The 57,671-nt window shown below is 38.6% G+C and carries 61 protein-coding genes and 1 riboswitch (1 of these 62 cut by a window edge); of the genes, 4 read left to right on the top strand and 57 right to left on the bottom strand.

Annotated elements, in window-relative coordinates; translation table 11 throughout:
• From SCI76_RS19000 to SCI76_RS18840, 33 genes are all read right to left on the bottom strand, one after another.
• A protein-coding gene (locus SCI76_RS19000; protein ID WP_033579755.1) for a YlbD family protein crosses the window boundary here: on the bottom strand, nt 1–267 show its 5' portion. It extends 144 nt beyond the left edge of the window; 267 of the gene's 411 nt are visible here — the first part of the coding sequence; the start codon lies at nt 265–267; the stop codon falls past the left edge of the window.
• Between the two features lie 82 nt (nt 268–349).
• On the bottom strand, nt 350–937 hold the full coding sequence (locus SCI76_RS18995; protein WP_028411492.1) for a DUF1405 domain-containing protein: 588 nt from the start codon (nt 935–937) through the stop codon (nt 350–352).
• A 134-nt stretch (nt 938–1,071) separates the two neighbouring features.
• The gene (locus SCI76_RS18990; protein ID WP_221832049.1) at nt 1,072–1,839 is read right to left on the bottom strand and encodes a menaquinol-cytochrome c reductase cytochrome b/c subunit; all 768 of its coding nucleotides are present in this window, start codon (nt 1,837–1,839) and stop codon (nt 1,072–1,074) included.
• 110 nt (nt 1,840–1,949) lie between these two features.
• Complete coding sequence (gene qcrB / locus SCI76_RS18985) at nt 1,950–2,624, bottom strand: menaquinol-cytochrome c reductase cytochrome b subunit (RefSeq protein ID WP_013058992.1); 675 nt, start codon at nt 2,622–2,624, stop codon at nt 1,950–1,952.
• A 3-nt stretch (nt 2,625–2,627) separates the two neighbouring features.
• Entirely contained in the window at nt 2,628–3,128 is a 501-nt protein-coding gene (locus tag SCI76_RS18980) for a ubiquinol-cytochrome c reductase iron-sulfur subunit (RefSeq protein ID WP_013058993.1), read from the bottom strand.
• 204 nt (nt 3,129–3,332) lie between these two features.
• Nucleotides 3,333–3,791 (bottom strand): YpiF family protein, encoded by a 459-nt coding sequence (locus tag SCI76_RS18975; RefSeq protein WP_260505733.1) that lies wholly within the window; start codon nt 3,789–3,791, stop codon nt 3,333–3,335.
• A gap of 117 nt (nt 3,792–3,908) precedes the next feature.
• Entirely contained in the window at nt 3,909–4,454 is a 546-nt protein-coding gene (locus SCI76_RS18970; RefSeq protein ID WP_013058996.1) for a ReoY family proteolytic degradation factor, read from the bottom strand.
• A 97-nt stretch (nt 4,455–4,551) separates the two neighbouring features.
• Entirely contained in the window at nt 4,552–5,808 is a 1,257-nt protein-coding gene (locus SCI76_RS18965; RefSeq protein WP_221832047.1) for a lipopolysaccharide assembly protein LapB, read from the bottom strand.
• A gap of 304 nt (nt 5,809–6,112) precedes the next feature.
• Entirely contained in the window at nt 6,113–7,402 is a 1,290-nt protein-coding gene (gene aroA / locus SCI76_RS18960) for a 3-phosphoshikimate 1-carboxyvinyltransferase (protein WP_033579753.1), read from the bottom strand.
• A gap of 21 nt (nt 7,403–7,423) precedes the next feature.
• Nucleotides 7,424–8,524: a prephenate dehydrogenase gene (locus SCI76_RS18955; protein ID WP_028411498.1), complete on the bottom strand. Its 1,101-nt coding sequence runs from the start codon at nt 8,522–8,524 to the stop codon at nt 7,424–7,426.
• Between the two features lie 72 nt (nt 8,525–8,596).
• Entirely contained in the window at nt 8,597–9,700 is a 1,104-nt protein-coding gene (gene hisC / locus SCI76_RS18950) for a histidinol-phosphate transaminase (protein ID WP_063248558.1), read from the bottom strand.
• A gap of 4 nt (nt 9,701–9,704) precedes the next feature.
• Nucleotides 9,705–10,520: a tryptophan synthase subunit alpha gene (gene trpA, locus SCI76_RS18945; protein WP_013084883.1), complete on the bottom strand. Its 816-nt coding sequence runs from the start codon at nt 10,518–10,520 to the stop codon at nt 9,705–9,707.
• Entirely contained in the window at nt 10,507–11,721 is a 1,215-nt protein-coding gene (gene trpB / locus SCI76_RS18940; RefSeq protein WP_045292887.1) for a tryptophan synthase subunit beta, read from the bottom strand. Before trpB ends, trpA begins: the two co-directional genes overlap by 14 nt.
• Nucleotides 11,718–12,344 carry a phosphoribosylanthranilate isomerase gene (locus SCI76_RS18935; protein ID WP_221832045.1) on the bottom strand — a complete coding sequence of 209 codons (627 nt, stop codon included), beginning with the start codon at nt 12,342–12,344 and terminating at the stop codon, nt 11,718–11,720. Before SCI76_RS18935 ends, trpB begins: the two co-directional genes overlap by 4 nt.
• A complete protein-coding gene (trpC, locus tag SCI76_RS18930) occupies nt 12,334–13,101 on the bottom strand; it encodes an indole-3-glycerol phosphate synthase TrpC (RefSeq protein WP_028411501.1) in 768 nt (255 codons plus the stop codon). The genes SCI76_RS18935 and trpC overlap by 11 nt, the downstream gene beginning before the upstream one ends.
• A complete protein-coding gene (gene trpD / locus SCI76_RS18925; protein ID WP_028411502.1) occupies nt 13,091–14,116 on the bottom strand; it encodes an anthranilate phosphoribosyltransferase in 1,026 nt (341 codons plus the stop codon). Before trpD ends, trpC begins: the two co-directional genes overlap by 11 nt.
• Nucleotides 14,109–15,623, bottom strand: coding sequence for an anthranilate synthase component I (gene trpE, locus SCI76_RS18920; RefSeq protein WP_028411503.1), 1,515 nt, complete (start codon nt 15,621–15,623; stop codon nt 14,109–14,111). The genes trpD and trpE overlap by 8 nt, the downstream gene beginning before the upstream one ends.
• A gap of 283 nt (nt 15,624–15,906) precedes the next feature.
• Nucleotides 15,907–16,989: a 3-dehydroquinate synthase gene (gene aroB, locus SCI76_RS18915; RefSeq protein ID WP_063248555.1), complete on the bottom strand. Its 1,083-nt coding sequence runs from the start codon at nt 16,987–16,989 to the stop codon at nt 15,907–15,909.
• Complete coding sequence (gene aroC, locus SCI76_RS18910) at nt 16,989–18,161, bottom strand: chorismate synthase (RefSeq protein ID WP_028411505.1); 1,173 nt, start codon at nt 18,159–18,161, stop codon at nt 16,989–16,991. Before aroC ends, aroB begins: the two co-directional genes overlap by 1 nt.
• Before the next feature lie 134 nt (nt 18,162–18,295).
• Complete coding sequence (locus SCI76_RS18905) at nt 18,296–19,078, bottom strand: protein-glutamate O-methyltransferase CheR (protein WP_028411506.1); 783 nt, start codon at nt 19,076–19,078, stop codon at nt 18,296–18,298.
• Between the two features lie 211 nt (nt 19,079–19,289).
• A complete protein-coding gene (ndk, locus tag SCI76_RS18900; protein WP_013059010.1) occupies nt 19,290–19,739 on the bottom strand; it encodes a nucleoside-diphosphate kinase in 450 nt (149 codons plus the stop codon).
• 115 nt (nt 19,740–19,854) lie between these two features.
• Complete coding sequence (gene hepT / locus SCI76_RS18895) at nt 19,855–20,820, bottom strand: heptaprenyl diphosphate synthase component II (RefSeq protein ID WP_028411507.1); 966 nt, start codon at nt 20,818–20,820, stop codon at nt 19,855–19,857.
• Between the two features lie 81 nt (nt 20,821–20,901).
• Nucleotides 20,902–21,606, bottom strand: coding sequence for a demethylmenaquinone methyltransferase (locus tag SCI76_RS18890; RefSeq protein WP_013059012.1), 705 nt, complete (start codon nt 21,604–21,606; stop codon nt 20,902–20,904).
• Between the two features lie 4 nt (nt 21,607–21,610).
• Nucleotides 21,611–22,405, bottom strand: a complete 795-nt coding sequence (locus SCI76_RS18885) for a heptaprenyl diphosphate synthase component 1 (RefSeq protein WP_029714662.1) — start codon at nt 22,403–22,405, stop codon at nt 21,611–21,613.
• Nucleotides 22,406–22,683: 278 nt separating this feature from the next.
• Nucleotides 22,684–22,914, bottom strand: coding sequence for a trp RNA-binding attenuation protein MtrB (mtrB, locus tag SCI76_RS18880; RefSeq protein ID WP_028411509.1), 231 nt, complete (start codon nt 22,912–22,914; stop codon nt 22,684–22,686).
• A 25-nt stretch (nt 22,915–22,939) separates the two neighbouring features.
• Entirely contained in the window at nt 22,940–23,506 is a 567-nt protein-coding gene (gene folE, locus SCI76_RS18875) for a GTP cyclohydrolase I FolE (RefSeq protein ID WP_013059015.1), read from the bottom strand.
• A 148-nt stretch (nt 23,507–23,654) separates the two neighbouring features.
• Nucleotides 23,655–23,927, bottom strand: a complete 273-nt coding sequence (locus tag SCI76_RS18870) for an HU family DNA-binding protein (protein ID WP_013059016.1) — start codon at nt 23,925–23,927, stop codon at nt 23,655–23,657.
• A 373-nt stretch (nt 23,928–24,300) separates the two neighbouring features.
• Nucleotides 24,301–25,779, bottom strand: a complete 1,479-nt coding sequence (spoIVA, locus tag SCI76_RS18865; RefSeq protein WP_013059017.1) for a stage IV sporulation protein A — start codon at nt 25,777–25,779, stop codon at nt 24,301–24,303.
• A 229-nt stretch (nt 25,780–26,008) separates the two neighbouring features.
• A complete protein-coding gene (locus tag SCI76_RS18860) occupies nt 26,009–26,731 on the bottom strand; it encodes a hypothetical protein (protein WP_033579749.1) in 723 nt (240 codons plus the stop codon).
• Nucleotides 26,732–26,755: 24 nt separating this feature from the next.
• Nucleotides 26,756–26,959 carry a DUF2768 domain-containing protein gene (locus tag SCI76_RS18855; protein ID WP_028411511.1) on the bottom strand — a complete coding sequence of 68 codons (204 nt, stop codon included), beginning with the start codon at nt 26,957–26,959 and terminating at the stop codon, nt 26,756–26,758.
• Between the two features lie 315 nt (nt 26,960–27,274).
• Entirely contained in the window at nt 27,275–28,306 is a 1,032-nt protein-coding gene (locus SCI76_RS18850; protein WP_013059021.1) for an NAD(P)H-dependent glycerol-3-phosphate dehydrogenase, read from the bottom strand.
• 17 nt (nt 28,307–28,323) lie between these two features.
• Nucleotides 28,324–29,634 carry a ribosome biogenesis GTPase Der gene (der, locus tag SCI76_RS18845; RefSeq protein WP_014458340.1) on the bottom strand — a complete coding sequence of 437 codons (1,311 nt, stop codon included), beginning with the start codon at nt 29,632–29,634 and terminating at the stop codon, nt 28,324–28,326.
• 297 nt (nt 29,635–29,931) lie between these two features.
• Nucleotides 29,932–30,537, bottom strand: a complete 606-nt coding sequence (locus SCI76_RS18840; RefSeq protein WP_243495135.1) for a hypothetical protein — start codon at nt 30,535–30,537, stop codon at nt 29,932–29,934.
• A gap of 120 nt (nt 30,538–30,657) precedes the next feature.
• Here SCI76_RS18840 and SCI76_RS18835 point away from each other — a divergent pair, with 120 nt between their 5' ends.
• A complete protein-coding gene (locus SCI76_RS18835) occupies nt 30,658–30,795 on the top strand; it encodes a YpzI family protein (RefSeq protein ID WP_013059024.1) in 138 nt (45 codons plus the stop codon).
• Nucleotides 30,796–30,824: 29 nt separating this feature from the next.
• Here SCI76_RS18835 and SCI76_RS18830 read toward each other — a convergent pair whose 3' ends face one another.
• The 10 genes from SCI76_RS18830 to prsW all read right to left on the bottom strand — a co-directional run bounded on the left by SCI76_RS18830 (nt 30,825) and on the right by prsW (nt 40,161).
• Complete coding sequence (locus SCI76_RS18830; RefSeq protein ID WP_028411514.1) at nt 30,825–32,039, bottom strand: MFS transporter; 1,215 nt, start codon at nt 32,037–32,039, stop codon at nt 30,825–30,827.
• A gap of 177 nt (nt 32,040–32,216) precedes the next feature.
• A complete protein-coding gene (gene fni, locus SCI76_RS18825) occupies nt 32,217–33,266 on the bottom strand; it encodes a type 2 isopentenyl-diphosphate Delta-isomerase (RefSeq protein ID WP_048019806.1) in 1,050 nt (349 codons plus the stop codon).
• A 16-nt stretch (nt 33,267–33,282) separates the two neighbouring features.
• On the bottom strand, nt 33,283–34,419 hold the full coding sequence (rpsA, locus tag SCI76_RS18820; protein WP_028410732.1) for a 30S ribosomal protein S1: 1,137 nt from the start codon (nt 34,417–34,419) through the stop codon (nt 33,283–33,285).
• Nucleotides 34,420–34,581: 162 nt separating this feature from the next.
• The gene (locus SCI76_RS18815) at nt 34,582–35,169 is read right to left on the bottom strand and encodes a 1-acyl-sn-glycerol-3-phosphate acyltransferase (RefSeq protein WP_033579748.1); all 588 of its coding nucleotides are present in this window, start codon (nt 35,167–35,169) and stop codon (nt 34,582–34,584) included.
• Nucleotides 35,166–35,840 carry a (d)CMP kinase gene (gene cmk / locus SCI76_RS18810; RefSeq protein ID WP_028411517.1) on the bottom strand — a complete coding sequence of 225 codons (675 nt, stop codon included), beginning with the start codon at nt 35,838–35,840 and terminating at the stop codon, nt 35,166–35,168. Before cmk ends, SCI76_RS18815 begins: the two co-directional genes overlap by 4 nt.
• A gap of 162 nt (nt 35,841–36,002) precedes the next feature.
• Nucleotides 36,003–36,179: a YpfB family protein gene (locus tag SCI76_RS18805; protein WP_013059030.1), complete on the bottom strand. Its 177-nt coding sequence runs from the start codon at nt 36,177–36,179 to the stop codon at nt 36,003–36,005.
• Between the two features lie 68 nt (nt 36,180–36,247).
• Nucleotides 36,248–36,913 carry a flagellar brake domain-containing protein gene (locus SCI76_RS18800; protein WP_168761264.1) on the bottom strand — a complete coding sequence of 222 codons (666 nt, stop codon included), beginning with the start codon at nt 36,911–36,913 and terminating at the stop codon, nt 36,248–36,250.
• A 152-nt stretch (nt 36,914–37,065) separates the two neighbouring features.
• Entirely contained in the window at nt 37,066–38,415 is a 1,350-nt protein-coding gene (ypeB, locus tag SCI76_RS18795; protein WP_014458333.1) for a germination protein YpeB, read from the bottom strand.
• 17 nt (nt 38,416–38,432) lie between these two features.
• Nucleotides 38,433–39,365, bottom strand: coding sequence for a spore cortex-lytic enzyme (sleB, locus tag SCI76_RS18790; RefSeq protein ID WP_028411519.1), 933 nt, complete (start codon nt 39,363–39,365; stop codon nt 38,433–38,435).
• Between the two features lie 145 nt (nt 39,366–39,510).
• Nucleotides 39,511–40,161: a glutamic-type intramembrane protease PrsW gene (prsW, locus tag SCI76_RS18785; RefSeq protein WP_028411520.1), complete on the bottom strand. Its 651-nt coding sequence runs from the start codon at nt 40,159–40,161 to the stop codon at nt 39,511–39,513.
• Nucleotides 40,162–40,359: 198 nt separating this feature from the next.
• Between prsW and SCI76_RS18780 the strand changes: the two genes are divergently transcribed.
• Nucleotides 40,360–41,331: an asparaginase gene (locus SCI76_RS18780; RefSeq protein ID WP_048019803.1), complete on the top strand. Its 972-nt coding sequence runs from the start codon at nt 40,360–40,362 to the stop codon at nt 41,329–41,331.
• A 19-nt stretch (nt 41,332–41,350) separates the two neighbouring features.
• On the opposite strand, the gene SCI76_RS18775 is transcribed toward SCI76_RS18780, so the two are convergent.
• The 10 genes from SCI76_RS18775 to SCI76_RS18730 form a co-directional block, all read right to left on the bottom strand.
• Nucleotides 41,351–42,322: a YpdA family putative bacillithiol disulfide reductase gene (locus SCI76_RS18775; protein ID WP_221832038.1), complete on the bottom strand. Its 972-nt coding sequence runs from the start codon at nt 42,320–42,322 to the stop codon at nt 41,351–41,353.
• A gap of 133 nt (nt 42,323–42,455) precedes the next feature.
• On the bottom strand, nt 42,456–43,721 hold the full coding sequence (locus SCI76_RS18770) for a Glu/Leu/Phe/Val dehydrogenase (RefSeq protein WP_370506064.1): 1,266 nt from the start codon (nt 43,719–43,721) through the stop codon (nt 42,456–42,458).
• Nucleotides 43,722–44,078: 357 nt separating this feature from the next.
• The gene (locus SCI76_RS18765; protein WP_025750420.1) at nt 44,079–44,681 is read right to left on the bottom strand and encodes a genetic competence negative regulator; all 603 of its coding nucleotides are present in this window, start codon (nt 44,679–44,681) and stop codon (nt 44,079–44,081) included.
• Between the two features lie 127 nt (nt 44,682–44,808).
• Nucleotides 44,809–45,720, bottom strand: a complete 912-nt coding sequence (locus tag SCI76_RS18760; protein ID WP_028411523.1) for a MerR family transcriptional regulator — start codon at nt 45,718–45,720, stop codon at nt 44,809–44,811.
• 107 nt (nt 45,721–45,827) lie between these two features.
• Nucleotides 45,828–46,595: a metallophosphoesterase gene (locus tag SCI76_RS18755; protein WP_028411524.1), complete on the bottom strand. Its 768-nt coding sequence runs from the start codon at nt 46,593–46,595 to the stop codon at nt 45,828–45,830.
• Nucleotides 46,596–46,615: 20 nt separating this feature from the next.
• Nucleotides 46,616–46,990: a hypothetical protein gene (locus tag SCI76_RS18750; RefSeq protein ID WP_028411525.1), complete on the bottom strand. Its 375-nt coding sequence runs from the start codon at nt 46,988–46,990 to the stop codon at nt 46,616–46,618.
• Between the two features lie 54 nt (nt 46,991–47,044).
• The gene (locus SCI76_RS18745) at nt 47,045–47,500 is read right to left on the bottom strand and encodes a DUF2663 family protein (protein ID WP_063248550.1); all 456 of its coding nucleotides are present in this window, start codon (nt 47,498–47,500) and stop codon (nt 47,045–47,047) included.
• A gap of 88 nt (nt 47,501–47,588) precedes the next feature.
• A complete protein-coding gene (locus SCI76_RS18740; RefSeq protein WP_047749868.1) occupies nt 47,589–48,194 on the bottom strand; it encodes a CPBP family intramembrane glutamic endopeptidase in 606 nt (201 codons plus the stop codon).
• The gene (locus SCI76_RS18735) at nt 48,194–49,711 is read right to left on the bottom strand and encodes an ATP-dependent DNA helicase RecQ (RefSeq protein ID WP_028411528.1); all 1,518 of its coding nucleotides are present in this window, start codon (nt 49,709–49,711) and stop codon (nt 48,194–48,196) included. Before SCI76_RS18735 ends, SCI76_RS18740 begins: the two co-directional genes overlap by 1 nt.
• Before the next feature lie 23 nt (nt 49,712–49,734).
• Complete coding sequence (locus SCI76_RS18730; RefSeq protein WP_048019801.1) at nt 49,735–50,784, bottom strand: helix-turn-helix domain-containing protein; 1,050 nt, start codon at nt 50,782–50,784, stop codon at nt 49,735–49,737.
• 257 nt (nt 50,785–51,041) lie between these two features.
• Here SCI76_RS18730 and SCI76_RS18725 point away from each other — a divergent pair, with 257 nt between their 5' ends.
• Nucleotides 51,042–51,290, top strand: coding sequence for a ferredoxin (locus SCI76_RS18725; protein WP_013059046.1), 249 nt, complete (start codon nt 51,042–51,044; stop codon nt 51,288–51,290).
• A gap of 81 nt (nt 51,291–51,371) precedes the next feature.
• Here the strand turns inward: SCI76_RS18725 and SCI76_RS18720 are convergent, their stop codons facing one another.
• Nucleotides 51,372–51,947, bottom strand: a complete 576-nt coding sequence (locus SCI76_RS18720) for an ECF transporter S component (protein ID WP_063248549.1) — start codon at nt 51,945–51,947, stop codon at nt 51,372–51,374.
• A gap of 154 nt (nt 51,948–52,101) precedes the next feature.
• A riboswitch (FMN riboswitch) is annotated at nt 52,102–52,245 on the bottom strand.
• Between the two features lie 298 nt (nt 52,246–52,543).
• Between SCI76_RS18720 and serA the strand changes: the two genes are divergently transcribed.
• The gene (gene serA, locus SCI76_RS18715) at nt 52,544–54,118 is read left to right on the top strand and encodes a phosphoglycerate dehydrogenase (RefSeq protein WP_063248548.1); all 1,575 of its coding nucleotides are present in this window, start codon (nt 52,544–52,546) and stop codon (nt 54,116–54,118) included.
• A 31-nt stretch (nt 54,119–54,149) separates the two neighbouring features.
• Here the strand turns inward: serA and SCI76_RS18710 are convergent, their stop codons facing one another.
• The 3 genes from SCI76_RS18710 to SCI76_RS18700 all read right to left on the bottom strand — a co-directional run bounded on the left by SCI76_RS18710 (nt 54,150) and on the right by SCI76_RS18700 (nt 57,499).
• Nucleotides 54,150–54,839, bottom strand: a complete 690-nt coding sequence (locus SCI76_RS18710; protein ID WP_034270932.1) for a peptidoglycan DD-metalloendopeptidase family protein — start codon at nt 54,837–54,839, stop codon at nt 54,150–54,152.
• Nucleotides 54,840–55,010: 171 nt separating this feature from the next.
• Nucleotides 55,011–56,783, bottom strand: coding sequence for an ATP-binding protein (locus tag SCI76_RS18705; protein WP_033579740.1), 1,773 nt, complete (start codon nt 56,781–56,783; stop codon nt 55,011–55,013).
• Nucleotides 56,783–57,499, bottom strand: a complete 717-nt coding sequence (locus SCI76_RS18700; protein ID WP_013059051.1) for a response regulator transcription factor — start codon at nt 57,497–57,499, stop codon at nt 56,783–56,785. Before SCI76_RS18700 ends, SCI76_RS18705 begins: the two co-directional genes overlap by 1 nt.
• Between the last annotated feature and the right edge of the window lie 172 nt (nt 57,500–57,671).

Below are 57,671 nucleotides of genomic sequence, written 5' to 3'. Positions count from 1 at the left end.
CAAGTCCATGTTTTTCAGCGAGGATACGATTGTACCCATAATATCTTTTTTCTCCTCTGTGGCAGCAGCTGGTTCAGCCTTTTCACTTTCTTCTGAACGATATGCCTCCCACATTGGGTCTTCTGCACCGAATAAATACCAATCTTCATAAAGCTCTTTCCACGTTTTTTGCTGCTTTCGAACCTGTTCTACTAATTTGGGATGTGATTTTACAAATTGTTTAAATTCCACAACGGACGGATGAAGCTCTCGTTTGGTTTCCTTCACAGTCACTCACCTCATACTTAAATATAGCCTACTATATCTTAGAAAAAGAGAGCTCGTTTCGTGCGCCTATTTCAAAAATTTTTTATAGCTGTTTTTTTGAAGAAGCACGAACTGTGAACCAGTATGTAATGAAAATAGATAAAATGCTTAGCCAGAATGTAAAATAACCAATTTCAGACATATACGCATTGAGCATGCTGTATCTTGGCATCATAGAAAAAACGTAATCAATGATATCATTATGTACGGCCCATACAGCGGCAACCGCTACATGCCATAACTTAATCCGGTAAAACGGTACGTATAAAAGCCCTTGAAAAGCCATTGCTGCATGAGAAGCCATTAACATAAGCATCATCCAATCAATGTATCCTGTTAACACATAGACCAATACATTCATTATAACGGCCCAAATCCCGTATTTAAACAGCGTGACCATGGCTAAAGCTTCAAATAGTGAAAAATGTTTTCCAAGTAAAAGACCGATAAGTACGATAACAAAAAACAAGCTTGCCGTTGGACTATCAGGTACAAATAATAAAAACTTCTTAGGTGTTTCCGCTAATTGACTCCCATACCAAATATATCCGTAGATTGTTCCTAGTATATTTACAATCAGCAAAAGCGTTAAAAAACGCTTATCTTTTAAGGTATACCATAACCAAGCCATTCAGAAAGTCTCCTTTACATTTAATCTCTTCTTTATTATGTACAGTTTTTGGACAATAGCAAGCACCTATCTCATTGATATAAACCACAACATTAAATAAATTCAAAAAAAACCAGCCTTTTGGCTGGTTTTCATTATTCTTTTCCTAAGTTTCCGACAAATTCCGAGAGCGTTTTCAATTCTTTATCTGAACCTTTGAAAACACCTTTTGGCATATTGCCTTTACCATTTTTTGCGATATTGGCGATTTCTTCAGGAGATAAATCAATTCCTGCTAAAGCCGGAGCCGCAGGGCCTCCCTGTAAATTATCACCATGACAGGTCAAGCACGTTTGCTTTTGCATAATTTTGTAGCCTTCTGAATTTTTGTCAATCGCTACTTCTTCTCTAATTTTCCCTTGCTCTTCACGTGCTTTCCAATCTACCTGTGTCGCTGACTGCCACGTTAGGAAAAAGACTGCTGCTATAGCCAGAAGCATGAATCCTGTCGCAAACGGCCTCTTAGCCGGTCTTCTTTCCGGTCCGCGATCAATGAAAGGAGCAAGCATTAATGCGCCAAATGCAATCCCAGGAATAATAAATGCACCTATAATATTATATGGACCAGAAGCAAATGAATATTTAAGCAATTGATATAGGAACAAAAAATACCAGTCGGGAAGAGGCAAGTACCCCGTATCAGTCGGATCGGCAATACGTTCAAGCGGAGATGGATGAGCGATGGTTAAACATAAATAACCAATTAAAAAAACTGCTCCTACCATCCATTCTTTTAGTAAAAAGTTTGGCCAGAATGCTTCTGTTTTCCCTGGAAATTCAGAGTAATCTTTTGGAATATTGGGTTTTCGTTCTGCAGGAACACGTGAATCTCCAACAAACTTCATCCCTTTACCACGATGCATGTTCTCCCTCCTTTTTCTCACTGTTCTAGTGAAAGTACTAACAACGGAGTATGTGCTTGATGCATATGATGACTAGTGTGATTGACTAATTGAATAAAGTGTATAAACTTTTATAGTGGTCCTGAAATTCCTTGTTTACGAATCATTAAGAAGTGGGCACCCATTAAGCCAAGCAGGGCTCCGGGTAAAAAGAATACGTGAATGGCGAAAAAGCGAGTTAGCGTTTGAGCACCAACGATGTCTGGATGTCCTGAGAGTAATGTCTTCACTTGCTGGCCTATAATTGGTGTGGATTCAGCAATTTGCAAACCTACTTTCGTTGCAAATAGCGCTTTCATATCCCACGGCAACAAATAACCTGTAAAACCTAAACCTAACATAACAAAGAAAATTAACACACCCACAATCCAGTTTAACTCGCGGGGTTTTTTGTATGCTCCTTGGAAGAAAACACGAAGTGTATGTAAAAACATCATGACGATAACCAAACTTGCTCCCCAGTGATGCATACCTCGAACAATTTGTCCGAAAGCGACTTCATTTTGCAGATAATAAACGGATTCCCATGCATTTTTTATATCTGGTACATAATACATGGTCAAAAACATGCCTGATAAAATTTGAATAACGGTAACAAAAAACGTCAATCCACCAAAACAATACACAAATGCTGAAAAGTGATGTGCAGGATTTACGTGTTCTGGCACTTCATGATCGGCCACATCTCGCCATAAAGGAGTAATATCTAGCCGTTCATCCACCCAGTCATAGATTTTATTCAACATTTTCTATGCCCCTCCTTGTGGTTTGGCTTTTCCTAGATATAACGTACCGCCTTTTACCTTTTGAACGTATACATCTAACGGTCCCATCGGTGGTGTCCCCGGTACATTTTTACCGCTTTTTTCATACATTCCCCCATGACAAGGGCAGTAGAAACGATGTGGATAGTTTTTGTCACCAGCCCAGTTAACCGTACAGCCTAAATGCTTACAAATTGGTGACAGCGCGACGATTTCACCTTTATCAGTTTTGTACACCCAAGCCGATCTTGGTTCTTCTGATTTATGCCACGCATCCACTTGCTTGATTTTAAAATCGACACGTTTCGGCTCTTTTGTAATGTCTTTAACCTGCGCTACAGCTACTAAATCCTGACCCGCTTCTTTTTCCAAAATTGGATCTACTGCAAAGCGCACCATTGGCATTAACATTCCAGCAGCCATAAATCCCCCTACACCAGTGAGCGTATAGTTTAAAAACTGTCGTCTTGATACCCGATCACCCATGCTTTTCCCCCCTTTAAAAAAGTTCAGTCCAGAGAATTTTGGACACATGATGGACCATTCTATTAAACTAGGACATAATCATGATATATTAATATTTCTGGAAGGTCAATACAATAAAAACCTAAAACATGGAAATAATCTTTATTTTTCTAAATTTTTCGTCATTATTTTGTTTGCGCTTCCATTGCTTATTCTACAGTCTTTTTAAACACTCCATTTCTCTACAAAAATCGGCAGGAGCTGTTGGACTTGTTCATGTATGAGCGTATACTTATGCGAGTCGTCTATATGCTCAAGCGGTAAAGCAGGTATCCAAATGCAGTGAGCCCCTATTTCTTTTCCATACTGCAGCCAATCTCGGTCGCTAGTAAGCACAAAAAGATGTTTGACTTCATTGTCATTTATATGCTCATTCCAACGAAGTAATGTTTCATAAACAGCAGCTACTCCATCTTTTTTTAAGTATGTAAAACTAGGTGTTAAAATCACTCTTCCTTTAAATTGTCTTTCTAACTCTTCAGTAAGAGCAGTCGTATATTCACTCATAGATGCAGTAAGCTTTAAATCTTCTCCGAAATCAATGGGAATGAGTGGAACCAATACGGTATCAACATAACTTTTGGATTGTAAATACACATCCATTTCCTTCGCCTGCAGCTTCAACTTTCTTCTCCTCTCAGCAAGCTTGCTAAGGCTTGTCTTATTTATTTTTCAAACTGAATAAGGAGATAAAAAAAGAGATTGACCTTTTTCTAAGAAGCTAGCCAATCTCTCGTTTATCTACTGTACATAATGGTTATTTAAATATTCGCTTAAGCGCTGAAATTCCTCTTTATCATTTTCATCTAATGCTTTATCAATTAGTTCCATGATTTTTGATCGTTGAAATTTCTGAATAGATTCTTCCAATATTTGCTCAGCTAATACTCTGTCTTTTTCATTTGTTTGATTAGCTTTTGGCATATACGGATTGTCTTCCAGTACAGCCACATATTGAGGCGATGAATACAACGATCGGAAGTTTAATTGAATATAAATGTCTTCTTCTCGATTCAAACGAATATCATGAAATGATTTTTCTGCATCGGTTGTCATGATATTTTCTTTATAAAAACGAAATGGAGGGTCTTCCACACAGTGCGTAGACATCACCATCCCGCGAGGACAAAACTGTGCTTGCTCAACGAAGTGAACTCGTTTCATCAATTGATCATGGCTCATCAAATAATTTAAAATCCATACACATTCTCTGCGCTTCAGCTGATAATTCGTTAAAAACCAGCGAACAAATTCTTTTTTCTCGTTGACAGTAACAGGGGTCGTCATATTCTCACTTCCCTCCTCTGTGTTTAAACTCTCAGTTAAAACACCTTTTACAGTTATTTATTCCACACGGCAGCAATAAAATCCTCTGAACTATTATTTATTCTTCTAATTGAAATAATATGTCTTGAATTTCATCTACTGTTGGATCCATGGCTAATAAAGCTTGGAAAATCCCCTTCGCTTTCGAGCGCTGTCCTTCTTCTAATAAGAAATAGCCATACTCTTCTAAAAACGCATACTCTTCTTTAAAAACAGTATATGCAGATTCGTAGTATTTTAGCGCTTCTTCATAATTTTCTAATTCCTGATAAGCTTTTGCTAAATCCCATTCAAAATGAGGGTCATGCTCATTATATTCTTTGGCGTGCTCGATATTCTCTACTACATCTTCATATCTCTCTTGACTCATATAAAGTTTAGAGAGAGTTAAAATAGCTTCAATGTACCCTGGATCTAGTGCAATCGCTTGTTGAAACGCCGATTCAGCCTCTTCTTCTAGACCGCGCTTTAATGCTATTTTACCTTTAAAAAAGTAAAGTTCTTTTTGAAATTCATCCTGCGCAATACCTTCGTTGACAGCCACCGCAGCCTCTTCTAGCATCTCTTCATGTTCATATGACTTTGCTAAATATAAATAAAGAGAATGGTACTCACGGTCTAACTCTTTTAGTTCTGTAAACTTTTCAATAGCGGTCTGATAATGACCTGCTTGATACGCTGAAATCGCATATTCAAATAGTGTGTTAATCTCAAGCTTATCTTTTAACGCTTGATCAAAGTAAGGAAGCGCTTCTTCGAACTGGCCGATACCTGCTAGACTTTCAGCTAATCGCTGACGAAGATCCGTACCGTTAAATTCTTTTTCTGTTTTTAGCAGCGTTTGATAAAAAGGAATTGCCCTTTGATAAATTCCTTGACTGCTGTAAAATTCACCGAGCCCAAAATCGATAACCGGCTCATTTGGAAGCATTTTTTTCGCTTCCATTAACTTTTGCTCACTTACTTCACTAAGGCCTTGCATTTGATATAAGTCAGCTACAAGAAGCAGAGCTGGCACGTAATTATCGTCTTCGCTGCTAATTTGATTTAAAATATGAATGGCTTCTTCTTCTTCTTCTAAATCAATGAGCATTTCAGCTTTTAATAAATACAGCTCGCCTTCTTCTGGGTATTTAGCGATGAGCTCGTCTATTAAAGGCAGCGCATCATTTACTAGTCCCCACTCCTGCAGCTGTTCAGCCATTAAAAACTTTTCTTCGTCTGTAGCTTTATCTTTCAATTCATGAATAAGGGCAAGACCTTTTTCAATTTCATTGGATTCTACGTAACCTATCGCGCGGTCTAGTTCTTTCACACACAATTCTCCTTTATTATTACATTCACTTTTTATATAAAAATAAAACGAATTAATTTTCTATTTTTCCAAACTCGAAGCAAGAACACATGCTTCTATACACAATGATAAAATAGTTTGAGCATTTGTTCAACAAATCAATTTGAATACGCTTACATTTTTTTAGGTAAAAACGAGATTGAGACATGAAACCTTCGTTCGCCATCTCAATAAAAAATCCGAACGAGTTTGATTTTTCATCAACAATATCAATTCCTCGTTCGGATTTCCCTTCAACCAAAATACGTTTGTTCCAGCCTCTTCCTTATTGGCTTAGCTCATCAAGATCTTCAAAAAAAGTAGGGTAGGAGACGTGAATGGCATCACTTCTCTTTAGCGTTACCTCTCCCGTTGCAATGGCTGCTGCGACCGCAAGCATCATTCCAATTCGATGATCTCCGTAGCTGTCTACTTCCCCGCTTTGTAAAACCGTCTTGCCTTCGATAATAAGTCCATCAGGTGTTGGCGTAACAGAGGCACCCAGCTTGCTTAGCTCGGTTGCAACCGTATCGATGCGGTTCGTTTCTTTTACTTTTAGTTCTTCCGCATCTTTAATCACCGTTTTCCCAGTTGCCTGAGTCGCCAAAAGAGCGATTACCGGAATTTCATCAATTAAACGAGGAATTAAATCGCCCCCAATTTCAATCCCTTTCAACTGAGACGTTTCAATCGTCAAATCGCCAATAGGCTCTCCATTTTGAATACGTTCATTGGAAATTGTAAGGCGTGCACCCATTTGCTGAAGCACATCAATAATACCTGTTCTTGTAGGATTGAGTCCGACGTTTTTCAAAACGATTCGGCTGTTTGGAACAATGGCTCCTGCAACAAGAAAGAATGCAGCTGAAGAAATGTCTCCAGGGACGTACACATCCGTTCCGCGCAGGGATTGTCCCCCTTCAATACTTACAGTCGTTCCATCTACCTCTACGTCTACTCCAAATGCGCGAAGCATACGCTCGGTATGGTCGCGTGATGTAAAAGGCTCGGTTACTTTTGTTGTGCCTTCGGCATGAAGTCCCGCTAGTAAAATCGCCGATTTTACTTGTGCACTTGCTACAGGAGAATGGTAATGAATTGCTTTTAATGCTCCTCCTCTAGTAGATAAAGGCGTATATTGGCCATGCTCACGCCCATCAATCTTTGCACCCATAGAGCGCAGCGGCACCGTAACACGGCTCATTGGACGCTTGGCAATCGACTCATCTCCAATTAGAGACGTATGAAATGGCACACCGGCAAGAATCCCCAGCATTAAACGAGTAGTTGTTCCTGAATTTCCTACATCTAAGATGGAAGTAGGTTCACTTAATCCTTCGATACCTTTACCTTCCACTTCGACATACTCGCCTTCTCTTTTAATCGATACGCCCATCTTTTCAAAACAAGAGATAGTACTTAAGCAATCTTCACCTGCTAAAAAATGATTAATCGTAGTTTTCCCTTCTGCCATCGCTCCGAACATCACAGCTCTGTGAGAAATCGACTTATCCCCGGGAATAGAAATTTCTCCTTGAAGAGATGAAAGATTCGTTTTTAATGGTTTTCCACTCATTTCATTCACACCTTTCGTACATTAAGAAATAAACGTCTGATATTGATGCTGATGGAGACACGCTCTTGCCCGCTTTCTATCTTCCTCTGTTTGAAAGCTCAAACGTAATACTCCGTATATATCTTCTCGTGTTTCTAAAATTCGAATGTTTGTAATACTGATTTCATCTTCTGCTAAATAACCGGTTACTTCTGAGATAATACCCGGATAGTCAGGAACATCCACATAGAGATCATAAAAGGATGGAATCGCTCCTTTGGTTCGTACAGGAAGCTGATCTCTAAATTGTTTCGCTTGTGAAAAATATGTATAGATATCATTCGCATCTTTTCGTTCGATCATATTTCGCACGTCGTTCATTTCTTCAAGCCAGTGGTCAAACATTGAAAGAAGCGCATCCTGGTTATGAAGCAAAATATCTCTCCACATCGCTGGACTGCTTGAAGCAATACGTGTAATATCACGAAACCCTCCAGCCGCAAGCTGCGAAACTAGCTGATTGTCTTGTTGGTAATATTCTGCTTGATGAACAAGGCTTGCAGCAATAATATGTGGAAAATGGCTAATGACACCTGCTAATTTATCATGTTCTTTTGGTGACATTACAATAATTTTAGCTTTTGTACCACTTAGCAATTCCTTTAAGCTGTTTAAAGCCTCCGAAGAAGTAGAAGATGAAGGTGTTAATACATACATTGCATTTTCAAATAAATGAGCTTTAGAAGCAGCTACTCCGCTTTTATGAGACCCCGCCATCGGATGACCCCCGATAAACTCAATGCCTTTAGAAATAAGAGCCTCGGCTGTCTTCACTACTTCTTCTTTTGTACTTCCTACGTCTGTTACGATGACAGACTGTTTGAGCGTAAAATGTTCGAACTGTTTTAGCACTTCCGCTGCTTGGGTGACCGGAATGGCAATAACAATATAATCCGCTTGCTCAGCGCCTTGTTGCAAAGAAGAAGCCGCTTGGTCAATTACGCCTAGAGTTTTAGCGAGCTCCAGCTGCTCTTGATTAATGTCAAAACCTATTACATCAAGATGATGATGCGTCTTTTTTATATTAAGCGCAAGAGATCCTCCAATTAATCCCAGGCCTATAACAAAAACATTTTCTTTCACTTTCCTTCACCTCATTGTGCATATGAAGATGAGAGTGTGAAATCACACTCTCATCTTTTACTATATTAGGTATTAAGCTTTCGCCGTTTCTTGGTTAACAAACTGCTGAAGCAATTCAATGATTTGTTCATTTTGTTCTTTTGTTCCCACCGTAATACGAACGGAAGTTGGGAATCCTAGTGCATTCCCTGAACGAACGATAAATCCGCGCTGCAATAAGAATTGAAACACTTCATCGCCTTGACGGCCAAAATCAATTAGAACAAAATTAGTGAAAGAAGGATAATAGTTTAAGCCATTCTTATCACAGAAAGCATAGTACTGCTGCAAACCTGCTTCATTTTTCTTTTTGCACTCTTCAATGAACGCTTGGTCTTCAAGAGCAACGATTGCTGCTTTTTGAGCCATGCGGCTTGTATTAAAAGGTTCGCGAGCCGGCTCAATTTTTTGTAGCAATGATTCGTTTGCAATACCGTAACCAATACGCAAAGAAGCTAAGCCGTATGCTTTTGAAAATGTGCGAAGTACAATTAAGTTTTCGTATTCATTCAAAAGCTCTACCGTATTCGGATAGTCGGCTTGATCTGCTGCATACTCAAAATACGCTTCATCCATAACGATTAACGTATGCTTAGGAACTTGCTTCATAAAGGAAATTAACTCATCGCCCTTCACATACGTTCCCGTTGGGTTATTAGGACTGCATACCCATACAATTGTCGTATTTTCATCAATTGCACGAAGCATAGCATTTAAATCATGATCTCCCCCGCGCAGCGGTACTTCACGAATTTCTGCACCTTCAATTACGGCATTGTGCTTATATTGAGGAAATGATGGCGTTGGCATGACAGTGTTTGTATCAGCCGATAGTAAAGCTCGGCAAATAATTTGAATGACTTCATCAGACCCATTTCCAAAAATCAGCTGATCTTGATCTACACCTACGTGTTTTGCTACTGCTGCACGCAGTTCAGCTGCATAACCGTCTGGATAAAGCGCCATATTTTCAATTTCTGCAGCAATCGCCTCTTTTACTAAAGCAGAGCTGCCGTAAGGATTTTCATTGGATGCTAATTTTACAACGCGATCTAAATTAAATTCACGCTTCACTTCTTCAATTGGCTTACCTGGTTTATATGGAGATAAAGTTAGTAATTGTTCTTTTACTTTCACCGTGTTACACCTCGCATTTTTGTATAGGCGAAACGATGGATGCAACATACTCCTCAATTTGATTTAATCCGTCTCGGCGTGTATCCTTATTTAAAAGAACTTGTTCAAGCTGGCCAATTTTATTAACAATTGCACTTCCGATTACAATGCCGTCGCTGTGTTCTTTTAATACCTCTACTTGTTCGCTTGTTGAAATCCCAAAACCGACGGCAACCGGTATAGAAGCTGCTGCTTTCACATCTTCTAAAAAGGTGCCAATATCAGCCGGCAGCGTAGAGCGAACCCCAGTAACGCCTAAAGACGACACGCAGTATAAGAAGCCCGTTGCATCTGCAGCAATTTTTTGAATACGCTCTTTAGATGTAGGAGCAACCATTGAAATGTACGCAACTTCATTTTCAGCGGCAAGCTCCCGGATACGGCCACTCTCTTCGTACGGTAAATCCGGAATTAGCACTCCATCTATTTCATTTTCTCGCATTAACGCGAAAAAGGATTCTAAACCTAATTGTAACACAGGATTAAAATAGGTAAAGAGAATTACCGGTATTTTCACACCTTTTTTTCTCATCACCGATACAAGCTTAATAGCTTTTGAAATAGACATGCCGCCAGATAAAGCTCTTTTGGACGCCTCTTGAATAATTGGACCATCTGCTAAAGGATCGGAATACGGTACGCCCAGCTCTAAAATAGAAGCACCTTGCTTTTGCAAAGACAAAGCAATCTCCACCGTTGCATCTTCATGAGGATCTCCTGCTGTAATAAATGGAATAAATAATGTTTCATGTTTAGGTAGTCTCGCTTCAAACGTATTCATGTTCTTCTTCCTTCCCTTCTAGCAAGTTTACTAATGTATGAACGTCCTTATCTCCTCGACCTGATAAGCAAATTAAAATGGTTTCTTCTTTCGTCATGCTTTTAGCCAGTTCAAATGCTTTTGCCAGCGCATGGGCGGATTCGATAGCCGGGATGATTCCCTCCGTTTTCGCCAGCAGCTGAAGAGCTTCGATTGATTCATCATCCGTTACACTTTCATATTCTACTCGTCCAATAGATGAAAGGTGAGAATGCTCTGGACCGATACCCGGATAATCCAAACCTGCTGAAATAGAATAAGGCTCTGTAATTTGACCATTTTCATCTTGAAGTAAATACGTGAGCGTTCCATGAATAACACCTTTTGTGCCTTTAGCCATTTTAGCAGCATGAAGAGCTGTATTTAGTCCTTTCCCCCCTGCTTCTACTCCAATCAAGCGTACATTTTCTTCTTTAATAAAATCATAAAACATACCGATTGCATTACTGCCGCCTCCGACGCATGCCACGACAGCATTCGGAAGTTTTCCTTCTACCGCTGTAAACTGTTCTTTTGCTTCTTCTCCAATAATTTTTTGGAAATCTCGAACCATTTTAGGATAAGGATGCGGTCCAATTGCCGAACCAATTAAGTAAAAATGATCTTCACAGTGTTGAACCCAGTAGCGGATTGCTTCATTTGTTGCATCTTTTAGCGTTTTTGTTCCAGAAGTTGCAGGAATGACTTCCGCGCCTAGAAGCTTCATGCGAAAGACGTTCAACGCCTGACGTTCAATATCTTCTTCTCCCATGAATACTTTACATTCCATTCCGAACTTTGCAGCTACTGTAGCTGTGGCTACCCCGTGCTGACCCGCTCCTGTTTCAGCAATAATTTTTGTTTTGCCCATCCGTTTAGCAAGTAAAATCTGTCCAATGGCATTGTTGATTTTGTGAGCACCCGTATGATTTAAGTCTTCACGTTTTAAATAAATTTTTGCCCCGCCGAGTGTTTCGGTAATATTATCAGCATATGTTAAAGCCGTTGGTCGCCCTGAGTAATTGACGAGTAAGGATAGATACTCATCTTTAAATGCCGGATCTTTCATTGCTTCATTCAAAGCTGCTTCTACTTCTTCAAGTGGTTTCATTAATGTTTCAGGTACGTATTTTCCGCCAAATTCACCAAAGCGGCCAAATTCATCAGGGTGATTGTATGTCATAGTATGATCTTCCTTTCAATCTCTATAATTTTTGTATAGTCCTTCGTTCCATTTGTTTCAATACCGCCAGAAATATCAATCGCCCCAGGCTTGTAGGGTAACAAGTTCTCAATGTTAAAAGCATTGATTCCTCCAGCAATAAAGCATTTTTTACCTAATTTTTGTGCAGCTGATTCATACTGAGGAACGAAGCTCCAATCAAAAGCGACGCCCGTTCCTCCGAATTGTTCTTTAACCTTGCTATCAATTACATAACCGTCAGCTTCTTCATATACATGCATTTGCTGTAGCGTCTCGTTATTGTGCGGGAGTGCTTTCCATACTTCATATCCACGCTGCTTTAACTCACGTACTTCAGCAGCAGTCTCTTGCCCGTGGCACTGAATCACATCTAAATTTGTCACGGAGGCAATTTCAAGTATTTGATCCACCGGTGTATTAGCAAATACCCCTACTAGCGAGACTTGTTTTTTTATTTCATCCGTTACAAACTCATTTACTCGTTCAGGCTTTACATATCGTTTACTTTTAGGGTAGAAAATAAAGCCAATGTGAGTAGCAGCCGACTTTTCGATTAAAGCTATATCTTGTTTTGATCGAATACCGCAGTACTTAATAAGCATATTCACTTTCCCCAAACAGCTTTTTAATCGCTTTGGTTTGATTATCCTGTCTCATAAGCGATTCTCCTACTAAAATAGCTTTTGCTCCGGCTTCTTTTACGTAGGAAACATCATCGTATAAGTAAATGCCGCTTTCACTTACTAAAAGCTGATCTTTCGGCACGTGCTTAGCGATTTCTTTTGTCTGCTGCACGCTAGTTTCAAACGTATGAAGATTTCGATTATTAATCCCGATAATCTTCGGTGTAAATACAGCTAACAGCTGTTCAAGCGTTTCTAAAGAATGCACTTCTACTAAACAATCTAACTCTTTTTCAGCAGCTTGAAGATAAAGCTCTTGCAATTTTAATGGTTCAAGTGCTTCTCCGATGAGTAAAATAGCATCGGCACCGATTCTTGCACTTTCTTCCACTTGAATGGAATCAATGATGAAATCCTTACGAAGCACAGGAATAGAGACATGCTGTTTAATATCACTTAAAAACGTTCGGTGTCCTTGAAAATAGTGCTGATCCGTTAACACAGACAAAGCATCTGCTTTTCCTTCCTCGTAGGCTTTAGCAATTTCCACAGGCTGAAAATTCTCCTTTATTAATCCTTTGGAAGGAGAGGCTTTTTTTACTTCTGCAATAAGAGCCAGCTCTCGATTTGGATTTGATAAAGCTTCTAAAAATGATCGTTTTGTAACATTTTGCTGTTCGGGTAACTGTAGGTTTTGAATTTCTTCTTTTTTTGTTTCAATAATTTTATTGAGCATGTTCAACCACCTTTTTCGATTTCAATCGTTGTAATTGCGTGTATGCAGCACCTGATTCAATTGTTTCTAAAGCTACAGCTACTCCTTCTTCAAAAGTAGAAACGTTTCCGCTAACGTAAATAGCTGCAGCAGAGTTCAACACGACTGCATTTTTAGCAGTTACATTACTTTTATTTAAAAATAGCGATTCAATGAGCTCTGCACTCGATTTCGCGTCTTCTACCACCAAGTCTTCAAGCTTCCCTCTCTGTAAGTGTACATCCTCTGGTGCAAGCGTATATTCTGTAATAACATTGTCTTGCACTTCTACAATATCCGTTACATCCGTGGCACTAATTTCATCCAAACCGTCCCTGCCCGCAACGAGAAGAACGTGGTTAGCTCCAAGTACAACAAGCGCTTCTGCTAATTTCCGTGCAAGCTCAATAGAGTAAACGCCAATTACTTGCTTTGTGCAATTAGTAGGGTTTGCTAACGGACCTAATGCATTAAAAACGGTTCTAAACCCTAATTCCTTTCGAGTAGCAGCAACGTGCTTCATAGCAGGGTGATAAAGCGGCGCAAATAAAAAGGACATGTTGAGGTCAGACACCGCATTTTTCACTTCTTTTTCATTTCCTTGAATCCATATATCCAGATGTTCTAACACGTCTGCACTTCCGCTTTTAGAAGACACCGCGCGATTCCCATGTTTCGCAACCTTTACTCCAGCAGCAGATGCCACAATCGCACTAGCCGTCGAAATATTAAACGTAGAGGCGCCGTCTCCTCCCGTACCGCACGTATCTACTACGTTTAATTCTTCTAGAGAAATAGCATTCATGTTGTTTTTCATACCCCGGACAAAACCAACAATTTCATCGACGGTTTCTCCTCGGTACGTTAAAATGGTTAGCACGCTAGCAATTTGAGCTGCCGGGACTTTACCGTTCATAATATCATTCATAATTTTTTCTGCTTCTTCCGCTGAAAGTGACTCGCCGCGCAAACACTTTTTCAACAATTCTTTAAACATATACATCCTCCTTTTTATCGTAGATGTCTTGAGCTAATTGAATTGTTTTAATTAAAGCGCTAGCTTTATTGCGGGTTTCTTTCCACTCAAGCTCCGGTTTTGAGTCAGCAACCACTCCTGCTCCAGCCTGTATATAAGCGGTTTGGTCTTTCAAAAGAATGGTACGAATTGCAATGCACGAATCAATGTTTCCATCAAATCCGAGATATGCTACGGTTCCTGCATATACATTTCGCGCAACTGGTTCAATTTCATTTAAGATTTGCATCGCCCGCACTTTTGGAGCGCCAGATACGGTACCCGCTGGAAATGCAGAAAGCAACGCATCAATAGGATGTACTTTTTCATCAAGGCGTCCTGTCACTTTAGAAATCAAGTGCATGACGTGCGAAAAATTAACCTGCTGCATTAATACCGGCGTTTGGACACTTCCATACTGTGCAACTCGGCCGATGTCATTTCTTGCTAAGTCCACGAGCATATAGTGTTCTGCCCGCTCTTTTTCATCGTTAATTAAGTCTTCATACAGGCGCGCATCTTCTTCTGCATCTCTGCCGCGTCTTCTCGTTCCTGCAATTGGATGAATTTCTAAATGGCCGTTTTCAATTTGAATCAACCGCTCAGGGGAACTTCCGATCAATTCCACTCCCTTTACTTTCACGTAAAATAAATAAGGAGATGGATTAACTAATCGCAATACTCTGTAAATATCAAATCCAGCTACGGTCGTATCAATTTGAAATCTCTGCGACAATACGGCTTGAAAAACATCTCCGCTTTTAATGTATTCCTTAATTTTTTCCACATCTTGCACAAATTTATCTTTTTGGTATGACGATGTCACGCCTTCAAAGCTAACTTCGCGCTGCTCGCTTTCAAACATCATTGGCTTTTCTTTCACCGTCTGCGCTATTCTTTCAACATATCGATTGATCTCTGCTAGAGCTTCATCATGTTTTTCTTTTTTCTGCTGTTCTTTATCTTGCTCATCAAGCTGAATGTAGTGAATCACCATAAGCTCTTTTGTTTGGTGATTATAAGCGAGCATCGTTTGACAATAGATAAAGTGAAAAGTAGGCATGTTCAAATCGTTTTGGGCATGTACGTTTACTTTTTCAATTTGCGATACTGCGTCGTAGCTGATAAATCCTACTGCTCCTCCTTTAAAAGGAAGTGCAAGGTCTGGTACTTTCACTTTCAGCTCTTGCTGAATTTTACAAAATACCTCTTTAAAGCTGTCTCCTTGGAGCACAGGTTGAAGCTGCTTGTTTTTTGCTAGATAGGTTCCGTTCTCTTCTTCTACATACAAAAACGGATTCAAGCCAATAAAAGAATAATTGGACCATGGTGATGATTCATCATTGCTTTCAAGCAAATATACAGCTTCATCTTTTACTTGCTGAAAAAGATCAACAGGTGTCATGCTATCGATAAATATTTTTTTTATGATTGGAATGGTTAAATACTTTGTAGAGTCTTCTAAAAAAGAAGTATACGTGTTCGTCATATCTTTCAATCCTCCATTTCATGGAGAATGAGAATAGATGAGGTTATATAAAAGAGGATATAATAAATAAACCCAAAGACACATCAAAAATGGGCCTTTGGGTATACGAATGGTAAAATTCACTCAACTAAACTCTGCTCAACTGTCTCATTCTCGTCTACCCTAATCTCAACTAAACTGTCTATTTTTTTCTCATAACTAAAATCTCTAAACTAACTTGTTACCAATTGTAGTACGTTTCAAATTCATTTGTCAACTACTATCTACTTGGCTTTTGAAGAAACTACGCTTGAAGCTCTTCATTCAGCAGCTTAAGAATCACTTCATCTTCTACTTGTTGAACAAAAGGTTTTCCTATGCCTTCAAGCAGTACCATATGAACATTGCTTGACTTGGACTTCTTGTCTGCTTTCATTCTCACGAGCAGCTTTTCAGCTGAAAGGTGGTTTGGAACAGACGTCTCATAGCCAAATTTTTCAAACCATTTCGCAATTTCAGCTACAGGGAACTCGCTTTTCCCAAGCCTATTGCTGACTTTCATAGCAAACAGCATCCCAATGGCTACGCCTTCTCCGTGACTGATTTGTCCATAGCCGCACTCTGCTTCGATCGCATGACCTAACGTATGTCCAAAGTTCAGGTGAGCGCGAACGCCAGCTTCTGTCTCATCTTCTTTTACAACAGATGCTTTGACTAAAATACCGCTTTGAATAGCATAAATTAATTTTTCATCTTGTAAATCAGTCAGCGATTGTATATTTTGCTGAAGCCATTCATAAAATGCTTCATCGTGAATAAAAGCATGTTTAATCACTTCTGCAAAACCAGAACGCCACTCTCTTTCAGGAAGCGTTTTAAGAAGATCAATGTCATAAACAACCGCTTCAGGCTGATAAAAAGCGCCAATCATATTTTTTCCAAGCTCATGATTAATGGCTACTTTACCGCCTACAGCACTATCGTGAGCAAGAAGCGTCGTTGGCACTTGAATAAACGAAACCCCTCTCATGTATGTAGCGGCTACAAATCCAGCTAAATCGCCAACTACTCCTCCGCCGAAAGCAATAACGAGCGCATTGCGGTCAAGCTGCTGCTCGAGTGCAAAAGTCTGACAATCGTAGTAATGTTGAAATGACTTTGCGTGTTCACCGCTTGGTACTACGTATTTAGCCACTTTAAACTGCGTCTCAATCGCTTTTACAACCGCTTCTCCATAATATGAATCTACAGCTGAATCAGTGATGATTAACACCGACGACAGATTAGGTTTTACACTCTCAATAATAGAAGGCAGCTTTTCAATTAATCCATTTCCTAAATAAAGAGGATATGTTTTGGATAAAGTTTGAATATCAATTTGCAACATTAAAACTCCCTCGCATGTACACGCATTTTCTCAATATTTTCAGCAATTAAATCAATTCGGTCTTGTCCAAACTGTTCGATTAGCGCATCAGCCAATTCCCAAGCTACAACGGCTTCTGCTACAACGCTTGCTGCCGGCACAGCACAGCTGTCTGAACGTTCGATGCTTGCCTCGAAGGCTTCTTTTGTTTCAATATCAACACTTTTTAACGGCTTGTAAAGCGTTGGAATAGGTTTCATTACACCGCGTACTACAATTGGCATACCTGTTGTCATGCCACCTTCAAAGCCGCCTAAGTTGTTTGTTTTACGGGTATATCCATTCTCTTCATCCCATAGAATTTCGTCATGAACTTCGCTTCCTGGTCTGCGAGCCGCTTCAAATCCAATCCCAAACTCAACGCCTTTAAATGCATTAATGCTCATAACAGCTGCAGCAATCTTCGCATCTAATTTACGATCGTAATGGACATAGCTGCCCACTCCTGCTGGCACGCCTTCAATAATAACTTCTACTACGCCTCCGATCGAATCGCCGTTTTTCTTAGCATCATCGATTGCTTGCATCATGTCTTTCTCAACAGCTGAGTCAAAACATCTTACTGGAGAAGCTTCAGTGACTTCTTGAAGTTCCTCTAAGCTTTTGTATTGAGGAGGATTTGCCTGTACGCCGCCAATTTCTAATACATGTCCAGCTACAGAAATCCCGAACTGAGCAAGGATTTGACGAGCCACAGCACCTGCTGCTACCCTTACAGTTGTTTCACGAGCTGAAGAACGTTCTAATACATTTCTCATATCGCGATGACCATATTTAATAGCGCCGTTTAAATCGGCATGCCCTGGTCTTGGTCTTGAGATTTTACGCTTTACTTCTTCTGATTCTTCTTCAGAAATTGGCTCGATGCCCATAATTTTTGTCCAGTGTTTCCAGTCGTTATTTTCTACCGCTAACGTAATAGGAGATCCTAGCGTATAGCCGTGGCGAACACCGCTTAAAATTTCCGCTTGATCTTTTTCAATTTGCATACGTCTTCCGCGACCATGACCTTTTTGTCTTCGCGCTAAATCTGTATTGATGTCTTCGGCTGTTAAAGGAAGCCCTGCGGGAACACCCTCTAAAATAGTAGTCAACTGTGGACCATGTGATTCTCCTGCTGTTAAATATCGCATAATCGTACCTCCGCTTAATATGTATTATTCGTCAGAATTTTTCCATTTTTAAATATGACTATACCATACTATAACATAAGAATATATAAAAAGTTTCACCTCAGCTTGTAAGAAATCGCTTCAGGTTATCTCAATTAAATGGTCTTTACTTTTCTGTAAAAAAACGTATCAGCCGTTTCAAACCCATACTTTTGCGGAGTGAAAATCTGCTCTGTGCTCCCTACAAATAAGATGCCTCCAGGTGCTAAAGCTCTGCTAAACTTTTCATATAAAGCATGCTTTGCTTCATCGGTAAAATAAATAAGCACGTTTCGACAAACAATCAAGTCAACGTTTTTAGGAAAAGAGTCTGACAGTAAGTTATGTTTTTGAAAAATAACTGTTTTTTTGATTTTTTCATCTAATAAGTACCCGGTTCCTCTTTGTTGAAAGTACTTATTTTTCATCGAAACAGGCATTTCCTGAAGTGAACGTTCATCATAAAAGCCTATTTTTGCTTTTTCTATCACTTTTTCATCCAGATCGGTCGCCAATATAGAAATACGCGAAAGCGGAAAAAATGTTGATAAAACCATCGCTAGTGTATACGGCTCTTCCCCTGTTGAACAGGCAGCGCTCCACACTTTCAGATCTGTTTTTCCTTTTACAAGAGTCGGTAAAATTTTTTGCTCCAATATATCCCACCGCTGATAGTTGCGATAAAACTCTGACACGTTAATCGTCATCCGATCTAAAAACTCCTCAAGCAGTTCGTTGTTACTGTTCATTGCTCGATAATATTCAAAAAAACTAGAAAAACCTTTTTTTTCATACAGCGAGGTGAGGCGGCGGTGCATTTGAGACTGCTTATATAGTGATAAATCAATGCCTGTTTTTGTTTTTATTTTCTCCACAAACGCGTCGTATTCATCTATCATTTTTGACTCTCCTTTCTCATTCCTATACGTTTATGTTAGACGTATAAAGAAATAAAACCTTTATATACGCTTATCTTCTTATTAATATATCGGAATACATTATGAAAATGTTTATGCGGGGAAATCTTTGCACTTAATAGCCTAAAAGCCTGTTTATACACACAATAAAAAAGACGAATGAAAATTCATTCGTCTTTTTGCGCTATCTAAATTAGTAAATCCAAGCGTCTGCGTCTTTTTTATAGAAAGTCAGCTCTTCACTTTCAAAGAATAAGCTGATTTCACGCTCCGCACTTTCTGGTGAATCTGAGCCGTGAATAATATTCTTATCCACAATCAGTCCATAATCACCTCGAATAGTTCCAGGAAGCGCTTCTTGAGGGTTAGTTTTCCCCACCATTTGACGTGATACTGAAATCACGTTTTCACCTTCCCATACCATAGCAAAAACTGGACCTGATGTGATAAATTTCACTAACTCACCGAAGAAAGGTTTCTCTTTATGTTCACCATAGTGTGTTTCAGCTAATTCCTGCGAAATATGCATAAGCTTAGCTCCAACTAATTGAAAACCTTTTTTCTCAAAGCGAGAAATAACCTCACCAATAATGCTTCTTTGTACCCCGTCTGGTTTGACCATTAAAAACGTTTTTTGTATCATTTTACTCTCCACCCCTGAAGTTCATGATATGTAAACAAGTTTTGAAAGCGCAATCACACCTCATGAAGATATTAACATTGTTTCGAGCAGTTTACAACTTATGAAAGTAAATAAATCAAAATTTCCGTTTTCCAATGTACTTCGCAATTTGATGCAGCGTTTTTTTCGCCTTGTTTGGCGGCAGTTCTTCTAAAATGCTCATCGCTTTTTGCAGATAACGATCGCTCATCTCAAATGAACGTTCAATGGCGTTAGAAGATTTAATATCAGAAATAATTTCATCGATCAGCTCTTGCTCATATTCCCTCTCGAAAAGCTGTTCTACTTTATCTCGAAACTCAGCATTTTCAATGGCATACAAAACTGGCAGCGTAATATTTCCTTGCAGTAAGTCGCTGCCAACTGGTTTCCCAAGCTGTTCTTCTGATGAGATAAAATCTAAAATGTCATCCGTAATTTGAAATGACATTCCCACGTAATATCCAAACCAAAATAAACGTTTATGTATATCTTCAGGAGCTCCCGCTGCAATTGCGCCTAACTGACAGCTTGCAGCAATTAGCAGTGCCGTTTTACGTTTAATTCTACGCAGATACACGCGTAAGTTTTGGTTTAGGTTGTATTTGTCCTTAATCTGTTCAATTTCACCGAGCGTTAATTCCACCATCGTATTAGATAAAATTTTATGTGCTTCCACATCTTTAACCTCACTCATAACTTCAAGTGCACGAGCAAAGATGTAATCCCCTGTATACATAGCAATACGATTGTCCCATTTTGCCTTAATTGTTGGTTTTCCCCGTCGCTTATCAGCGTCATCAATAACATCATCATGAACAAGAGACGCCATATGAATCAGCTCAAGCGCTACTGCCACATGTTTGATTTGGTCGATATTGTAATGCCCAAATTTAGCTGCCAACAAAACAAATACAGGGCGAATTCGTTTCCCCCCTGCTTGTAAAAGGTGAAGAGAAGCATCTGTGATAAGTGTTTCATCGGTATGAACAGTTTGTTCAAGTTCTTTCTCAATAAGGGTAATATCCGTATTCAAAAAAGCGTACATCATTTTTAGTTTCATTGGACTCACCTTGCATTATATATTCATTCTTTACTCCTTATCCTACAGGCTGTTGCACCTGTAGGACAAGCTTTTTCTCTTTTATCGTTTGTACCCTAGATGCATCGCCGCTACTCCACCTGTGTAAGATTTCACTTCAACATCTGTCAAACCGGCTTCACGGAACATATCAGCCAATTGCTTTTGACCTGGAAAGTCCCTAGCTGACTCTTGAAGCCATGAATATTCATCATAGCTTTTAGCGACCATCTTTCCAAGCGCAGGCATAATGTACTTAAAATAAAGCAAGTACATTTGTCGGTAACCAATCATCGTTGGCTGAGACGTTTCAAGGCAAACCACTTTTCCGCCAGGTTTCACGACGCGCTGCATTTCCTTTAAAACTTGAAGGTAATCGGGCACGTTGCGCAGTCCGAATCCAATCGTTACATAGTCAAATGAATTATCTTCAAAAGGAAGCTCCATTGCATTGCCATGTAGTAAAGTAATATTTGAAAAAGGTGAGTTTTTTACTTTCTCTTCACCAATCTTTAGCATATTTTGACTAAAATCCAGGCCAACTGCCTCTCCTGTTTCTCCAACTGCTTCAGCCATAGCTAGCGTCCAATCCGCAGTTCCGCAACAAACATCTAAAGCTTTTGTTCCTTTTTGAACATTCATTCGCTTCATCGTATCTTTGCGCCATGCCTTATGACGCTGAAAACTAATAACAGAATTCATTTGATCATAATTTTTGTATATTTTTTCAAATACGCCATGGACACGCTGTTCTTTTGATTGCTGCATATCTCTATCCTTCTCCTACGACATTTTTCAACACTTCTAAGCTAGATGTAAGTTCATCTAAGTGCTCTCTTAAAAACTCATTCATCGCAAATTCACTTCGCAAGTACCCTCTAACAATATTTACAGACTGTTGAGTATACGAATAAAGGTATTCTTTTATTTGTTCTTGATTCATGCCAATTTGTTTGCAATAGTTTAGCAAGAGAGTAGGCTCTTTATGCTGTAATGACTTTAATTGCTTTAATATCCCATTCAAATACGCTGCATGTTTTAAAAGTTCTTTCCACTCTTCACGTTCAAAATAGTCACATAAGCATCTTACAAACGATGATTCTGCTGCTAAAAAACTATTCATAACGTCGTGTGGATTAGTAGAGCGATTGTTATAAATGTGTATCTTAGCGATATTAATTTCTTTAATAGCAGATGCTATAACTTTCATTAAATTCAGCTGGCTGCTTTGAGCTAAATAGTAATAGTACAGGCCGCTGTAATAATCTCCGGCCAAAACTACCAGCTGCCTCTCATGCAGCTTCCCTTCATTTCCGCTAACATTTTGAGTGGAGACTAGATCGTGGGTATCAAGTGCGGTTTGAACGAGCATCACAGATAGCACAGAGCTGTTCTTTTTTTCTTCTTCCATTGAAAGAGTATCTAAGAACGAACACATGTACAGTAATCTATTTTCATCAATACGCGGATGATGAATATATTTTTTTACATATGGATGACTTAATTCAACATGAAGCTGTTCTTTCATGTTGGCCACAATATCATAGATGGTTTTTACGCTCATCATCCTTGTCTCCCTTTCCATCACTATTTGTTTAAAGTTCTTTTAACTCCAAATCGATAGTGTCAATTATAACATAATTACATTATAAAATATCCTTTAAATTCTTTTGAAGCTTTTTCACGGTTTAAATCCTTTAGCTGCTCATCCGCTTGAACACCGTTCATCTACATACCATCTTGATTTCTTAGACAGTAATTTAAGATATTGCTTTTAGTTTCACCATGTTTTTCCTGTTCTTATTCATTTATTTTAAATATAAATAAAAGCAGGAAAATCCCTGCTTATTTTTTCGTATCGGATTCAATTTCTCCGTGAACAGTCTGAACGACGGCTTTGCCACGAATTTTAATTGCGGATGTATGCTCAGTAAACTGCGCAATCATCACTTCGCCTTTATCTAGTTTTTCTGAATGATGAAATCGCGTATCTGCTCCTCGCGTTAAGCCAATTACGTTAACTCCATCTTCGACCGCTTTAATGACAATATACTCTGGCGTTCCTTTTTGTGTCATATTCTCTTCTCCTTCATCATCCACATTATGATTTAATCAATGATAAAACTTCAGCTCTAGAACTTGCATCGTGTTCTAACACTCCACGCACAGCAGAAGTGATTGTCATAGCCCCAGGCTTTTTAATGCCTCGCATGGTCATACACATGTGCTCTGCTTCCACTACTACCATTACCCCGTGCGGCTCTAATGTTTCTACAATAGAATCCGCCACTGTAGATGTAATTCTCTCCTGAAGCTGAGGACGTTTCGCAACAGCTTCTACCGCTCTTGCCAGCTTACTTAAACCGGTCACTCGTCCGCCTTTTGGAATATACGCAACATGAGCTTTTCCGTAAAAAGGCACTAAGTGGTGTTCACACATAGAGTAAAAAGGAATATCTTTTACAAGCACTAGCTCTTCATGATCTTCTCCAAAAACTGTTTTAAAATGCTCTTTTGGATCTTCATTCAACCCGGAAAAGACTTCCTCATACATTTTAGCTACTCGCTTTGGTGTATCTAATAATCCTTCACGGTTTGGATCTTCGCCAATTGCTTCTAAAATTAGTCTCACAGCTTGTTCGATCTGTGGTTTATTTACAGATGACATGTTGTTGCCCTCCAATTCGTTGCATTACGACTTTATGAAAAAAATTCTAGCATATGTATATACCAAAGGCAAAAAAGAAAGGTCGCAAATGTGCGACCTTTCAAAGCTCTTCATCAACGGCTATGAATAAAGCCATTTTATGTAGATATTATTTTACAGCATCTTTAAGAGCTTTACCTGGTTTGAATGCAGGAACTTTGCTAGCAGGAATTTCGATTTCTTCGCCAGTTTGTGGATTGCGTCCTTTACGAGCAGCACGTTCACGTACTTCGAAGTTACCAAAACCGATAAGTTGAACTTTGTCCTCAGCTTTTAAAGCTTCTAAAATTGTATCGAAAACAGCATCAACTGCTTTTGTAGCATCCTTTTTTGAAAGCTCACTTGCTTCTGCAACAGCATTAATTAATTCTGTCTTGTTCATGCCATTCACCTCCTCCCAAAATCGGATCATATAATAACTAAAAACCTTGTTAGAAAAGGAATCTAGTAATTCGTTATATCTCATTCTTTAACAAAACAAATGGATATTATACATAACCTATGTATCGACAAGCCTAATCATAAACGATTGAACTAAATAATTCAATGTTTTTCATTCGTCTGCCGTATGTATGTAGTGAAAACAGTATGATCGATCGATTTCTGTTAAAAGATTAACATATTGAACAAGGCATAGCAAGCAGAAAATAACGCAGGAATAGGATAACCACGCGATCTATCACAATATATGTAAAGTTTTGTATGATCTATCCAAAAAGAAGAGGCTCCTTTATGAGGAGCCTAACGTTATATTCTTATAAAATAATCGCGATTAAACCTCCAGATCCTTCGTTAATAATCCGTTCTAGCGTTTCTTTTAACTTATATCGCGCATTTTCAGGCATCAGCGACAGCTTTCCTTGAATCCCTTCTCTTACGATTGAACTTAGAGAGCGGCCAAATATATCTGAATTCCAAATTGAAAGCGGATCATCTTCAAAGTCTTGCATCAAATAACGAACTAATTCTTCGCTTTGCTTCTCCGTTCCGATAATCGGCGCAAATTCTGATTCTACATCCACTTTAATCATGTGTATAGAAGGTGCCACTGCTTTTAAACGAACTCCAAAACGCGATCCTTGGCGAATAATTTCAGGTTCATCAAGGCTCATATCTGAAAGCGAAGGTGCAGCTACACCATAACCCGTTTGCTTAACCATGCGAAGTGCATCAGAGACTTGATCATACTCGGTTTTTGCATGCACAAAGTCTTGCATTAACTGCAGCAAATGATCTCTTCCGCGAATTTCTACTCCCACGATTTCTTTCAAAATCTGATCATATAAGTCATCTGGAGCGTATAAGTCAATTTCGGCAATCCCCTGCCCCATCTCAATTCCGGCTAATCGAGCCTGATCGATAAACTCAAACTGGCTAAATTGCTCTACTACCCGTTCAACGTCTCTCAGTCTCTTAATATCTTTTACCGTTTCTTTAACGGCTTCTTGATAGCTTTCACGCAGCCAATGTTTATCTTTTAAAACCATTACCCAGCTTGGTAGATTAACGTTGACTTCTAATACAGGGAACTCGTATAGTGCTTCTCTTAATACGTTCATCACATCAGTATCGCGCATGCTTTCCACACTCATCGCTAATACTGGGATATCATATTTTTCATTAAGCTTTGCACGAAGCTTTTCTGTATCGGGATGATATGGCTGTACGGTATTAATAACCATGATAAAGGGTTTGCCTACTTCTTTTAGCTCATTAATGACGCGCTCTTCTGCTTCCACGTAATCTTGACGGGGTATATCTCCAATTGAGCCATCTGTTGTAATGACGACACCAATCGTTGAGTGTTCTTGAATGACCTTTCTCGTTCCAATTTCAGCCGCTTCGTGAAATGGAATTGGTTCTTCATACCAAGGTGTATTGATCATTCGAGGTCCATTTTCATCTTCGTACCCTTTAGCGCCTGGCACTGTATATCCTACACAATCTACTAACCGTATGTTAACTTCTAGCCCGTCATCTACCAAAACATTGACTGCTTGATTCGGTACGAATTTTGGCTCAGTTGTCATAATCGTTTTTCCAGCTGCACTTTGTGGTAGTTCATCTTGTGTGCGAGCTCTTTCTGCCTCGTTCTCGATGTGAGGCAGGACCACCAGCTCCATAAACTTTTTAATAAATGTAGATTTTCCTGTTCGAACTGCTCCCACCACACCTAAATATATATCGCCTCCTGTACGTTCAGCGATATCTTTAAATACATCCACCTTTTCCAAAAGATCCCCTCCGATCTATGAGTTCATGGAATATGACATCCATTGCGAGAGTAAATTAGGACACTATATAGTTATGACGTTGTCCTATTAAAATATGACTTTTGATAGAAAAATTTATGATTTTTTTCATGCACATGCTGACTTAGTCATTCTGATTTTCATTATTGGTGTACAAGAAAGAGAAAACCCCTTCTCTCTGAATATTATTCAAGGAGAAGGGGTTCATGACTTATTTTTTAAAAAATATTGGTTCATTCTTATCGTTAACTGTATAAGGAAGAGAGTAAGCAGGTACAAAATCACTGTTTTCCACAAGGAGCTTTCGGATATCTTCACCCGGTTTGTAGGAGCTTTTATGCTTTTGAATGGCATCATACAAATCAGGACGATAATCTACAAATACATCTCCCTGCCCATTAACAATTAAAGAAAGACTATTCCCTGTATACGGGCTAGTAACGACAGGGGGTTCTTTCATATTCAATTTCTTATAGTTAATAGAGAATACGCCGGGAGCGATGACGTCTTTAAACGGTACGTACCCTTTATGGTTTTGACGGTATATATTCAAATGTACATTAACATCTTGAATCGTATCCGCCATCCGTAAGTCTAATAATTTAACCGTGGGCTTTGTTTCTGCATCCACAAGCACGTACGCAAATATCCCTCCGCTTTCATACGAATTCCCAGGTGCGTCTTGCATGTATCTAGGAACAATTTTTGTAAAGTCAATCGGATATTTTTGATAAATCGGCGTGTCCATATCTTTCGTTTTTATCGGCAATAAGCCTCCGCTTTCTTCTTTAAATTGATCAACGGCCGTTTGTACGGAAGCAACTTGATCTTTATAAGGAACTTGATTTTGAGACATTCTTTCCGTCGGGTATAAACAACCGGATAATACAAAAATGGTTAACCCAACCATAGACGTTAGCATGAATTTTTTCATTTTCCTCACCCTACCATATGTACATTAAGCATCTGTCGGACCGCTGAATACAACAATTACCATAATAAGACCTGCTACAATCATGAGCGAATAGGCAATGAAAGCGAGTACAATTTTACCAACGCGGTTCGTGATTTTATAACGACTAAAGTAAATAGAAAATACCGCAATAAACATAAATACAATGGAACCCAATGAAATCCACATCTTTAACAAACCTGGCGACAAATTGCATCCACTCCTTTTTTCACCGTTATTATAACATAAGGACTTATAGTTAAGACGGATATTAATAGAACTTTCTAAATTAACTATTTATTCACCTTCCATTGATTTACGCTCTATAGTAATTACTTTCCTATTAAATTGACAAATTCCTGCTTTTTCACATAAAAAAAATCGAAGCGAAGGGGGCTCTTCGCTTCGACCGTAACTAAATATTCCCATACTAACAGTTCTACTCATCTTTATTTACACGTTATTTTATGCAAGTAAATGATTTTGGGTATCACCAATTGCCTATTTTTTCATATTTCTTTGCACTTAATTTAATTTTTCTCCTAAAACATTCGCTAAATCTTCCATTTCATGTGTTTTAGTACGAGACATAAGCGCGTCTACTGCATCTTTTGCCTTCACATCATTAAACAGTACATTATATAAAGCATCAGCAATCGGCATTTTTACGTCGTATTTTTGAGATAGCTGGTAAGCTGCTTTCGTCGTGCGTACACCTTCTACAACCATTCCCATATTTTCTAATACTTCGTCTAAATTTTTGCCTTTTCCAAGAAGATTACCAGCGCGCCAATTTCGAGAATGAACGCTTGTACACGTTACAATCAAATCTCCAATCCCGGTTAAACCTGAGAACGTCAGAGGATTGGCGCCAAGCACCGTACCTAAACGAGCGATTTCAGCTAAGCCACGAGTCATAAGAGCGGCCTTCGCATTGTCACCATATCCAAGTCCATCCGTGATACCAGCAGCAAGAGCAATAATATTTTTTAACGCTCCCCCAATTTCCACACCAATCACATCAGGATTTGTATAAACACGGAAGTACTGTTGATTATTAAATAAATCCTGTACTTTTTCTGCTGCTTGTATATTTGTTGAAGCTGACGTCACGGTTGTCGGCTGCCTTCTACTTACTTCTTCAGCATGACTCGGGCCTGATAAGACAACGATGTCTTTTGTATCAATTTCTTGTTGAATCATTTGAGATATACGTAAAAGAGAATCCGGTTCAATTCCTTTACTTACGTGAACAATTGTAAACAGTTCATCGGTAAGGGATTTTAGCTGTTGCAACACTTCACGAATGGCCTTCGTTGGAACAGCTAAAATAAGGGTTTCAACACCCTCTATTGCCTTTTCTAATGACGTAAAACCTTTAATCTGATGAGGAAGCTCTACACCAGGCAGATATTTTTCATTCTGATGCGTCTCGTTGATTTGATCAATGACTTGTTGTCTATGTCCCCAAATGCGAACATCGTGTCCATTTTCCGCCAATACGAAAGCTAATGCAGTTCCCCAACTCCCTGCTCCTAGTACAGCTATTCTTTCCACGCCGATCACATCCTCTGTTATTTTCTTGGTCTTGCAATAATTTTAATTGGAGTTCCTTCGAATCCAAAAGCTTCACGAAGCTTATTTTCTAAGAAACGTTTATATGAAAAATGCATTAGCTCAGGATCATTTACAAACACAACAAAAGTTGGCGGCTTGATTGCTACTTGAGTTGTGTAATAGATTTTTAAGCGGTTGCCGTTATGAGTAGGCGTAGGGTTCATTGCTACTGCATCCATAATTACATCGTTTAAGATGCTTGTTTCTACACGTACAGCATGGCTTTCGCTTGCAAGATCAATCATTGGCAATAGCGTATGCGTACGTTTTTTCGTTTTAGCTGAAAGGAATACAATTGGAGCATATGTTAAGAACTGAAAATGCTCGCGTATATTTTCTTCAAATTTTTTCATTGTTTTTTCATCTTTTTCTACTGTATCCCATTTGTTCACAACAATGACGACAGCTTTTCCAGCTTCTTGTGCATAGCCAGCAATTTTCTTATCTTGTTCAATAATACCCTCTTCAGCATTTAATACAATTAAGACAACGTCTGAGCGTTCAATTGCCTTTAATGCGCGAAGTACGCTGTATTTTTCAGTACTCTCGTACACTTTTCCACGCTTTCTCATTCCAGCTGTATCAATAACAACATATTCTTGATCTTCTTTTGTAAACTTCGTATCAATAGCATCGCGTGTCGTACCGGCGAGATCACTGACAATAACACGATCTTCACCTAGAAGAGCATTAACTAATGAAGATTTCCCTACGTTAGGACGACCAATCAATGAAAATTTAATGACTTCTTCTCCGTAGTCTTCGTCTTTTTCTTTTGGAAAATGCTTAGCTGCCTCGTCTAACAGGTCACCTAAACCTAAACCATGCGTTCCTGAGATTGGGAACGGTTCTCCATATCCTAGTGCGTAGAAATCATAGATTAATTCTCTCATTTCAGGATTATCTACTTTATTAACGGCTAGGACGACGGGCTTTTTGGATTTGTATAAAATTTTCGCCACTTCTTCATCAGCTGCAGTAATTCCATCGCGTCCATTCACTAGAAAAATGATTACGTCCGCTTCATCAATTGCAATTTCTGCCTGCTGTTTGATCTGTTCTAAAAATGGCTCATCTCCAATATCAATACCGCCAGTATCAATAATGTTAAAGTCCAAATTCAGCCACTCACCTGAACTATAGATACGATCACGAGTTACACCCGGAATATCTTCTACAATAGATACTCGCTCTCCTACAATTCGGTTGAAAATTGTTGATTTTCCTACGTTGGGACGACCAACAATCGCAATAATTGGTTTTGGCATACGATTCTTCCCTTTCCTTGATCTTTTTTATGTATCGGCAACCAGTCTTTAATCGACTAAAGGTATTTATCTACATGTACAAATAAATAAGATCATTCTTTTTTCAAAAATCGAGGCCATGCAGCGTGGCATGACCTCTACTAATCGATCATAAGCGATAAAGCAGGATTTTTATCAGCTCTTTCTTACACTGAACTAATTAACTGCCTATCCGCTGAATAAGCATTACTCTTTCAATCAAACAATTTTATCAAAAATCACCGGTAACAACAATATAATTTTACGAAATCTCTTCTTCTATTTGTAAGTACTTTGCTTTTGCCTGTGAGACTTCAGCACGTACAAATCTAAATAAGCAGAGAAATAAACCAGCATCTCCCAAATAAACATCGCTCCTACTGCTGTGGCTAAAACGTCGAGTGTACGAAGAGACCCTATTTCATAAGATGCGATATCCCGAATGACAACTGCGTATAAAAAGTCTCCTCCAACTACACCTAAAATGATCGCTGCGAATCTTTTTTCAGCATCTTTAACCACCATAAAGCAAATATATAAGATAAGTCCAGTCAAAATCCACTTACGATCAATAAAAATCCAGACAGGATCATAGAGCTCAAGTAAACAAAAACTAGCATAGGCAATTATTATAATGCCGCATACAATAACATAATATAACTGCTGAAATCGGCTGTAGCCTGAAGCATACACACACACTACTCCCACTAAAAACAAAGCGGTGTAGCTACATGAAAACTGAGTCATATGCATGTTCATTCCGCTTAGGAGTATACTGATTAATATAATGGCTGCTACCTTCCAACGCCTAGCTGTTTTGGGCATAAGAAAAGTCGCAACAATCCATCCCATCCACGAAAGCCAATAAAAGAAAATTCCGTCCACTGAATATGGCACCTCCCCTATCTGTCATCAGTATGTATCAATTTTGGAAAACTTAATCGGGGTTTTAGAATAGAACCGCTTATTTTGGACAACCTATCAGAAAAAAGGAGGGAATATAAAATGGGAAAAGATCGTCAAGAGAAAAAATTAAAGGAATCAAAACGAGTTGAATCTGACCGTGATCAAGGACTTCACTATCCGGGAGCAACTAGCTTGCAAAGTCCTGAAGAAGCGCGCGAATTAAATGAGCATAAATAAAAAATGCGCTGACTAAGTCAGCGCATTTTTTATTTTAAAACTGGATGTGAAACAGGATAGGAACGTTCTTTCTTTCCTGTAAACAAAAAGAGAACTCCTCCCACTAACAATAGTGCTCCTGACAAATAAAATCCGAATTCCATACTTCCAAGTTTATCTGCAAAATATCCGGTAATGTATGGTGCAAAGATCGATGACAGCATGCCGCTGAAGTTAAAAAAACCGTACACTTTAGAGTACATGGAAGAGGGGGTAATATCCGCCATATACGAAATTAAAATCGGATCTAATGCTAATTTCCCTATCAGACCGTACACAATTAAGCCGATTAATAGCCAAGAATAACTCTCTGTATAGGGAATAAAAAATTGACATAAAGCGCCCGCTACTGACAAACTCACAATTAATGCTTTTTTGTTTGCAATTCGATCCGATATATATCCAAAGAAGATTGCTCCTGGAATAGACGCCCACGGTACTAAAGATGCTATGATGCCTGTTTGAGACCCTTCTAAGCCGCGCGAGTGCTGCAAATAATAAGGAAGCCACGTCAGCATCCCAAAAAATCCGTAAAGAGAGCAGAAGATTAAAATGTATACGAAAATATGATTTTTTGTAAATAATACTTTTAGCGACTGCTTTGTTTCTTTATTTAGCGAATTTTTTTCTTGATCCCTTTGCTTATCTTTTACAAAGAAAGCTATTAAAATAGCTATTACTATAGTCGGAATAGCAAATAAGTAAAAAGTAAACTGCCAGTCTTTTTCTAACGTATATGTAATGTATGTAGAACCGATAAAACCAAGCGATATACCAAAAGCCATTCCACTATTGATGAGCGCAGACACTAGACCTCGGTATCGTTCAGACGTGATGCTTGAAGAAATTCCGTATTGTGAACCATAATACGTTCCTTCTCCAAGTCCTGTCAGCGCCCGCATGAGCAAGAACATACCGAAAGTAGTCGTAAGTCCTGTAAAGAATGTGGCAACTCCAAACAAAATGTATCCAGCCACTAAGATCTTAACGCGACCAAATCGATCTGCCAAAAAACCCGTTGGAATCTGCATAGCTGCATACGCTGCAAAAAACACGGTAGACATTAGACCAAGTTCAGCTTTATTAAGGTCCCACTGCGCACCGATATCTCCCATAACTGGAGATAAAATATTACGATCTGCATACATGAAAACCCAGCCTAAAAAGAAAAGAAAAATTGTAAATATAGGATGTCCCTTTTTCATTACGTCACCTCTTTTTCTGATTTTTCTGTTTATTTAACTTATTATAAGTGGCTAACGTTTGGGATTTCATGCTTTTTGTCACTTCTTCTGCCAATATTTTTTGTTTTTTTAATGAAAACGCGATCATTCATCTTCTAAGGAAATAAAAAAGCAAGCAGTTAACTGCTTGCTTTTTTATCATCTGTTATTAAATGTTTCTATAGATACATTTCGCTGAGTCAGCCAGCTATGGGTATCCCCTGTAATAACTAGAGGCATTTGCTGAAGCTTAGCAATAGAAGTTGCTCCTAATGCAGCCATGATAAACGTTAACTCCTCATGCAGCTCGGCTATCTCTTCTACGACTGCTTCTAAACCAGACGTCATTAAAATGGATAGAAAATATCCTGCCATTCCCGTTGCAGAAGCTCCTAACGCAATGGACTTAGCAACATCCATAGAGGTTTGAATACCTCCTGAACCAATAATGGATATACCTTCTACGTGCTGAGATACTTCCGCTAAAGAAGCTGCTGTGGAAATTCCCCAATCATTAAAGAAGTGAAAGTGTTTTGCTCGTCTTTCATTTTCGATTTTCGAAAAATTGGTACCACCGTACCCACCAATATCAACGATTTCAACACCAACATCTTTAAGTTTTTGCACTGCTTGAGCGCTCATCCCAAAACCTACTTCTTTGACAATTACAGGAACGGTTACTTCTCGGACAATTCGTTCAATACGACGTAATGCATCGGTAAAATCACGATCTCCCTCTGGCATGACCAGTTCTTGTATAACATTTAAATGAATTTGAAGTCCATTTGCTTCAAGCATATCAACCGCTTTTTTAGCTTGTTCAACTGTAGCTTCACTGCCTAGGTTGGCAAAAATAATTCCGTTAGGGTTTTCTTGACGCACTACTCTGTATGATTGTTCTTCCTTTTCATCTTTAATCGCAGCCATCTGCGATCCAACGGCCATTGCTAATTGACCATGATGAGCAATTTGAGCAAACGAACGGTTAATCCGTTCCGTTTCTTGTCCGCCTCCACCCGTCATAGCATTTATAAAAATTGGCGAACTTAACAAAAGTTCGCCAATTTTTGTATCAATATGAACATCGTGCACGCCTGTATTTGGTAAGCTATTATGAACGAAGCGAATATCATCTAGCCCGTGCAGCCGATGCTGTCCCGTTTGAATCGCATGATGAATGTGATCAATTTTACGTTTTGCTCTGCTCACAAATCATCACCATTACTTATCTTAATTTTTTTAATTGATCCCCAATCATATCACCTAATTGGAAGCCTTTTGACTCTTCTTGTAATTCATAGTCACCGTAATCTTCTTGCTCTTCTTCCTCAAGGTCACGAATGCTTAACGAAACGCGTCGTTCTTGTTCATTCACATCAAGTACTTTTACCGTCACTTTTTCGCCTTCAGAAAGCACTTCATGCGGTGTCCCAATATGCTTATGTGAAATTTGAGAAATGTGTACAAGTCCTTCTACTCCAGGTAGAACTTCCACAAAAGCTCCAAAAGATACAAGTCTTTTAACAGTTCCATCTACTACATCACCTTGGCGAAGCTTCGTAGAAATGTTGGACCATGGACCTTCTAACGTATCTTTAATAGATAATGAAACACGACCCGTTGATTTGTCAACAGATAATACTTTGACTTTCACAGTATCTCCCTCAGCTACTACGTCTGAAGGCTTTTCTACACGCGTATGTGAAAGCTGAGAGATATGCACTAGCCCATCTACTCCGCCTACATCTACAAACGCACCAAAGTCTGTTAAGCGCTGAACGGTTCCTTCTAAAACCTGACCTTCTTTTAATGACTCAAGAACATTTTCTTTTTGTTGTACAAGCTCTTCTTCTACAACTGCACGATGCGAGAGGATTACGCGATTTTTTTCTTTATCTAATTCCACTACTTTGACTGTAAGAGTTTGATCTTGATATTCTGCGAAATCATCAACGAAATGAGTTTCAACAAGGGAAGCTGGAATGAACCCTCTTACCCCAATGTCTACTACTAATCCGCCTTTGACAATTTCTTTGACTACCGCTTCAAACACTTCACCTGAAGAAAGTTTTGCTTCTAAACCGTCCCATGCTTTTTCAGCATCTACAGCCCGTTTAGATAACACAAGCACATCGTCTTCCACTTTAATTACTTTCGCTTCGACTTCGGCACCTTCTTGGATTACATCCCCTGCTTTTTCAATATGTAAGCTCGCTAATTCACTAATTGGAATAATACCGTCTAGTTTGCTGTTAGGCACATCTACATACACTTGCTTTTCTTCTACTTTTGTAATAGTACCTTTTACTGTTTCTCCTACTTCTAATGACGTTACCTCTACTTGATTCATATCTTCTGTCATCGTCTTTTCCTCCTCCAATATCCATCTACAATATGTATTCCCTTGTAAGAGTTCTTCACTCTTTTAGCTCATCATTATTGTATATAGCTCTGTATAGAAAAAACTCTCTTTGTTACTAACTTCTAATAAATAGAATCTTTTGTCAAGTCATAAGGTTACAAACTATTGATATTTTTCAATTAATTCACCAATACTTTTCATAATAACTTCGGTTACTTCCTCGGCTGATGCCTTTCGTTCACGAAGTTCATCCATCTGAATTGGCGGTCCGTACACTACTTTTAACCTTGCAAAACGCTTATATGGACCAATAACAGCACAAGGAACAACAGCTGCTTTTGAACGCAAAGCAAAAAAGCCTACTCCAGCCATTCCTTTTCCTAATTTTCCATCTTTACTTCTTGTTCCTTCTGGAAATAATCCAAGCACTTTTCCTTCTTTTAAAATCTTTAACCCTTGGCGCAAAGCTTCACGATCTGCCATCCCCCGCTTTACAGGGAACGTTTCTAACTTTGGCAGAACCGTCTTCAGAAAAGGTGCTTTAAACAGCTCTGCTTTTGCCATAAACGAAATAGGCCTTGGACATGTCACACCTACCGTAGGCGGATCTAAGTTGTCAATATGATTTGAACAAAGCAAAACTCCGCCTTCTGAAGGGATATTTTCTGCACCGATTACCTCATAACGGTAAACTGGTGTTAAAATACCTTTTACAATGCCACGTGCAAACATATAAAAGCTCAAAATCATCCAATCCTTTCGTTTGTAATAGAAAGTATTTTTTCTACAACTCCTTCAATCGATAAGGAAGTTGTATCGATTTCAATTGCATCTTCAGCTTTTTTAAGAGGTGCTACTTCACGCTCAGAATCCAGCTTGTCTCTGCGGGCAATTTCTTCTTTTAAACGCTCTAAATTTGATTCAAAACCTTTTTTTATGTTTTCATCATGGCGTCGCTGTGCTCTTTCATCCACAGACGCTAATAAAAAGATTTTAACTTCTGCCTGAGGAAGCACGTGTGTACCGATATCACGTCCATCCATTACAACGCCTCCATCTTTAGCAAGGCCCTGCTGTCTCGCTACCATCTCTTCGCGAACTGCACGATGTTTCGCGACGATGGATACAGAGTTAGTTACTTCTGCGGAACGAATTTCACTTGTAACATTCTGTCCATTTAAGATGACTACCTGCCCAGATTCAGACGGTTTTAAATCGATTACTGTTTCATTAAGCAAATGCAATAGCTCTTCTTCATTTTGCAAATCCACCTGGTTTTTCTGCGCTTGATACGTTAGAGCACGATACATCGCTCCTGTATCAACATAAATATATGATAAGGTTTCTGCTATAATCTTTGCCACTGTACTTTTCCCAGCAGCTGCAGGACCGTCAATCGCGATTGAAATTTGTTTTTCCATAAGTGCCTCCCTTAATTTCAAAACAGGAACAAACCACTTTCATCTTTTATACAATGAGCCATTTTATATGAAACGTTTATAAACGAAAAAAAGAGCAGGGGGTCTTCTCCTGCCTGGTGTTCACTGCATGTTTCTTTCCTAGTTATTCTACCATACGTCCGACTACTGGTCGAATGTTTCAATAATTTTATTAAAATTATTTTTGCTAACTCCCTCATACTGAATGACCTTTGAGAAATATGTACTGTGACTGCTAGATAGTAAAATACATTGGGCAATTATTAAAAACACAAATTGAATAACCACTAATTTAATTAAAATTCGTTCTATTCGATTCATCTTTTTCTCCTTTTGTAAGAAGTAATACCTTTGCTTACAGTTTAGGAAAGAGAAGTTTTTTTTATACGCTAAAGAAGACCTTTTCTCCTTAGGTCGAGCTGACGCTTTAAGGTATAACGAATCATCATTTCTTTCGTTTGTTTTTCAATGTCCATAAATTTAATAGATAGCTGACCTACTTTACAGGAAGTCGGGGCGGTAATTCGTACAACTTCCCCTTTTAATTCAAGATGCTGCAAAGTTCCCTCACGATTAGGAAGACTTAATCGTACAACAACGGAATCTTTCTCATTAAAAAGCAGCGAATGATGGAAGGAGCCGGCTACTCCACCTGCACTGATGTTTTTAGTCATGATTTCCATTACGGCCTGCTGTCCTTGTTCACTTTCTATCACCGCCTTCACTGTAAGCGGCACACGGAAAAAATTTCTTCTTTGGATGGACTTTAACTTTTTATCGCCCGGGTAAAAGAGCTTCACAACAGGCATGCCTTTTATTTCGCGTCCTGTTACTTCAGTTGGAAAGGTATATACATTTTGATTATATCCAATAAACGTAGCCAGCAATTTTGTACCTTTTAGTAAAAAAGCACTTCGCTGCGTTTCTTCATTTAGCGGATAGCTAATATAAATCACGTCTTCCGTAAACTCAACTACCTTACATCGATACGTTTGTTGTAAGGTAGACTCTCTGTGCCCGCTCTCTAACGTCAACCTCATTCCCGCTTTTATCATCTTCTCTCTCCTTCAGTTCCACTATATACACTTTTTCCCTTTATTTAAACATAGTCAAATATATTTATTTTGTAAATAAAAATTAGTCATTTAGACTCAAAAAACTTATACGACACAAAAAATCGGTGTCTATAGACACCGATTTCTCAGCTTTATACTTCATTATATAAAGGTTCTGAGTTTTGCAGTTTTTCGACTTTCTCTTCAAAACCCGTATCGGCATTGATAAAAATACGATACGTATCATTTTTAATTGTCCCTAAAAACTCATAGCATAGCACTTCTTCGTTTAAATCATTTGTAATAATTGCCAAGCGGTCTTCCATCACTTTTACATTCGAGTTCAGCTTGGTTTTTGCCTGTTCTTTCGAAATTTTAGGTTTTGGAATATCTCTTGTACGATGTTTTAATAAGAAGTCTTTAGCTGAGAAGCCAATCACAGATCCATCTTCTAAAGACATTTTCATTTTAACTGAATCCGGATAAATCCGAACTCCACTTTCCGTTTGCTCTACGAATGTAAAGACTCCCATGTTATCGTATTGAGCGCTTTCAGCCATCACTAGGCTTTCAAAACGATGATCTTTTAAAAACTTAGTCGCTTTGTTCATAGCATCGTTTAAACTAATATTTTGTTTTTTAATATCTCGATCTTCGAGCACCCAAAGCGGATATCCACCTTTTTGGGTAATATCCATATACGTCTCTTGTTTAGTCTTTGGATCTGTAATGGTTAAGCTGTACACCTCATAGTCGGCATCTTTTCCGCTCTTTACAATATGAATTTGTTCATTTCCTTTTAAATTCAAAAACGAACGCGCCACTTGTTTGGCAACATCTTCACTAACTTCTCTACCTTTTAATTGATGAAAAGCGTTTTTTTCCTGTTCATTCGTTGCATTCATAACGCCTAAATCTGTTTCGGCAAAAGAATCCATACTTTTTTCAACGGTTTTTAATCCGTCAATAATCGTATTGTCCCCTTGCTTTTCTTTTGTGGCTAGAGCTAGCTCAACATCCATCCAGCGCAAGTTATTATCAATGACTAGATGCTGTACTTGGCGCATTTCATTTTGAATTTCGCCTGACTGATCATAAAGCGAATTTAACGTTTTATACTCTTTATCTGTTAAGGGAGATTTGCTTAAATCCCTTACCGCCACTTTGTACGTAAAGTCACCAACATCTGAAAGAAACTCTTCTGTTTTATTGAACGGTAAAAGCGATAAAGGCAGCTGTCCTACATTGTTATGAGCTTCAGAAGTTAAACGCCATACTTCTGCAAGCGCGGGCGAAAGCTGATCTCTCGAACTCATGGCAAGCGTGCCACCGATTTTATCATTTAATAAATCTAGCTGATATGACAAATCATGAAATGCTCGTTGATACGTATTCTCCGCTTGAAGCAGCACAGCATCTTTTTCTTGATGTTCGCTGTACCCCCAATACCCTACACCTACAACACCAATAGCTAATAATACAATTAAAATTGTTCGAATCATGTTTCCTTCACCTCTCTTTATCGACAGAAAATGTGTTTCCCGATTTGCTTAATTTGAGGACGTGACCAAATCCATGCGCTTGTTGCTGTATCCGGATTAAAGTAATAAATAGCATTCCCAGTAGGATCCCATCCGTTAATCGCATCCATAACCGCTTTTTTAGATGTTGGATTGGGTTCAAGCCAAATTTGCCCATCTGCTACGGCAGTAAATGCACGCGGTTCAAAAATAACTCCAGCGACTGTATTTGGAAATGACGGACTGTTAACTCGGTTTAAAATAACGGCCGCTACGGCTACTTGGCCATTATATGGTTCACCCCGTGCTTCACCATGCACAGCATTTGCCATGAGCTGAATATCATTTTGTGAAAACCCGCTCGGTACATTCACCGCTGTTGGCTTTTGTGCTTTTTCTTTCTGTTGTTCAGAATTTCCTTTAGACGTATTACGCTGCGGCTGACTGGCAGGTTTTTTTGCTTGAGAAGATCCGCTTTGTGCTTTTTGCTGACCATTGTTCCCGCTGCTTTTTCCACTGCTACCGCTTCCTTTAGACTGCTGATCAAGAGGCTTACCGCCATAGTGCGTAAACTTATTGCCTTTTCTAATTTGATTTTTCACATAGCTTTCGTGATATTTTGTTGCGTTAGCTAATTTAATCTTTGTTTGCCAGCCTGCTAAACCGTCAATCTTTTTAATGCCAAATTCATATTGAAAATTGCGCAGTGCCCAGTATGTGCTCCATCCAAATACACCGTCAATTTTCCCGTTATAATAACCTAAATACTGAAGTCTCGACTGCAGCTCAATAACGTCATCTCCAACTGCTCCGTGTTGAATGACTTGATTTGAAAACGCGTGAGCGGCCTTTGGACTCACAACGGACGCTGCAATAAATGAACATATGCATATGAGACATGCATACTTTTTAAAACATCGAAATGATAACATGACAAAACCTCCTACATCGTATGTAACTGATAAGATGATAGGAGTATTTTTTGTAAAGGTTGTTTTTTTATACAAGATGCGCAAAATTTACCGAAATGAAAAAACTCAGCTCGTAAATCTCTCAAAAAAGATTTACAAGCTGAGCCTAGACAATCGATGGCTGTTTGGCCTTTTTTACTTTTCTTAATGCCAGCCACCATAAATAAATCATAAATGGAATAATAATAAATACCCAATGATCCATTGTTTTTAAAATATAATCATATGTTCCATGTAAAATGAGCGGCGCAAATACGGAATACAGCGTCCACTTCGTTTTTTCCTTTCCTTCAGAAAACTTTGCTTTTCCTAAATAATACCCCATAATGACGCCGAATAAAGCATGACTAGATACGGGTAAAATGGCTCTTCCTAGCGCTGATTCTAAACCATTTGCAAATAAATATAAAATATTTTCAACGGTAGCAAAACCTAATGAAACAGCTGCCCCGTAAACAATTCCATCGTAATGCTCATCAAATTCCACATGCTGATAAATCGTGAAATATAAAATGAACCATTTGAAAAATTCTTCTAAAAAGCTTGTCGTAAAAAATGCTTCAAGAAAAGGTGATTGAAAAACGTGTTCTTCACCAAATACATATTGAATAAACATAATTGGCAAAACAAGCATTGCTCCAAAAATAAATGTTTTTAATACCATTGAAATAGGCTCAGTTTCATATTCATCTTTCAAATAAAAAAAACTTAACAATGCCAATCCTGGCGCAATGCCTGCAGATACAATCGCCAACATAAATAGCGCCTCATCTCCTCTATTTTTTTTAATAGTAACATGTTATCTTTAGGATGAAAATCTCCGTCTATAATGTCCTTATCTTTATATGTAAATGCTCACATAACTTGCTGTCGATTTACAAAGCCTAACAAAGACCTTAAACAAGTATACCAAAAAATGTATCATACTTATACGAAAAATTGAAAGGAGCTCTCTATGAAAACTGTTTATATTCTTCACACCGGCGGCACAATTTCGATGAAAGAAGACATGGAAACTGGAGCGGTAGCACCAGATATTCAAAACCCGCTTCACCGCTCAACATCATCTGTTTCAGGTATGGCCAATGTAATCGTAGAAGAAGCATTTCATCTGCCTTCTCCTCACATTACTCCTAAGGAAATGCTTATACTTTCAAAAAAAATACGCGATAAAATTAATGAAGGCAAAATTGATGCAGTCGTGTTAACCCACGGCACGGACACGCTGGAAGAAACCGCTTATTTTTTAGATTTAACAGTGCATACAGATATTCCAATTGTCTTAACTGGAGCCATGAGATCAAGCAATGAAATCGGTTCAGACGGTCCTTATAATTTTATATCTGCGGTTCGGGTGGCTATTAGTGACGGGGCAAAAGGAAAAGGTGTCTTAGTTGTGATGAACGATGAAATTCATACCGCTGAAAATGTGACCAAGACCCATACAAGCAACGTGGCGACATTTCAAAGCCCTCAGTACGGGCCAATAGGATTAATCACAAAACGCGGCGTATCTTTTCACCACATGCCTACAGAACATGAATTTTATCCTGTTAATCAAATAGATAAACAAATCACTTTATTAAAAGCTTATGCAGGAATGGACGACCATTTATTTCAAGCAGTGGCTTCAATGAATGTTGACGGACTTGTAATTGAAGCCCTCGGTCAAGGAAATCTGCCTCCTCTCACCATTCCAGGAATTCAATTGCTTTTGAAGCGAAAGATACCCATCGTGCTCGTTTCTCGCTGTTTTAATGGAATTGCTCAAGATGTATATGGGTATGAAGGCGGTGGCAAGCTGTTAAAAGAGATGGGCGTTATTTTTTCAAATGGCTTAAATGGTCCTAAAGCACGCATTAAACTGTTGGTTGCTCTCCAAGTAACAACGAATCATGATGAGCTGCAGCAGCTATTTAATCATTAGTAAAACAACGCATAGAAGCCTATGCGTTGTTTTTGTTGATAATATGAGAAGCGATTGATTTCCCATGAAAACGTCCATTTTCAATAAAAATCTCATTAGCATTGTTTCCTGCAGCAATCACACCAGCGATATAAATTCCTTCCACGTTTGTTTCCATCGTCTCTTCGTTAAAAGAAGGGCGGCCTGTTTCATCATCTAATTCCACACCCATTTTTGTTAAAAACGAGTGATCAGGGTGATAGCCAGTCATGGCAAAAACGAAATCGTTACTAATCGTAAATTCTTTCCCTTCCTGCTCATATGTTACCGCTTCATCCGTTATCTTTGTTACATGAGCGTTAAAATGCATCCCAATCGTTCCATTTCGAACCAGCGCTTCAAATTCAGGCAATATCCAAGGTTTTACGCTAGGGGAGTAATCTGAGCCACGATAAATAACCGTCACCCTTGCATCACACTTCACCAATTCCAGAGCTGCATCGACGCTAGAGTTTTTTCCGCCTATAACGACTACATCTTTATCAAAATACGGATGCGCTTCTTTGAAATAATGAAATACCTTTGATAAATCTTCACCAGGAACATTCATATAATTAGGATGATCGTAATAGCCCGTAGCTATAATGACATTCTCCGCTTCATATGTCTCTTTGGATGTTGTGACAATAATTTGGTTTTCCGCTTGTTTGTCTACTTGCAAGACACGTTCAAACGGCTGAATTCGAACTTGCTTGCGCTTCACCACTTCTCGGTAGTAAGCAAGAGCTTGGTTGCGCACAGGCTTACGATTTTCGATAATAAAAGGGACATCCCCAATTTCTAGTTTTTCACTTGAACTAAAAAACGTTTGGTGGGTCGGATAGTTATAAATTGCATTCACAATATTGCCTTTTTCAATTACAAGGGCATCAATACCTGTATGTTGAAGCTCAATAGCTGCTGAAAGCCCGCATGGTCCTCCGCCAACAATAATTACTTTTTCTTTCTTCATGCCTGTCACTCCTTCAGTTGTAAACGCACCTTTTTTTTTATTTTAACGCAGTGTAAAACAAAAAAATCTCCTCATTAATGATAGGAGATTTTTTCTATTTACGCAATTGTTCTGCTGTTCTGCTGTTCTGTTTTTAAATCCAGCCTCTGAAGCGAGAGCCTTCTGCCATTTTTCTTACGCCTATCATATAAGCAGCTAGACGCATGTCGACTTTTCGAGTTGTAGAAGTTTCGTAGATGTTATTAAATGATTTCACCATTACTTTTTCAAGCTTTTCTTCTACTTCTTCTTCCGTCCAATAATAACCTTGGTTATTTTGCACCCATTCAAAATAAGAGACTGTTACACCGCCCGCACTTGCCAAAACGTCTGGAACTAATAAAATCCCTCTCTCTGACAAGATGCGCGTTGCTTCAAGAGTTGTTGGTCCATTTGCTGCTTCCACCACAATACTCGCTTGAATGTTATGGGCATTTTCTTCTGTAATTTGATTTTCAATCGCAGCTGGAACCAGGATGTCACAGTCAAGTTCAAGCAGCTCTTTGTTGCTAATAGTATTATTGAATAATTTCGTTACTGTACCAAAGCTATCGCGTCGATCTAATAAATAATCAATGTCTAAACCATTAGGATCATGCAGCGCTCCGTATGCATCAGATATCCCTACAATTTTAGCACCAGCGTCGTGCATGAACTTAGCTAAAAAGCTTCCTGCATTTCCAAACCCTTGTACTACTACCCGTGCACCTTGTAATTCAATGCCTCGTTTTTTCGCTGCTTCACGAATACAAATAGTTACTCCTTTTGCAGTCGCTGTTTCACGGCCGTGCGAACCACCTAAGACAAGGGGCTTTCCAGTAATAAAGCCAGGCGAGTTAAATTCATCAATCCGGCTGTATTCATCCATCATCCAAGCCATAATTTGTGAATTTGTAAACACATCCGGCGCTGGAATATCCTTTGTTGGTCCAACAATTTGGCTAATCGCACGAACATATCCGCGGCTTAAACGCTCTAATTCTCCAAAAGACATATTTCGAGGATCACAAACAATTCCACCTTTTCCTCCACCGTAAGGAAGGTCAACGATTCCACATTTTAAACTCATCCATATAGATAGAGCTTTTACTTCTTTTTCAGTTACGTTTGGGTGAAAACGAATTCCACCTTTCGTAGGACCAACTGCATCGTTATGCTGCGCTCGGTGACCTGTAAAAATCTTAACTGATCCGTCATCCATACGAACAGGAATTTTTACTGTCATCATTCGTAATGGCTCTTTTAATAGTTCATACACTTCATCAGGATAGCCTAGTTTTTCTAACGCTTTATGTATCACTGTTTGTGTAGATTTTAAAACATCATGCTTCTCTTCTTGACTATTTTTACTGTCTTGCATCTTGTCGGCTACCATCTGTAAACCTCCTAAAATGTATCGAAAATTATTCGTTTTTAATTGAATGGTGCTTCTTTCATGACATAGTATACACCCTTAGTTTTACATTGCAAAGGAAAATATCGAACTTTTAGTATTTTTTGTGTTCTTCTAAGAAAACGCTTCCAATAACTTTACAAGGTATGCTACAATGTTTTAAGTCTGCCTCTTTCCTAGTATGCGTTAATCGTCTTAAAAAAATAAAAAACACCCGGTGATAAAGAGCACTTTCAACAACTTTGTACAAGCTGAAAGTGCAGCCACTCTTATTTTAATAAAAGTGCTTTATCCTTCACGGGTGTAATTATTTCAATTAAACAGTTAAGAAAAGACAGAGTTAATATACTCCAGAGCTCTCTTTTCTACTAATATTTTTCCATATTCATTTACGCGGTGCTTTGTAATTGTAGAGGGATTTCCATACTCCGCCAAAACCGCAATCATATTCCCAACTTCAGCCGGTGACAGCATGTGATAATCCAATAGCACGTAAAAACGTTTTTCGAATGAATAGAGCACGCTATCCGTATCGTAAAAGTTTGACATGCGCTTGGTCAGCTGAATGACATCTTCAAATGAATCAAACTCAAAAAACATGTCTTCGCTTTCATCTAGCATGACCTGCATTTCAATGAAGTCCTCGAACTCGTCTTCATCGAACTCACCGTAGCTGGTTTCTTCTTCATACTGCTTTGTCACAAATACAACCATTCCCTGTGCTTGAAGTGAAAAAACTTCTACCGAAAGAGAATTTGTAGGTTCAAAGTTCAGTTCTTGAGAAGCTTGCTCTATCATCTCACGAAAGAGCTGTTTTACTTTGAATGTATCTGTCCATAGATCTTCTTTTGTTAACCCTCTTTCTTTTAAATCATCGTAGGTCAAAAAAACTTTTAGCTTATTATAGTTTAATCGTTCAAGCCTCATTAGCGTCCCTCCCCGCTTGCACTCATAACCACATGGTTCGATAATGCAGTATATGTATTTTTTGGAAAACGGTTCGTGATGTTTACTTACGAGTTTACAGGTTTATGAAAGGAAAGACAAGCTATTCTCAATCAATTTCTGCTAATTTTTTTGTTAGCCAACTGTTCCACTCTTCTTTTGTATTTCCTAAAATAAACGGCTGAGCCTCGCCTTTTCTTTTGCTATCTAAACCATCAAACACATAACCGCCTAATCCTACTTTAAGATGCGGGAATTTCTTTATCATTTGGTTCGTCAAATTCAGTGTTTTCTCGGCATTTTCCATCATCGTGCATGACATAAATAAAAACGTTGGGTCTACTTCTTTAACAATTAGCTCAACATCTTTATCTTCAATGCTGCTTCCTAAATAAATAACCTCAAACCCTTTACGGCGTAAAAATAGCGTAAAGACTAGAAGTCCAACTTCATGTGTCTCATTAGGCCCACATACAGCAATCGCTTTAGGCAATAAGCCATTTGAAGGCAGCGAATAAAAAATCATGCTGATACGCGTTTTTAATACTTGAGTCGTATAATGCTCATGAGCACTTGTGATTTGCCCTTTTTCCCACATATCTCCAACCGTCACGAGTAGAGAACCCAAAATATCAATAACCACTTTTTCTACCGAATACAGGCTAAACGCATGATTAATTAAATCCTGTGCTTTTCCTTCTTCAAAAGATAGAAGCATCGTTAACAGCTCATCCCTAATTTTCTGAGGGGAATCTACTTCTCCTTCTTCTTCAAACGCTCCTACTGTACTACTTTCCGTTTCTAATAACGAAACCGCTTGACTAATCGTAAAACCTCCGCTCACTTTTTCCGTGAGCCATTTTAATTTCCGCAAATCTTCCTCTGTATATAACCGATGCCCCGATTCATTGCGGACAGGATTTAAAATTTGATAGCGTCGTTCCCATGCACGCAAAGTTCCCGGCTGGATCCCGACCATATTTGAGATGGCTTTAATATTATACTTCCCTTCGTGAGCCATACGTAACCTCCAACTACTCTTCGTGAACTGTTTCTATTAATTGAATTATAGGATAAGTTATCCTGTGTGTAAAATTTGTATATGCTATGTAAAGAGTTTGTTCAAGGCTATTCTTTCCTTTTTAAAGTGATATAATGCGTTTGTGCTCTAGCTTGTAAACGGAGAGGCAGGGAGGTTGTACCATATCCATTACTAACAAAAAGAGGAATCTGTCTTTTCTCTTTCAGCCCTCCTAATTCATACATACCAAAATTAAATAAGCGTATCTGTCCTCCGTGTGTATGTCCGCTCAAAATTAAATCTACTTTTGATTCTTCATCTACATAATAGATAACATCAGGATTGTGGCTTAGAAGAATGGTAAGCTGGTCAGGTTCAATGGAAGAAACAGCTCGCTTTAGATCCATCTCACCTTCGGATAAATCATCTACTCCCGCAAAATTGCATGTAGTACCATGTTTAGAAACTGCAGAGACATGCTCGTTTTTAAGGGTAATAACTCCCTCATCCTTAAGCATCTGCTTCAATTGCACTTGACTTACTTCGTAATCATTATTTCCCCATACAAAATAGACCGGTCCAAGCGTTTTAAGCTTTTGAATATTTTGACGAGCACGCAATAAAGGTACTCCTCCTTCTAGTAAGTCACCGCCTATGATCACAAAATCTACTTCACCAGGTATTTTTTCCAACAGCTTCGACGAAACTGTTCGCTTATGTACATCCGATATAAAAAACAGGCGTAAAGGCTGCTGATTTCCGGGAAATGTTGATAAATGAATCGTTCTTTCTTCTACATATGTACGATGGGCTTCTGAAAACATAAAAATCAGCAGGCCTATGCCTAACGCTAAAATAATTAAAGAAATAACCATATATTCTCCTTCTTTTCATTTTATACACGGTGTGTTTCTGTTAAAGAAGAAAGGGCATAAATTGTCGCAATTGTTAACAAACCTACTACTTGATAAAGCGCAACTGTACTTAACGATAAAACTCCTATCACACATAGACATGAAACAAGATATTCATGCCATTTTACCTTATAGCCTTTTAGAAACAACCGACTTTGCAGAAACACTTTACGAACTGCCGCCGACAGACAAAAAAGAGCCGTGAAAAATAAAATTATAATACCAAACACATCTAACGGATGTAAAATCATTTGAATAAGTAAATAGGTTAACGAAGCTTTTGAGCCTACAGCCGTTAAACTGCTGATATAATAACTGCATAACCACGCAGCCAGCAAGTTAAACCAATCTCTCACAAAAAAACCCCCTTCACTAAACTTCTATGTAAAAAGAGGCTTTTTCATGCGATTCTATTTATTTTCATGATATAAATTAATTCCATAAGTGGACTGCATCCAGCGGAACGTTTCTTTTCGGTTCTCCCATGTTTCAGGCGTCGCCCATAGCTCTTTGCTTCTTTTAATAATCTCACAGCGCAAGTCTTGAAAAGTCTTTTCCGCTTTCTCGCTTTTTTTCTGCAGCTGTACAGTATAAAAATAAAGGGAGACGGTAAGCAATAGAAACATCAAATGCCCTATGTTACCTAACAAAAATGAGAAAAATTCGCTAAACGTCGTAAAAAAACCGCTTTGAAATATGAAAAAAAAGTAGCTAATAACAGCCGTTACGCTGGCTAAAAACAAAAGCTTCCATCTTTTCTCTTTAGCTTTCAGCTTATTAACCGTCTCTTTTCTTTTGATAACGCTCGCTAATACATATTGAAGTGTTTCATCGCTTTCAAAGTCTATCAACTTGTTTTCCAACATTCCACCCCCTCGTATGCTAGTACAACATATGAGTGAATATAAAAGATTATGTGGATAACACTGAAAATAATGGCTGTTTCCTTAACCTTTACTGCATGAGTTCTTCTGGCTGTACAGATTTCCCTTTTGACTTTCGTATCTGCAGGCCTAATAAAAAATCAATGAGAAAATGAGTGAAAATCGTGACATACAAATTTTCAGTCCACCAAAACAGCAACCCTATTAAAAAGCTTAAAACCACAACCGAAATAAAAAGAAACCACTTTTTTAAATATCGAATGTGAACGAGTGCAAATACGATACTCGCCCAAAAAAGGCCAAACTGAACTTGTATAACCCCTCGAAATAATATTTCTTCTGAACATGCAACGATTAGGCAAATAAGGGCTAGATGAGGAATGGAACGATTAGCAAATAAACGTTCATTAATCCCTCCGTCATCATATAAATGCTCGGGTACACATTTCATTAGAAGCATATCTCCTCCTACTACCAAGAGAGCTGTACCTCCCCCGTACAATAAAATAGAAGCCCAATCCAGCTCAAAAAACTGTAAAAAGGAATGCCACGAATCAAATGTGAAAAAACCGATGCCTAAAGCAATAAAGCAGATGAGCAGCTGCGTTACATATAAATTTTTAACCAGCTCTGCATCCGTCATGGATGAAATAAGCTCTTGCTGTGACTTTGCCATTATATCTCTCCTTGACGAAGCAAACGAGCTAATTCTAATTCCCAGCCTTGAAATGTCCATTGCTCTTGCTCACCATTTGTTTTTTTATAGGCTTCTAAATCCAATCCGCAGCAATCGCAACAATTCTGAAGCTCTGATTTTCCCAGCTCATTGAAATAGCCAAGCAGCACCTGACGACGGCATTCTTTTGCCTCAATAAACTCCTTCATCGCACGGTACTTGTCATGTTTGTTTCGAAGACGTTTATTTACAGCTGCAACAATCGTTTCATGCAGCGATTCAGGGATTTTCCTAGGTTCAACATGTTCATTTTCCACTACATTTTCTCTGTACAAATAATAACGAATAAATCGCCAATGTGTTTCTTGAATACCCACTGTATAAAGAAAATGAGACTCTACTTGTTTTAAAGGAATGGCCTGATCATGATTTCGTAAATACGACAGGCAGTATAAGATGATATCTGAAGAAGGAAGCTCAATTTCAAGTAAAGAATGAGCAAAATCATCGTCTCCTTCAGCATAAAGCAAAATCGCAATACTGTTTTGCTGATCGCGTCCACTTCTTCCAATTTCCTGTACGTATGCTTCTAGCTGCGTAGGTGTATGAAAATGAATAACAAAGCGAACATTCGATTTATTAACCCCCATTCCAAATGCACTTGTGCAGCAAATGATATCCAGCTGATTTTCTAAAAATTGCTGTTGAACAAGCATTCTTTCATTCGGTTCCATTCCCCCATGGTAATACTGCACTCGCTGTATCCCATTTTCCTTTAGAAGCTGTGTTAATGCTTCTGTCCAAGATCGGCTGGAACAATAGATAATTCCTGGACTTTGCAGTTCACTAACATACATCAGCAACTTCTCTTTTTTCTCTTCAATACTTGCAACAAAATCAACTTTCATCGCAATATTACTTCGATTCATGGAATAGATGTGCTCGTTGACAGCAGGCAGCGATAAGTAGCGCTTAATATCTTCCACTACTTCCCTAGTCGCAGTTCCTGTTAGTGCCAGACATAGCGGACTGCCAAGTTCCTTCCATATATCTCCTAACTGAAGATAATCCAAACGGAAATCATGTCCCCACTGAGAAATACAGTGCGCCTCGTCCACAACGAAAAGGCCTACCTTTGCCTGTTTTAATGCTTCTACCACAACAGCATTTTGCAAAATTTCAGGAGATGCATAAATAAAACGATAAAAAGCTAAATCTTTTAGCGCCCGTCTTTTTTCTTCTTGTTGTAGGAAACTATTTAAGGCAATAACTCTCTTTTCTCCACTTGCCTTTAGTTGTTGAACTTGATCTTCCATCAGTGAAATTAAAGGAGATACAATCAGCACCGGTCGGTTCAACACATAAGCGGGGAGCTGATAGCACAATGATTTCCCTGTTCCTGTAGGAAGAACCGCTAACACATTATGACCTGTTAAAATATCTTGAATAATCTCTTTTTGTCCTAGTCGAAATTGGCTATAGCCAAATTGTTTCTGTAGAAGTTGTTCTATCTTCACATCAAACACCACTTTTTTTAGTATCAGGTAAAATGTTTTGCTAATACGAGACGAATCTGAAAATAGGTAACGTCGTCTTTTACTTCTTCCTTTATCGCCTTTAATTTATTTGTACGCAAACTTTCAAAAGCCGAGATAATTTCTTCCTGCTGCTTAGGCGATACGTATGCATCGATTGAAAAAGATGGAACAAACAGAGCTAATTCTGCAATATGATCTTCAATTGTACTTTCTTTTAAACGCCTTATATAAGCAATTTCTTCAAGCGCCTTTCCTTTTTGAAGCCAGCTATACGTTTTTAACGTCGAGCTTGTCAAAGGCAATTCTAAATATAGATCATGCAAAAAAGAAGAAAGTACATGAAAGCTTTCATTATTTTGACTCACTTTTTCAATGATATGATGAATAACCCCTAAAAGTTGAATATGCACATAATGCTCATCGAGTTCATATTGATATGCTAACTGATTTTTTGTAAAGCCTACTCTTTCGTATCCAGTCAGTTGCAAAACAAAAAGAGACGCATCCCGTTCCGTACAATCTTTCAAGCACGTTCGGAGCTCTTTGAATAGCTCGGCGGCTAACTCTTGACGCGTTTGCTTTTGAGACATAATATACGTTTTGACCCATTGAATGACCTCAGGATTTTTGGAGATGGGTAAAAACCCTTTTTGAAAATACTGTAGGTTGGATAAGGTCTGAATGAACAAAGTGATTCTTGCTAAAAATAACTGAGTACTGCTTGCGAATTTCCATCCGTCTAAAGCTGGATGAAAGGGCCGAGCCGTCAGTTCATCTTCAAGGCGTGTTCGTCCCTTATCTGTCATCACATACTTTTGATTTTCAGTTTCTTCGATATACTGCTGTTCTTTTAAATATGCAACGCAGGTTTCAAAAGACCGTTTATCTAAGTAAAGAAATGACTGAAAAAGAAAAGAGATTCCAAAAATTTTTCCGTCTTGAATTGTTTGCGCTGACTTTTTACCTGTTAATAAATGATAAATACCATAGGCGGTTCGCTCACCTTTTAACTGTTTTATACAAAATAAAATGCTAACTTGAATATAATTCAAAGGTGTCAACTTCCTTTCTCATTCATTGTACCAAAAGTGACCAATAGCATGTGAGATAAAGGCTTTTTAGCTCTTTCCTTTATGTATCAAAACGTTTGGATAAGTGAAGAAACCTTGATTTGATAAGCATTCTCAGTGACTTTTCTATTGAAAAGTTTTATAAATCATTTTACAATGAATAAGGAGAAATTTCACTCTTGATTCGCGAAGAGATTATATAATAAGAAATTTTCGAACACTTTACAGGAGGTCTTGTTATGCCAAAATATACAATTGTTGATAAAGATACTTGCATCGCATGCGGCGCTTGCGGAGCAGCAGCACCAGACATTTATGATTATGATGATGAAGGTATTGCATTCGTAACATTAGATGATAACCAAGGTGTAGTAGAAATTCCAGAAGATCTAGAAGATGATATGATGGATGCAATGGAAGGCTGCCCTACGGATTCAATTCGCGTAGCGGATGAAAAATTCGAAGGCGATGCTAATAAATTCGAATAAGTATTGAACAAACCTGTAGTATAGTACATGCTGCAGGTTTTTTTATATATAAAAATCGCTCTCCCCGGGAGAGCGATTGAATTAAACAGCAACGCGGCGCGTGATCCATTGCTTCATTTTTGAAAACAATAAGACAAAAATAACCCCTGTTGCTGCTCCTTTTATTAAGTTAAACGGCAAAATACCTGCAACGATATATTGACGCGCTTGTTCACTAGACATTTCTGGCGATTGTAAGAAGATTGTATACGCCGGTAAAAAGACATAATAATTTAAGACAGCCATGAGTACCGTCATTACAACCGTACCCGTAACCAAACCTATCGTTACGCCTTTGGGTGTTTTAAATCGACGGAACATATATGATACAGGAAGAATGAACAGTAAACCAGCTACAAAGTTCGCCACTTGACCAACCGGAACCCCTGTAGCACTTCCTTGAATTAAATAATTCAATAAATTTTTTATTCCTTCTACTATAACAGCAGCCATAGGTCCAAATACAAGTGCTGCTACGAGTGCAGGAATTTCGCTAAAATCAATTGTTAAAAACGGGGGTAATCCAGGAATCGGAAAATTAATCATCATTAAAATGTAAGCAATACTGCTTAACATTCCTAGTATAACCAGCTTTTGAGTTTTCTTACTTTGTTGCATCTTGCCTCTCTCCTTCTTTGTGATCCACTCTTCAAAGAAGAAAGGTTCAACTTCATATCCCCACGCAAAAACCTCCCAACAAATGATTCGTTGAGAGGAGACATGGCAGGCATATTTAATAAACGTTCATCACATTAGGTTTTGAACGCTGAACCTCCACCTTCTCCCATCCAGACTGTACTGTCGGCTTTGGAATTTCACCAAATCTGCTCGTATGTATTACATATAAGCTCGCGGGCTCAAAACAATTTGTTTTTTTACCGCCGGTCGGGAATTTCACCCTGCCCCGAAGATAGACCAATATTTAATTATGAATTTATTATATGTTATCTCGAATTAAAAGTAAATAAAGAAGTTTTTTAATTCCTATTAAATTGATGTCTTTTATAAACTTCATTACTGTTTTATATGTAAAATAAGGAAATAAGTGCATAACCAACAGCATTATGACATATTTATAGTTTCAATTTTACGTTTACAATTGTGTATTTGATAACTAATTGTAAAGTTTAAAAAATATAATTGACAGAATTTTTTTAACATGGTAAATTATCAAATATTTGGTGATAGTAAAATCCAAGGGAGATGTTCACGTCATGTATAACGTATTAGTAGCTGATTCAATTAGCAATGAAGGTCTTGCTCCACTACTTGAAGCTCCTCATGTGAATCTTACGCGAAAAAAAGTTGAAGAAGTTGAGAATGATTTGCATACGTACGATGCGCTTTTAGTACGGAGTGCTACGACGGTTACAGAGGATTTGCTGGCAAAAATGCCGAATTTAAAAATTGTTGCTCGCGCTGGAGTAGGTGTCGATAATATTGATATTGAAGCCTCAACCAAACGAGGGGTTGTCGTTATTAACGCGCCGAACGGAAATACCATTTCAACGGCGGAACATACATTTGCTATGATGGCTAGCTTGTTTCGGCATATCACCCAAGGAAATGCTTCAGTCAAAGCGCGCGAATGGAACCGCTCAGCATTTGTTGGAACAGAGCTTAATCGCAAACACCTGGGCATTATCGGATTTGGACGAATTGGCTCAGAGCTTGCTAAACGGGCAAAAGCCTTCAACATGAGCGTTCACGTTTACGATCCTTTTTTAACCTCTTCCCGAGCTGAAAAGCTAGGCGTAGAACTATTATCCCTGGATGAATTACTAGCAGCAGCGGATGTAATTACCGTACACACTCCGCTTACGAAAGAAACCAAGGGATTGCTCAATCATGAAACATTAGCAAAAACAAAGAAGGGTGTATTTTTATTAAACTGCGCACGCGGCGGGATCATTGATGAAAAAGCCTTAGTTCATTATTTAGAAATTGGCCATGTTCAAGGTGCAGCTATTGACGTATTTGAAGTTGAACCGCCGATTGATAACCCTTTGTTACATTTTGATCAAGTTATTACAACTCCCCATTTAGGAGCTTCTACAAAAGAAGCCCAGCTTAACGTTGCTGAAGACGTGGCACATGACGTTCTGCGTTTTCTAGAAGGTAATCCTGTAAGTTCATCCATTAATTTACCAACGCTTTCTAAAGAAGTTTTTGAAAAAATTCAGCCGTTTACGAGCCTTACTAAACAAATGGGAGCTATTTTATCTCAATGCATGCGAGAACCCGTTCAGCATATCTCGATCTCCTACGGAGGTACAGTGACGGATTTAGAAACCACTTATATTACACGGAGCTTGTTATCAGGCTTTTTAACCCATCGTATTGACTCACCTGTTAACGAAGTCAATGCTTCTATGATTGCCAAAGAACGAGGAATTACATTTGGTGAAAAAACATCGGAAGATACGCAAGGATATTCTAATATAATTGACGTTACAGTAACAGGCGAACAGCGTACATTTACCATTACGGGCACTTATATAGCAGGATATGGACCTCGAATTGTTAATATTGATTCGTTTGATATTGATTTTTATCCGGAAGGACATCTTCTTTATATCCGTCACAGTGATCAGCCCGGAGTTATTGGAAATGTAGGGAAAGTACTTGGAGATTTACGTATTAACATTGCTACCATGCAAGTGGGCCGTAAGCAAAAAGGCGGAGAAGCCATTATGATGCTCACGTTTGATAAACTTTTAGATGATTCTGTCATCACTTCATTAAAACAAACAAGCGAAATTGTGACCATACAGCGCATTGAGTTGTGACATTGAAAAAAGAGCCTTAGCGGCTCTTTTTTCATGGACTTATTTTTAACACTTGTCCTGCATTTAAAGCGGTGTTCTTTAAATGATTCCACTTTCTTAGCTGCTCCACATCGACTTCATATTTGGCCGCAAGTTCAGATAATGTATCTCCTTGATGGATAAGAATACAGTTATCAGAAGCCTGATGTAACTGCTGAAAAACCGTGGCAGCTAAATCGTTTTTTACGTATGCCGATAGTTTTTGCTTGTCCAATTTGGCGAGTGGGTTTACCGCATTGGTTTTATCCGGATTCCAACTTCCTTGATGAACTTCAAAATGCAAATGTGCACCTGAAGATCGTCCTGTATTGCCAACCCATCCAATGTTTTGACCTGCGGATACAGAATTTCCTTCTGCAACAAGTCGTTTCTCTAGATGAGCATAGACCGTTTCGTATCCATTCGTTTGTTTGATAAAAACAACTTGCCCGTATGTATTTGAATAATAAGAGCGGCTCACCACTCCTTTTGCAACAGCATACACCTGTGTACCAACAGGTGCTGCTATATCGATTCCAAAGTGTTTGGCGTGACGAGAACCAAATATATCAGTTAAGACTCCTTCAACCGGCCACTCCCACTGCTTCTCTTCTGCCTTTACCATTTGCCCGCCCAAAAATAAAAGACCTATACACAATCCCATCACTAATACAACCAATATTCTTCTTAACACGTCAATCATGAAGAAAGAACCTCCTATGTAGATCATTGCACACAAAACATACTATATGCCAATTCCTTCTCTTTTAGACTTGTTTATAGAAAAAATAAAGAGATGTGATTCTCCAATGAATCACATCTCTTTGCTATTCTTATTATTTCAGCCGAAGACAAACTGTTATTTAGCATGTGTTTACTTTGGCAGTTTGATAAAGAAAGTTGTTCCTTCATTTAATTCACTTTCAACTGCAATAATCCCTTGATGTGCCTCCACGATATTTTTAGCGATCGCAAGCCCAAGACCAGTTCCTGACTTTCCTCTCGTTCTGGCTTTATCAGCTTTATAAAATCGCTCAAATACAAACGGAAGATCTTCTTTTGGAATCCCTGCTCCTGTATCTTGAACAGAAAGATGGATTTCGGATTGACTTTTATCAAGATGCAGCTTTACTTCTCCGTAGTCATCCGTATGACGAATGGCATTATCAATTAAGTTTGTCAGCACTTGTTCCATACGGTCTGAATCAATCATCGCTTCAAATTCATCTTCTATTTTTCCATTAAGAGACAGTTTAATATGTTTTTCTTTAGCTAACCCTTGAAACTTGCGCAAAACACGTTCTGTAAATTCAACCATTGCTACAGATTCTAAGTGAAGCTGCACATGTCCCGCTTCCATTCGCGCTAAATCTAAAAGTTCATTTACAAGCCGGCCCATACGGAGTGATTCATCATAAATCACCTGTGCAATTTCTTTCTTTTCTTCATCCGTACTTGCAATATCGTCAATAATAGCTTCACTATAACCTTGAAGCATAGAAATAGGTGTACGCAATTCATGAGACACGTTTGCAATAAAATCTTTTCTTGATTTATCAAGTTTACGCTCTTCAGACATGTCTCGCAGTACAGCTACAGCACCGCGGATTTTCGTTTGATTATAGAGCGGTGACATTAAAATGACCCACGTTTTCCCTTGAATTTTCAACTCTGCACTTCGCTCCGTTTCAGTCTCTACTACCGTTTGAAACAAATGCACGACGTTTGCTGGAAGCTCAGGCACCTGCTGGTTGTTCACATCCTGCTCGTAATACCAAGTCTGAAGAAAATGCTCCGCTGGGGGATTGGTAATTAAAATCGATCCGTCTCTACTAAACGTAATAACACCGTCTGCCATACTGCTTAAAATACTTGAAAGCTGTTCTTTTTCCTGATTGAGCGCATTGAGATTAAACTTTAACTGCCTGCCCATTTGATTAAAAGCAATCGCTAACTCTCCAATTTCATCGTGAGTTAAAATAGGTACTTTTGTATCAAAATTCCCTTTTGTTACTTCAAATGCCGCCTGCCTCATTTTTCTAAGAGGTGCTGTAATTCGAGTGGATAAGAAAAAAGCAAAGATAGTAGTTAAAATAATAGCAATACCTGCAGCCAATAAAATGAACTTAGTCGTATATTGAGCGGGCTCTTCAATTTCAGAAAGAGATTGATACAGATAAACGCCGCCTGTCGGTTTATTATCTTTCATTAAAGGTACACCGACAACAAACATTAAAGGCTCATCACTCGTGTCTTTCTTTGTGGTCATGTACATTTTTTCCCGTATTACTTTACCTTTTTCAACCACTTGATTTAGCTGATCGTTTTGTTTAACAATGGCCGAAATAGCTTTCTTATTTTCTTTATCAGGATGTGTGGAATGCCAATAGAAATCTTTATCTTGAACAATAACTACACTTGCTTGATCTGCAAGTTCACGAGCAATGGATAGTCCTAGCTTTTCATCCTCTGTTTCCTGCACAATGGTAGAGATTTTAGCAGCCGTTTTAGTTAAACGGTTTTCTGCGTCTACAACATGATAATTTTCAAAAAACTGAAGCAGTAAAATGGTCAAAATAAATAAAACAAGCGTAACGAGCAATAGGATAGTAAACCATAGTTTACCAACTACACTTCTCCAAAACATCAGTTATTTTCAACCTCAAATTTATACCCTACTCCCCAAACGGTTACGATCATTTTCGCCGCTTGTGACGATACGCGATTTAACTTTTCACGCAAACGCTTGACGTGCGTATCTACCGTACGAAGATCTCCAAAGAAATCATAATGCCACACTTCACGCAGCAGCTGCTCTCTGTCGTATACTTTATCTGGCGTTTTTGCAAGGTAGCATAATAATTCATATTCTTTTGGAGTTAAGTTAACTTCTTTTCCGTCTGCTGTAACGCGATGTGCATCATTATCAATCGTTAAGTGATCAAAGACAATGAGGTTTTTCACGCTCGTTTCTGGCTGAATAAACGTTGCTTGAGAAGAACGTCGAAGCAGTGCTTTTACGCGAAGAACCACTTCTCTTGGGCTAAACGGCTTAACGATGTAATCATCTGTACCTACTTCAAACCCTTGGACTCTGTTTACTTCTTCACCTTTAGCTGTAAGCATGATAATAGGAGTTGCTTTTTTCTCGCGAATTTGTTTACAGACCTCAATACCGTCTATGCCAGGCATCATTAAATCTAATACAATCAAATCATAATCTATGTGTAACGCTTTTTCGATTGCTTCATGCCCGTCGGCTGCTTCTTCAATGATGTATCCTTCTTTTTCTAAGTACATTTTTAACAATCGTCTAATGCGATCTTCATCGTCTACTAGCAGTAATCTTTGTTCGTTTTGCATGTATTTTCAACCTCCTAGTCTTAGTGTACAAAAAAAAACCGGCGAGTTCTACTTATGTTACCCAAACAATGTGACAATTCGTGAACACCTTTATGAAAAATAGCTTTTTTCCTCAAAAAAGAGGTTGAGACATATCGAAATCCATCCAATCTACAGATGGACAAATAAAATA

The sequence above is a fragment of the Priestia sp. HNGD-A6 genome, assembly GCF_045784335.1.
GTDB classification, from domain to species: Bacteria; Bacillota; Bacilli; order Bacillales; family Bacillaceae_H; genus Priestia; species Priestia zanthoxyli.
Note: the sequence above shows the minus strand (reverse complement) of the source record. Positions and strands in the feature narration are given on the sequence as shown.

Bases quoted from the DNA above. Each gene is read 5' to 3' on its own strand.
- SCI76_RS18835 (WP_013059024.1), top strand. From the start codon at position 30,658: ATGGGAAAAGATCGTCAAGAGAAAAAATTAAAGGAATCAAAACGAGTT.
- SCI76_RS18830 (WP_028411514.1), bottom strand. From the start codon at position 32,039: ATGAAAAAGGGACATCCTATATTTACAATTTTTCTTTTCTTTTTAGGC.
- rpsA (WP_028410732.1), bottom strand. From the start codon at position 34,419: ATGACAGAAGATATGAATCAAGTAGAGGTAACGTCATTAGAAGTAGGA.
- aroA (WP_033579753.1), bottom strand. From the start codon at position 7,402: ATGAGTGGAAAACCATTAAAAACGAATCTTTCATCTCTTCAAGGAGAA.
- trpC (WP_028411501.1), bottom strand. From the start codon at position 13,101: ATGCTCAATAAAATTATTGAAACAAAAAAAGAAGAAATTCAAAACCTA.
- SCI76_RS18905 (WP_028411506.1), bottom strand. From the start codon at position 19,078: ATGATAGATGAATACGACGCGTTTGTGGAGAAAATAAAAACAAAAACA.
- mtrB (WP_028411509.1), bottom strand. From the start codon at position 22,914: ATGACACAAAAAGGAACGCCAGAGTATATTGTCATTAAAGCGGTCGAA.
- SCI76_RS18890 (WP_013059012.1), bottom strand. From the start codon at position 21,606: ATGCAGCAATCAAAAGAACAGCGTGTCCATGGCGTATTTGAAAAAATA.
- trpA (WP_013084883.1), bottom strand. From the start codon at position 10,520: ATGAATACGTTTGAAGCGAGACTACCTAAACATGAAACATTATTTATT.
- SCI76_RS18980 (WP_013058993.1), bottom strand. From the start codon at position 3,128: ATGGGTGATCGGGTATCAAGACGACAGTTTTTAAACTATACGCTCACT.
- SCI76_RS18935 (WP_221832045.1), bottom strand. From the start codon at position 12,344: ATGCTTATTAAGTACTGCGGTATTCGATCAAAACAAGATATAGCTTTA.
- aroB (WP_063248555.1), bottom strand. From the start codon at position 16,989: ATGTTGCAAATTGATATTCAAACTTTATCCAAAACATATCCTCTTTAT.
- sleB (WP_028411519.1), bottom strand. From the start codon at position 39,365: ATGTTATCATTTCGATGTTTTAAAAAGTATGCATGTCTCATATGCATA.
- SCI76_RS18805 (WP_013059030.1), bottom strand. From the start codon at position 36,179: ATGAATCGAATAGAACGAATTTTAATTAAATTAGTGGTTATTCAATTT.
- SCI76_RS18740 (WP_047749868.1), bottom strand. From the start codon at position 48,194: ATGGCAAAGTCACAGCAAGAGCTTATTTCATCCATGACGGATGCAGAG.
- ndk (WP_013059010.1), bottom strand. From the start codon at position 19,739: ATGATACAAAAAACGTTTTTAATGGTCAAACCAGACGGGGTACAAAGA.
- SCI76_RS18870 (WP_013059016.1), bottom strand. From the start codon at position 23,927: ATGAACAAGACAGAATTAATTAATGCTGTTGCAGAAGCAAGTGAGCTT.
- trpB (WP_045292887.1), bottom strand. From the start codon at position 11,721: ATGACATACAATCACCCTGATGAATTTGGCCGCTTTGGTGAATTTGGC.
- SCI76_RS18745 (WP_063248550.1), bottom strand. From the start codon at position 47,500: ATGTTGGAAAACAAGTTGATAGACTTTGAAAGCGATGAAACACTTCAA.
- SCI76_RS18705 (WP_033579740.1), bottom strand. From the start codon at position 56,783: ATGTTTTGGAGAAGTGTAGTTGGTAAACTATGGTTTACTATCCTATTG.
- qcrB (WP_013058992.1), bottom strand. From the start codon at position 2,624: ATGTTGAATAAAATCTATGACTGGGTGGATGAACGGCTAGATATTACT.
- folE (WP_013059015.1), bottom strand. From the start codon at position 23,506: ATGTCATCTGTAAATAAACCACAGATCGAACAAGCTGTGAGACTAATT.
- SCI76_RS18775 (WP_221832038.1), bottom strand. From the start codon at position 42,322: ATGAAGAAAGAAAAAGTAATTATTGTTGGCGGAGGACCATGCGGGCTT.
- trpD (WP_028411502.1), bottom strand. From the start codon at position 14,116: ATGTTTAAAGAATTGTTGAAAAAGTGTTTGCGCGGCGAGTCACTTTCA.
- SCI76_RS18765 (WP_025750420.1), bottom strand. From the start codon at position 44,681: ATGAGGCTTGAACGATTAAACTATAATAAGCTAAAAGTTTTTTTGACC.
- SCI76_RS18990 (WP_221832049.1), bottom strand. From the start codon at position 1,839: ATGCATCGTGGTAAAGGGATGAAGTTTGTTGGAGATTCACGTGTTCCT.
- cmk (WP_028411517.1), bottom strand. From the start codon at position 35,840: ATGGAAAAACAAATTTCAATCGCGATTGACGGTCCTGCAGCTGCTGGG.
- SCI76_RS18770 (WP_370506064.1), bottom strand. From the start codon at position 43,721: ATGCAAGACAGTAAAAATAGTCAAGAAGAGAAGCATGATGTTTTAAAA.
- SCI76_RS18995 (WP_028411492.1), bottom strand. From the start codon at position 937: ATGGCTTGGTTATGGTATACCTTAAAAGATAAGCGTTTTTTAACGCTT.
- SCI76_RS18710 (WP_034270932.1), bottom strand. From the start codon at position 54,839: ATGATTGACGTGTTAAGAAGAATATTGGTTGTATTAGTGATGGGATTG.
- SCI76_RS18800 (WP_168761264.1), bottom strand. From the start codon at position 36,913: ATGATAAAAGCGGGAATGAGGTTGACGTTAGAGAGCGGGCACAGAGAG.
- SCI76_RS18760 (WP_028411523.1), bottom strand. From the start codon at position 45,720: ATGGCTCACGAAGGGAAGTATAATATTAAAGCCATCTCAAATATGGTC.
- serA (WP_063248548.1), top strand. From the start codon at position 52,544: ATGTATAACGTATTAGTAGCTGATTCAATTAGCAATGAAGGTCTTGCT.
- aroC (WP_028411505.1), bottom strand. From the start codon at position 18,161: ATGCGATATTTAACAGCAGGAGAATCACATGGTCCACAGTTGACTACT.
- ypeB (WP_014458333.1), bottom strand. From the start codon at position 38,415: ATGATTCGAACAATTTTAATTGTATTATTAGCTATTGGTGTTGTAGGT.
- trpE (WP_028411503.1), bottom strand. From the start codon at position 15,623: ATGACGAACACGTATACTTCTTTTTTAGAAGACTCTACAAAGTATTTA.
- SCI76_RS18755 (WP_028411524.1), bottom strand. From the start codon at position 46,595: ATGGTTATTTCTTTAATTATTTTAGCGTTAGGCATAGGCCTGCTGATT.
- der (WP_014458340.1), bottom strand. From the start codon at position 29,634: ATGCCAAAACCAATTATTGCGATTGTTGGTCGTCCCAACGTAGGAAAA.
- SCI76_RS18700 (WP_013059051.1), bottom strand. From the start codon at position 57,499: ATGCAAAACGAACAAAGATTACTGCTAGTAGACGATGAAGATCGCATT.
- SCI76_RS18720 (WP_063248549.1), bottom strand. From the start codon at position 51,947: ATGCAACAAAGTAAGAAAACTCAAAAGCTGGTTATACTAGGAATGTTA.
- SCI76_RS18815 (WP_033579748.1), bottom strand. From the start codon at position 35,169: ATGATTTTGAGCTTTTATATGTTTGCACGTGGCATTGTAAAAGGTATT.
- SCI76_RS18970 (WP_013058996.1), bottom strand. From the start codon at position 4,454: ATGACGACCCCTGTTACTGTCAACGAGAAAAAAGAATTTGTTCGCTGG.
- SCI76_RS18885 (WP_029714662.1), bottom strand. From the start codon at position 22,405: ATGATGAGCGTAAAAACCATCTATGATATTGTGGCCAACATGAAAGAA.
- SCI76_RS18780 (WP_048019803.1), top strand. From the start codon at position 40,360: ATGAAAACTGTTTATATTCTTCACACCGGCGGCACAATTTCGATGAAA.
- hepT (WP_028411507.1), bottom strand. From the start codon at position 20,820: ATGAAACTAAAAATGATGTACGCTTTTTTGAATACGGATATTACCCTT.
- prsW (WP_028411520.1), bottom strand. From the start codon at position 40,161: ATGTTGGCGATTGTATCTGCAGGCATTGCGCCAGGATTGGCATTGTTA.
- SCI76_RS18725 (WP_013059046.1), top strand. From the start codon at position 51,042: ATGCCAAAATATACAATTGTTGATAAAGATACTTGCATCGCATGCGGC.
- SCI76_RS18860 (WP_033579749.1), bottom strand. From the start codon at position 26,731: ATGAAAAAATTCATGCTAACGTCTATGGTTGGGTTAACCATTTTTGTA.